The following is a 56,485-nucleotide window of genomic DNA, read 5'->3' on the forward strand; positions in this document are numbered from 1 at the left end:
CACGGCATCAACACCTCCCGGCAAAAACCGAAAAGTGTTACCTATGTGTCCGGTACAAATCGTCACCTATGTCTCGGGCCGCTCACACCTGCTGCCATTGCCCGCCAGTGCGCACGAAAGCTCGGCCGCGAGCTCCGGCAGCAACGGCAATTCGACGACCACCGGCTGGCTGCGCACCTTGCTTTTGTCTGTCTTGCACGGCTTGATCCGGATCCACTTCTCCACGGGTCGGACTGCCCAGTGCGGCAAAAGGGCGGCTGCGGCGTGAAAATAGGACAGGAGAAGAGGCCGATCTGGTCCGCGTTCTGCGCAGAGGGTGAGCGTGTGCCATAGACCAAGCGAGTGACGTTCGTTCAACCCACCGGCTGGACCGAGCGGGCCGTCGCCTGAGTAGCACTCACCGTGTCCGTCGTAACCGAGGACTTTTGTCGGATAGCGCACTGGCTTCATGCGGTCTTGACGTCGAAAATCGGCCTTCACATATTTCCCGCAGGTCGCTGCCGATTGCTGGGGCGACCATCCTCAACCACCTGAAATCGTTCAAAGATTGGAGGTTTCGATGAGCGAGAGAGCATTTGAGAGTCCCGTGTTCGTGAGAGCCGCGGAAGGTCTCATTCAAGAGATCGCCTGTCTTGAGGATGCTTTCGATTTTCTCGACGAATGGCCGAAGCAATCGGCGAGGCGTGATCTACGAAACGGCAAAGCGTGCGTGTCACCGCGCCTTCGATGGCTTCGCTGACTAGATGGGGTAACGGACCGCCAAGCAGGCCGCGAGCGGAGCGCGCCACCCAAGCGCCGTAGCAAAGTGAGCCGCCCGCTTAGCGGCCCATTACCCCGCCTAGGTAAGACGTGGCGCCGCGAGCGCCGATGGAGTAATCTTGCCCCATCAGTTCTCGGGAGTAAGAGCCATGAACGCAGTTCCTCGATGGCGGCTCGCAGGCGACTGGTTCGACATCTGCAGCTGCGACATCCCTTGTCCTTGCGAATTTGCACAGCGGCCGACCGGCAATCACTGCCAGGGCGTGCTCGCCTGGCACGTGCGTGAGGGCCAATACGGTGACGTGAAGCTCGACGGCCTGACGCTGGTGGCGCTCGGAGAGTTCGAAGGCAATCTCTGGGCCGGCGAGGCAAAGGCCGTCATGGGCATGTACCTTGATGAGAAGGCCAACGAGAAGCAGCGCGAGGCGCTGCAGACCATCTTCGGCGGGCAGGCCGGCGGCTGGCCGGCGGGCTTTGCCGCCAACATTGGCGAAATGCGCGGCATGGAGTTTGTGCCGATCGCCTTCGAGGTGGCGGGCGACCTCGCCACCTGGCGGGTCGAGATCCCTGGCCGCGTCGTCGGGCGTGCGGAAGCGCTTTCGGGGCCGACTACCCCACCCGGCAAACGCGTGCAGACGATCAACCCACCGGGCTCCGAGGTCGGTCCCGGCCAGGTTGCCACCTGGGGCCGTTCCGTCGAGGTCAGCACCAAGGGCTTCGGCCTCGACTGGACGGGCACTGCCCGCTCGAGCAAGCACATACCGTTCGAGTGGACCGGCCCGAGCTAAGGCGGTGGCAGACCCACGCGCCATCGGCCGGTTCTCCTTGCCGCCGCTTGTCAGAAGGCTGGGCGGCGTGCCACTCGGCCTGCTTGCTTCCCTCGCGCTGCTGACGGCGGCAGCCTGGGCGGTGACGCTCTACCAAACCCTCAGCATGAACATGCCGATGGGCATTGCCGTGCGCGGCCGGATGGGAGGCGTGGAGGGTATGGCCGGCATGGCGATGGGCGGCATCGCCGCCGAGCCTTGGTCGATCGGCAACGCCGCCGTGTTTCTCGCGGTATGGACCGTGATGATGGCGGCGATGATGCTGCCTGCTGCTGCGCCGATGATCTTCATGTTCGCGTCGGCACAGTCAAGGCGCGAACGCCGCGTTGCAGTTCCGACCTGGATCTTCGTCGCCGGCTATATCCTCGTCTGGGCTGGAGCCGGCTTTCTAGTGTATGCGCTGGTCCAGCTCGGCAGCGATATCGCGATGAGCTTCGATCCGCCTCAGCGTTCGCGTTGGGCGCAGCTCGCGCTCGGCGCCACGCTCGCAGCGGCTGGGCTCTACCAGTTCACGGCGGCCAAGCACATCTGCCTCGGGCACTGCCGCTCGCCACTGGCCTTCATTGCCGAGCACTGGCGCGACGGGCGGATCGGCGCCCTTCGCATGGGGCTGCGGCACGGCCTGTACTGCCTCGGCTGCTGCTGGGCGTTGTTTGCCGTTCTGGTCGCGGCCGGTGTCATGAGCCTCGCCTGGATGCTGCTTTTGACGCTGGTCGTCTTCGTCGAGAAGCTGTTGCCGCGCGGCCGCCGCTTCGAGGCGACGGTGGGGATCGCGTTGCTCGCACTCGGCATCGCGGTGGCGAGCGGCGCGGTGGCGATGCCATGGATGGCAGGGTAGCGCCGACGACGGCTCGACCCGACATTAACGGTGTCGGCAAGGAAGCGGGCCGAAGGGAAAATCGTCTCTCCGTCGCGGGTGACCACCTCGAAGAGCCCGCCATGGATGTGCATGGCGTGGGATGAAGCCGTTGTTGGTGCCGATGAAACGCACTTTCAGGGTCTCGCCGACCTTCACGCGGATCGTCTCTGGCGCGAGCCGCTGGAGTGGAGCTTTCTCGCCATCGGCACTTCGGCAAGTCCAGCCCGATAAGTCCTCCTGGCGACCGCTATCAGGCGCCACGTCTGCCGCCGCCAAGGCCAATCCCGTTTTACGAATCGGAGCCTGATATATCCCAGGCGCCGACACCGTTTCCCGCCATTCCCTGGAACAGATCATCCGCTTGCGCCGGTGAAAGGTTCGTGTCGGTGGCGACCCACCAGGTGAGGACCGCAAGAAATGCGCCGGCGATGAACTGGACGGCGAATTCGACGGGCACTCCACCTCCACCGACCCGCTTTCCGACAAGTTCTGCTCGGACGGCGCGCCGGATACGCTCGCGCAATTCGTCATGGATCGTGTCGCCGCTGCTCGCAAGCAGCGCGTGGTGAAGCGACCGGAACGCAAGTGCGTGTTCGAACATGGGAAGGCTAAACGCAAACAGGCGAGCACCAATCTCCTGACTTGCCGACATGCGCCCACGGCTTAGCGACCCCAGATGCGCCTCGATGGTCGCGCTGCGTAGAGCATCCTTGTCTGCGTAGTGGGTATAGAAGGTCGACCTGCCGACATTTGCTCTCTGACAAATGTCGTCGACCGTGATGGCCGCATATGCGTGCTCCGGGATCAGGGCAATAAGCGCATCCTGCAGCAGCGCGCGCGTCCGCGCGACGCGGCGATCGATGGTGTTTGAGTCGCTCGTTCGGTCGATTTTTTATGGTCATCGCCACGTTCGGCGCCTGCTTCTGGACATTCAAAGGTCTGGTGTCCGGAATCTCATGCTGGACATTGTGTCCAGTATGATACGCCAAGTCCAGAAGCTCAAATCGTATATTGGACAGGCCGCAACGGAAGGTCGCCGACATGCACTTATCTGGTCACCGCGCCGGCAACGGACGGCATTCGCGCAAGGGCGTGATCGCGATGGCCCTGCTTGCCAAACTGTCGCTCGTCGCCGGCTTCCTCTTTCTGGGCAATTTTGGCATGGGCTACATCGGCGCCGGCGCCTGGGTGGCGGCGTTCCACGGCCTTATCCTAGCGGCAATCGCGATCGTATTGCTCTGGGGCTTCCTTTCTCGCATAGGCCTCGGCGGAAAAGGCACGCACGGCGCGAGCGACAGGGGGATCGGCATCGTCCTGCACCGGGCGGCGGGCTATGACTGGCTTGCGCGCGTTCTGACCCTCGGCCGCGAGGGGCGGTTTCGCGAGCACATGCTTCGCTTGGCGAAGCTCCGGCCCGGCGAAGCGGTGCTTGATGTCGCCTGCGGGACGGGAACCCTTGCGATTGCCGCGAAGCGGCTAGTGGGTTCTGATGGAGGCGTCACGGGCGTCGATGCTTCGGCTGAAATGATCGAGAGGGCGCGCGCCAAGGCCAAAAGGTCTGGCCTCGATCTGACTTTCGTCAACGGGACGGCGCAGAAGCTTCCCTTCAAGGACGCGCAGTTCGACATTGTGATCGGCACGCTGATGCTGCATCATCTGTCGAAGCCCGTTCGATCGGCCTTCGTCCGCGAGGCAGCACGCGTCTTGAAGCCCACTGGCCGGCTGTTGCTTATCGATTTCGGCAGGCCGGTACGCAAGTCCAGATTGCCGAGACTTCATCGACATGGTCACGTGGACATGAATGGGATCGCCTCGTTGTTGACCGAGAGCGGATTCAAGGTCGGCGCCGTCGGAACCAAGAACCTGAACTATGTTCGCGCGACGACGGACAAGGTCCGATCAGCGTGACCGAGGCATGCGATAGCCGCCAGAACTAAGCGTCGCCCCGAAAAGTCACGCGACATGGAGCCCGGGACTCGAAGGCATTGCAGTCTGGCGGGTCGTGCGAACTGAGCGCCGGCCTTGCCGACTCGTGGCAGGGTCGTCGACGTGGGTCGTGACGGCAAGCCCCTGATCCGCATGTCGTTGCTGATCTCGGCCGAAGCCCGCCGCGGCGGCCAACGTCTCGGCGCTTCAATCGGTCAGCGTTGTAGATATTTGACGAGCGCTGCGATCGCGAGCACGAGGGCGACCAACACCAGGATCCAGATGAGGCCCATCCCACTCATCAACCACATGCCCCCTGACCCATCCATCATGGAAATGATCCTCTAGCGCGAAGGCTGAGTTCGCCGCCCACGATTGGCGAGTGCAAGCTAAGTTAAGTCGCCGGCAACCTCCGCCAAGACAACGGTGATTCCGGTTACAGAACGGGGAAAGATGCATACTCCGGCAGCTCTACATTCCCCCGCCGCAGCCGTCGGACAGGTCCCATACGTTCACAATTTGCCTGCCGTCAAATCCGTGTTCGTGGATCAGGTATTTCGCCAGTCCGCCATACACTCTCCAGCGCCAGCACGGGCAGCAGCAGGGGCCCTTCTCCTCGGAATTGGCCATCGCGTAATCGTAGGCCTTCTGCTCGTCCCCGGTGAGCTTCAGATCGTAGTAAGGCAGCATCTGCTGCGCGGTCGCCGCCGGTATGTCGTACGGGTCGCTGGGGATCATCGGGATGGCGCGATATTGGGTAAGCCCATTTACCTGCTCGCGAGCGTTTCAGTTCCATCGGGCTGCAGCACGAGCCCTTGATGCGCGCCATCGCGGGCATGGTCGCGATCGACTCGGTAAACTTGGCCGAGCAGGTGCTGTTGCCGCTCTCGCTGAGATCTTTGAAACGTTTGGTCAATTCGGGATCGTCGGCAGCGATTGCCAAATCCGGTCCGAGAAAGCCTGCAGCCGTGGCGGCGCCGAAGACGCCGAGAATGACCGTGCGTCGATTTGGGGTCCTTGTCATTTGCCGCTCCTCGCCTGCTCGATGAGCTTCTTCAGCGTCGCAAGATCGGTGGCGCCGGGAAAAATCTGGTCGCCGGCGATAAATCCCGGCGTTCCCGTTATTCTCAGCGCCTGGGCCAGTTCCATGTTGCGGTCGATCAGCGCCTGGATGTCCGGCTGCCGCATATCGCCCTTCATGCGCTCGACGTCCAGCCCGGCCTCGGCGGCGATCTTGAGGACGGCCGCCTCGGTCACCCTTGTCTTGGACCCATAGAGCGACTTGTGAAACGCTGTGTATTTGCCCTGCTTGTCGGCGGCGAGCGCCGCCTTGGCCGCGAACACCGAATCTGGGCCGAGGATGGGGAATTCCTTGTAGACGATCCTGAGTTGCGGATCGTCGGCCGCAGCCTGTTCCATGACCGGCGCCATCTGCCTGCAATAGGGGCAATTATAGTCGAAGAACTCGACCAGGGTAACGTTGCCCTCGGCGTTGCCGCCGACTGGACTTTGCTTGTCACGGAAGATGTCGTCCGCGCGCGCCTTGAGCACCTGCCTGGCCTGGGCTGCATCTGCTTCACGCTGGCGCTGGTCCAGGCTTTTCAGCGCCTGCACGAGAACCTCCGGATGCGCCAGGATATAGTCGTGTATCCGCTGGTCGAACTGATCCTGGGACATTTCGCCTGCAGCATTCGCCTGTATGGCTTGAAAGCCCGGATTGAGCAGGAACCATCCTGTCAGGCCGGCAAAGAGCAGGGCGCGGGCGATGCCGCTGCAATACCTGGCTGCATCTCTTGGCTTGGTGAACATGCGCGTCTCCCTTTCTTGTCGTCGAGAATGTCGGTGCCTCTCCGTCAAAAGAGGCTCTTCAATTTTGCCAGCCAGCCTTCGTCCCGTTCGTGGTGCGTGCGCTCGACATTGTTGGTGAGCGCGTTGACGAAGGTGACGAGATTGACGGGCGCGAAGTTCAGGCCGTGGAAATTCGCCCGCCAGCGACCCTCCTTGTCGATCACATGCGTGACGATCCCGTGCATCTGGTAGCCATCATTGGTCAGGCTGAATTTGTGACCGAAGGCTTCCGCCAGATTGCGGGTCATATCCTCCGGCTGGCCCGGGGCAGTGGTCAGGAACAGCCAGTTGACAGGGTCGAGCCCATGCGCCGGTCCATAGGCATTGAGCACATCGGGCTTGTCCTTTGTGGGATCGGTGGTGATCGTCACGAAGGTGACCTGATCCTTCATCGGCGTGCTATTCACCATCTTCTGGATCTCGGCGATCTTCTCGGCATGCAGCGGGCAGACGTCCGGGCACAATGTGTAGATGAAATGGAGGACGACGACCTTGCCGATGAGGTCGGCCGGCCGCACGATGCGACCGTCGGCGGTGCGCAGCGTGAAATCGGGCGTTGGCCTGTCGATCTGCTGGAAATATTTCTCGTCGTTCTGCAGCATGGCGTCGACTTCGTCCATTGAATGCGCCCGCGCTCCATGCGTGAAGCCGGCGATCACCGCGGTGAAGACGATCAGGCCGCACAACAGACGCATCCATTCGTTCCAGGCGGATGAAACGTCCCGAACGGTCGGCTCCCGGTTTCTGGCAAGCATCAGCCTTTTCCTTTCGGGCTAGCGGCAATACGGCTGCGGATGAAATCGACCATGTTGGGAGAATCCCATTCAGCCGGCCCGATCAGCCGGCCGATCTCCTTGCCGTCGCGGTTGATAAGCACGGTCATCGGCAGGCCCACCGCGCCGAGCGTGAACATGACTTTGGCCGAGGTATCGATGTTCAGCGCAAGGTGTGTAACGCCGGTCTCGGCGAAGAATTTCTTCACGGCGTCGGGACCCTTCCGGTCCATCGACAGCGCGACGACCTCGAAATCCGGTCCGCCGAGCTTGGCCTGCAGCCGGTCAAGCGTCGGCATTTCCTTGCGGCAGGGCGCGCACCATGTCGCCCAGATGTTGAGCAGAACCACCTTACCGGAGAAATCGGCGAGCGTTTTCGGCTTGCCGGTGCCGTCCTCGAAGCTGATTTCCGGCACGGCGGCGGGCGTATCGAGCAGTGTGAAGTTCTCAGGTGCCCCCGCTGCCACGGAGGGCGGCGGAAACGCCAGCAGGGAGCAGACAAGGAAGATAGCCCATTTGCACTTGATCACGGTGCGCTCACTCGGTCGCATAGACGGTCGGCCCCTTGCCGTCCTTGGTGAAGGCGTAGATCGTCCAGGTCTCGGACTTCTCGCCGCCCATGCCGGGCGCGCCTGCCGGCATGCCGGCCAGCGTGATGCCGCTAATGGCTGGCCGCTCGGTCAACAGCTTCTCGACGATTTCGACTGGCACAAGGCCGTCGACGACATAGCCGTCGACCATCAGTGTATGGCAGCCCTCAAGGTCCGCCGGCACGCCGGCATCGCTGCTGATTTGAGAGAGATTGTTGACCGGCTTGATATCGACCTTGAAGCCATTGTGCTCAAGATAGTTGGCGTAGGATTCACAGCAGCTGCATTGCGGGTTCTTGTACATGACGGCGTTGATCGTTGCGGCGAAGGCGGGCAGCGGCGTTGCGATCAGCAGGGACAGTGCGGCAAGGCGGTAGGTCAGTTTCATTGCAGTTCTCCTTGGTTGGATAAAACTTTCAGGTCACGCGGAACACTGTCATCAGGCCGGCCATCTGGTGATCGGCGACATGGCAGTGCAGCATCCAGTCACCGGGATTGTCGGCAACGAAGGCGCATTCGATCGTGTCCTTGGGGGCGAGCAGCACCGTGTCCTGCCATTGGCGGTGCGGTACCGGCAAGCCGTTGCGCGAAAGCACCGACAGGCTGAAGCCGTGAACGTGCATGGGGTGCCACCAGGCGGTTTCGTTGCGCACAGTGAGGTGGCAAGTCACGCCGCGTTTGAGCGTAAACTGCGGCGCCATGCCGGCATCGCCATCGCCGGTCATCGACATGCCGTTGATTGCCCAGGCGGCGGCGCCGTTCATGCCGGGCATCGCCATGCCCATCATGCCGCCGACGCCGGCCAGCTTGCCGCCGCCCATCATGCCGCCTTGCAGGACGATCTCATGCCGTTCAGCCTTGGCCAGGTCGGGGGCCGGCAGCGGATTGGCGGGCAGGCGACGCGGAGCATCGAGAAGATGGTGGCGCAGCGGCGGCGCCTTGTCATAGGCAAGCGTTGTCAGCGTGTAGACGAGGCCGTCATAGAAGTCATCGACCACGGCGTGCCTGCTGCCGGGACCACCCTGCATGTCGAGCATAATGTCGATGCGCATGGCCGGCGCCAGCACCAGGCGGCCGTCTTCCGGTTCATGCGGGTCGCAGGGCTGGCCGTCGACCGCGACGATCACCGGACGGTGACCCTCGAAGCGCAGCGCCACCATGCGGGCAAGGCAGGCATTGGCGAGCCGCAGTCTGACGCGCTCACCTGCCGTCACGCTCAGGTCGGCCGGCGCCGCGCCGTTGATGGTGACGGCATTGCCGACGCGGCCCGACATCGACGCATCCATCATGCTGCCGAAGCCGCCGGCGATCTGGCCGTCACTGGTGAGCCGCCAGTCCTGCAGCAGCCAGAGGAGATCGCGGTCGGCGGCGACGGGCTCCCGTTCCTCAACGATCAGCGGGCCGGCGAGTCCACGGCCGATCTGTACCAGGCTGTCGGCATGCGAATGGTACCAGAAGGTGCCGGCATCTGGCGGCGTGAACTCATAGACGAAGTTCTCGCCCGGTCCGATCGGCCTCTGGGTCAGGTCCGGCACGCCGTCCATGGCGTTCGGCAAACGGATGCCATGCCAATGGACGGCCGTGTCTTCGTCTAGTCCGTTCTCGACAGTGATGCGGACCGGCTGGCCCTGCCGCAGGCGCAATGTTGGGCCGGGGGTGGTGCCGCTATAGGTCCAGACTGCGGTAGACGGACCGTCGGCGCCATTGAGCAGCGCCTGGCCCGGGCCGACCTTGATCCGGCGCTCGTCCTCGGTCGAGGCGCGTGCAGGACGCAGCGAGCAGGACACGGCAGCGCCCGCCGCCGCCGCAAAAAACCCGCGGCGCGATATCGAATGACTGAAATCGTATTTCACCCTGCTAGCCCTTTGCGATCTCGATCGATGGCGAGCCACTCGGCATCGAACTGGAATGCTGTATGCGCCCGCGCGCGCAACGATGCGCAACACAGGCGATCAGGCGCCGGGAATCAGCCGCGTCACGGCTGAAACGGCGTCAAGCGCTGAGTCGGGGAGGGTATGGGTCGGGTAGGGAACTTCGTCCCTGCAGGAACGGGGCAGCTTGCGTCGATGGCTGCTGCACGTGGAGAACTGCCGTCACCGCGAGGTCTTGCGGCAGCACCGCCAGCACCGGTGCGATGCAGGTCGGCGGACAATGCATCGGGTTGCCACTGTCGCCGATGTCTTTGAGGCACGCCCTGCAGTCGCCGTTCATGGAAGCACCGGCCAAAGTGCCTGTGCTGGCACCGGTGGACATCGCCATAGCGTCCGCCATCTTGGCCGACATGACGCTGGCCTGAGCGGCAGACAGGCTGAACCCGGCGGTCAGGAAGACCGCTATTAGCATGACGAGGAGATGCTTTGGCGACAGCCGGGCCATCATCCGCCTACGCTGGCCGCAAAATGCAGCTTTTGCAAGTCCCCGATGCTGCGACATCAAGACTTACGCGATAAGCTCCGGATTGGCTTCGGTGAATTCAGCGTGCGGAACGAATGATGGCTAGTTCCTTCATCGCGAAGGGCCCGGTCGATCAGCACGAAATAGGGCGGTGGTCCAAGCACCGTGATCTGGCCGGCCGAGGTGATGCTGATCAGCAGGCGGCACCCCGACGCGAAAAGCTGCTCGGCGACCGGCACGGCGAACGAGGAGCCGACCGCACAGCCAAATGATGCCAAGCGTCTGGCCATCCAGTTCGAACTCGTGAAGGACGGTATGATAGCAGGCCCAGCCCGACGATGGGCGGGCGCGGCCTTCTTTGCGCAACCGGCGCACTATGTCGCCGTCCGGATCAAGGACACACACAGAAGGCATGCGTTCCGGCGACAGGCCTTTTTGCCGCCGCGCCTCGCGAAGCATGTTTCAACCTGAAACACGGACTCGGCCGAATAGTCCTTCAGCTCAAGCAGCGGTGATCGCGGAACTGGTGGCGTCATGTTGTTCGATCGAAAACTTTTGGCTGCGGGACCACTCAGGCCGCTGCCTCAATTGGAAGGCCTGCGGCCTTCCAATCGGGATACCCGTCCTCGAGCCGGTGAGCGACATACCCTCGCGCCCGCAGTGCCGCGACAGCCTCGAACGAGAGAACGCAATAACGGCCGCGGCAATAGGCAATGACCTCGCGGTTCGCGGGAAGTTCCGCCAGCCGGTTTTCAAGTTCAGCGAACGGGATGTTGAGCGCCCCCGGTAGATGTCCGAGCGCGAATTCGTCCTCCGACCGGACATCGAGAACCGTGACAAGGCCATCACGCAACCTTGAGACAAGCTCTTCACGCGACACAGCCTCCAAGGCGTCGCGAGCCTGGAAATAGTCGGTCATGACGCGGTTGACCTCGGCGACGTTCCGCTCGCCCACGCGCCCCAGAGCCTTCATTAATTCAACCACCAGAACATCTCCTGAAAGGCGATAGAGCATATGCTTGCCATGCCGCTCGGCCTCGACAAGTCGCGCGCGTCGAAGGATTTGAAGGTGGCGCGAGGCGTTGGCAAAGTTGAGGCCGGCCCGAGCCGCTAGTCCTTCGACGCTGCGTTCACCCTGTGCGAGGTGCTCCAGCAATTCCAGCCGGTGCGCATGCCCGAGCGCCTGAGCCACCTCGGCAAGGCTGGCGAAAATCGCCTGTTTTGGTCCAACGCTTGACACGACTGTTCCTCGGTGAAACATTCAGCAGAATAATTGAATATTACCGCAGGCGAGGTAGGGAGCGCAAGCCATGATCCTCCGTCAATTCCTCCATTCCGATCCCGTCGCCGCATCCTACCTGTTCGGATGTGGTGGAAAATCGGCCGCTGCGGTGGTCGATCCGGTCGGTGACATTGCGCCTTACCTTAGGGTCGCCGAGGCGACGGGCATGCGCATCCTCTATGTGGTCGACACGCACATCCATGCCGACCACATTTCCGTCGGGCGGGCGCTCGCTGCAGCGTCCGGCGCGGAATACCTGCTCTTCGAAGGCGCGGAGGCCGGATTCCCGTTTCTGCGCGCCAAGGACGGTGACGTGCTCGAGCTCGGCAATATGACGATGGCCGTCATGCACACGCCCGGGCATACGCCGGAGCACATTTCGCTTTTGGTCACCGATCGGACACGCGCGAGCGAGCCGTGGTTCGCGCTGACAGGCCACACGCTGATGGTTGGCGATCTCGGGCGAACCGAACTGGCAACCGACGCCGAGGCCGGGGCGCGGACGCTGTTTTCCAGCGTGCGCCGTTTCAAGCAACTGCCGGATCACGTCGAGGTGCTGCCCGGCGCATATTCCGGCTCGGTCTGCGGGCGCTCGCTCAGCGGCAAGCCGACATCGACGATTGGCTTCGAGAGGCGCTTCAACAAAGCATTCCGCATTGAGGACGAGGGCACCTTCGTCGCCACGATGGTCGCCGACACACCACCCCCGCCGCCGGATGCGGCGCGCAACCGAGCCACCAATGCCGGGTTGGTCGCCGCGGCCTGACCGATGGGCGTTTCGCGGTCAGCAGGCTCGACTGTCAGACTTGGGCTTAGGGAAAACTGGCGGCAGTTTGCTCTCCTGATGCTGGTGAATGCTTTTGTCGGCGGCATGGTCGGGATCGAGCGAACGGTCGTGCCGCTCATCGGATCGGAAGAGTTCGGCATCACGTCAACGACACTTGTCGTCTCCTTCATCGTGAGCTTCGGCGTGGTCAAGGCGCTTGCCAATCTCGTCTCCGGCCAACTCGCCGATAGCTGGGGACGCAAGCGCGTTCTCGTCCTCGGCTGGCTTGTCGGCTTGCCGGTTCCGTTCATGATCATCTGGGCTCCGAGCTGGGGATGGGTGATTGCGGCCAATGCACTGCTCGGCATCAATCAGGGACTGGCCTGGTCGATGACTGTGGTCATGAAGGTCGATCTCGTCGGTCCGAAATCACGTGGCCTTGCAGTCGGCCTCAATGAATTTGCCGGCTATCTCGCCGTCGGCGTAACGGCATTCCTCACGGGCTATCTCGCTTCGCGATGCGGCCTGCGCCCGGTGCCCATCTATCTCGGGATCGGCTACGCCATCGTCGGCACCGTATTGTCGGTGCTGCTAATCCGTGACACGCGCGACCACCTCCGGTTGGAAACATCCGCTCACGCAATGCAATCCGTGCCGATCAGTTTCCGGGAGGTGTTTGCGCTGACCTCGTTCCGGAATCGCAATCTGTTCGCGGCTTCGCAAGCCGGCCTCGTCAACAACCTCAACGACGGCATGAGCTGGGGTATTTTCCCATTGTTCTTCGTGTCCTTCGGACTTGGCATCGAGCGCATCGGCATCCTGAAGGCGGTCTATCCTGCAACATGGGGAATCCTGCAGGTCGTCACCGGCCCCTTGAGCGATCGCTGGGGCCGCAAGGGCCTGATCGTCGCCGGGATGTGGACCCAGGCCGGCGGTCTGTTTCTTACCGCCGCCACGGGCCGGTTCGAATGGTGGCTCATCGGCAGTCTTCTGCTCGGCCTTGGAACGGCAATGGTCTATCCAAGTCTGATCGCTGCCGTTTCCGACGCCTCGCATCCCAGCTGGCGCGCCCGCTCGCTCAGCGTCTATCGGTTCTGGCGCGATCTCGGCTACGCGATCGGCGCGCTCTCAGCAGGTCTCATCGCCGATCGCTTCGGGCTCTCGTGGGCGATAACATCGATTGCCGCATTGACGTTTGTCTCTGGCGCAATTGTTGCCATCGCGATGCAGGAGGCCGCCAAAGGTTCGCGCCAACCTTCCCGCAGATAGTCGACCGGGGGTCGGCCTGATATCCGATGGCACTCACGGACTCGCTCACACTCATCCTACGGTACATTGGTGTTGCGCAACTGGCCATCATTGCCGGCCTGGCCGTTCGTGATCTGCGCTTCAGTCTCGTCGGCTATCTCGTTGCGGTGTTCTGCTTTGGGGTCGCCTCCAGCACCAGATTGCGAGCCTGCCGGCTCGGCAATCCTTAGCGTGTAGTATTCGATCGGAACGCCTCTCGTACCGACGCGCATCAGCTTGTTCCTCGCTAAAGGAACGCATTCAGGCAGTATGCTCGCATGGGTTGGATAAATCCATATGATGTCGACGCGAGCCAATGCGCCTGTGGGCTCACGTTGGGTTGACGGATGGGCAGGTGCCAAGTCGGACCAGCGCCTACTGTATATGCAGAAGCTTAGACAGCCACCTGGATTACGATCTCGACCACACGTCCGGTCGGAATCTTGCAATATTCAGTCGCATCAGCCGCCGTGCGCGCCAGCCCGGTGAACAGCTTGTCCTGCCAGACTGGCATGCCGGAATTGGGCGATGTCTTGAGCGAGCGCCGCGACAGGAAGAAGGATCTCGTGATGTCGAACTTCCAGCCTTCTTGCGGCAGATCGCCAGCGCGCGGGGGATGTTGGGCTGCCCCATATAGCCGAAGGTCAGCGTCCCGAAAAACCTTGGTCAAGCAACGGGGTAGAGCCCTCCAATTTCTGGAGCAGGGAACTTGCTTCTTCACGGGAAACACCGGAGGAATGATGATCAACTGAGAATTGATTCGAAGCTTGTGCATGCGCGGGGTGCAAGCGGCTTTGGCTGCGCTGATTCTGACCGGTTCCTTCACTTCCGCCCTCGCCGACAACAGTTCTCCCTTCATCTATTTTGCAACCGAAGATCCTTTCGCTGCCGGTCAACCGACGAAGAACGACGTCTATGTTTTTGGGGGCGTCTTTGTGACCGGGTCCTTCGGGGATACTATCAACGTCTTCGGAGCCGACTATACGAACAATTACATGATTGGAGCTGCTTACGGCCGTGATTTCGCCGATGTTGGCGCCGGTTTTGTCCTTGGCGGTGTGACTGGGGCTGCCATAAGGTTTGGCGAGGACGACGATACATCCGGAGAGCTTTGGGCCGGGATGCGGCTTCGCCACCAGGGCCTTGTCATCGGCGATCTGGCGATTGCGCCAGCGCTGACGGCCGGTGTCAGTGCCGTTACAGGCGTCACCGAGATCGAGCACGCCCGCGAAATCCATTACGATGGCGATGCATCCTTCCTTGGTTTTATCGGCGCGGAGCTTTCTTTCAGACTAAGGCAAGCTCCCAACGTCGAGCTTGTCTATCAACTCCATCACAGATCCGGCGCCGGAGGCACGTTTGGAAACATGGGAGAGGGTTCCAACGCGAATACTGTCGGAGTGCGTTATCGCTTTTAGCTCACGCCTGAATGCTTCGAGTCGGGGCTGACATTCTGTGAGGGTGCGCTGGTTGCCGGCCGCACGCCACGAGAGCGGCCGAGTAGGCGCGCTGGATGGCTTGAGAGCGCGGGCGCAATCCACCATTCTTCACGGGATCCTTGATGGGCCGTACCAAGCGACACTATCGTTCGAAAGGTTCTCCCAGCGAAGCCACGCCGTTGAGCTTGAGCAGACGGCGGTTCGAAGAGATGATGCCGAGCACGATCACGGTCACGAGATAAGGCAAGCTCGATAGAAGTTGCGAGGAAACGTCCAGCCCTGTCGCCTGGGCCGCGAGGCTTGCGAGGGACACGGCGCCGAAGAGGCACGCACCGAGGAAGATACGGCTGGCAAGCCAAGTGCCGAAGACGACGAGCGCAATCGCAATCCAGCCGCGCCCTGCGATCATGCCATCGGCCCAGAGCGGAGTGTAGACCACGGATGCGTAGGCACCGGCGAAACCTGCCAACGCGCCGCCGAAGGCGACCGCGGCGAAGCGCACGGCGATCACCGGATAGCCGAGCGCACGGGCCGCCTTGGGGTTCTCGCCGACGGCGCGGACGACGAGGCCTGTTTTGGTGTAGGCGAACATCGCCCAGATGGCGACGGTCGCGGCAAGCGAAAGCCACACGACAACGTCTTGGGCGAACAAGCCGCCGATCACCGGGATATCCGAAAGCCCGGGCAATGAAAGCTTCGGAAGCCCCTTAACCGTGAGGCTCTCATAGCTCTTGCCGAACAGCGCCGAGAGGCCTTGGCCGAGGATGCCTATGGCAAGGCCTACCGCAACCTGGTTTGCGCGAAATCCCAGCGCGATGACGGCAAAGACCAGGGAAAGAGCCGCGCTGGCGAGGCCCGCGGCGAGGAAACCGAGGAGATGCCCGCCGCCTTGATAGACGATAATGAAGGCGATGACGGCGCCGAGGGCCATCAGTCCCTCCACCCCGAGATTGAGGACGCCGGCCCGCTCGGCCACCAGTTCGCCGAGCGCCGCCAGGAGAAACGGCGTAGCCGCCGCCAACATCCCGGCGATGATGAACTCGACGGCGTTCATGACGTGCTTCCGTGGGCGGCATGGCGCCATTCGAGCCGGTAGCGGACGAAGGCAATGGCGACGAGATATGCGAGCAGCAGGCTGCCCTGGAAAACCCTGACCGCAGCGACCGGCAGATTTGCCGAGACCATGGCGTTATCGCCGCCGATATAGAGGGCCGCCATGAGCAACGCGGAAAAGGTGATGCCGACCGGGTGAAGGCCACCGAGATAGGCCACGATGATGGCGGCATAGCCGTAGCCGGTCGAGATGGAGCGCTGCAGCTGGCCGAGCGGCCCGGCCACCTCGGCCGCTCCGGCGAGGCCTGCCGCGAAACCGCCGATGAGCAGGGAAAGCCAGATCGCCCGTCCTTCGTTGAAGCCGGCGTATCCGGCCGCGCGTGGCGCGAGGCCGCCGACCTGCAGCTTGAAGCCGGCGAAACTCCTCTGCATGAAGATCCAGGCCGCAAGGGAGAACGCGCAGGCGATAAGCAGCGAGACGTTGACGCGGGTGCCGGGGATCAGGATCGGCACCATCGCGTCGGACTGGAACATCACCGACTGCGGGAAGTTGAAGCCGTTTGGGTCCTTCCAGGGGCCGAGAAGCAGGTAGTTGAGCAGTTGCGCGGCAACGAGCGCCAGCATGAGCGATACCAGAATCTCGTTTGCATTGAGCTTCACGCGCCAGAAGGCCGTGAGCGACGCCCACAGAGCGCCGCCCAGCGCACCGATGACAAGCATGGAGGGCCAGATCCATTGGCCCGTTGCCTCTGGGAACCAGATGGGAATGGCCGATGCGAAAATCGCGCCGAGGATGAACTGGCCCTCGGCGCCGATGTTGAAGACCTTTGCGCGAAAGCCGATCGCGAGCCCCTGCGCGATCAGCAGTAGCGGCGCGGTCTTAAGCAGGACTTCCGAGAAAGAGGTCCAAGACAGGAAGGGCTCCAGAAGCATCGCGTGGAAAACGGCTACCGGATCGCGGCCCATAAGGAGGTAGAGCCCGAGATTGAGAAGCGTCGCCAAGGCGAGCGCGACGGGCGGGGCGATCAGTTTGACGGGAAGCGAGGCATGCTCCCGGCGAACCAGAACGGGAAGGAGCGGCGCGGACAGAGCGCTCATGCAGGGACCTTTTTAGCCGTCGAATGCGCGCCGATCATGTAGCGGCCGATCTCCCCGGGTCTCGTGTCGCGCGTCACCAGCGGCGGGCTCAGCCGGCCTTGATGGATCACCTGGATCGAATCGCAGAGTTCGAACAGCTCCTCCAGTTCCTCTGAGATGACGAGGATACCCATGCCTTCGTTGCGCAGGGCAATGAGGCGCCGGCGGATGGCGGACGCGGCGCCGATGTCGACGCCCCAGGTGGGTTGCGCCACGAACAGCAATTGCGGGGACAGCATGATCTCTCGACCGACGATGAACTTTTGCAGATTGCCGCCCGAAAGCGCGCCGGCCTCCGCTTCCGAACCGGGCGTGCGCACGTCGTATTGCCGGATGCAGTCCTCGGTGAAAGCCTTCACCTGGTTCGTGTCGACGAGGCCGCGTTTCAACAGGCCGAACGGATGGGCGGTCAGAAGGCTGTTGAGGACGAGCGACATTTCCGGCACCGCGCCGCGGCCAAGCCGTTCCTCGGGAACGAAGGCGAAGCCCAGTCGGCGGCGGGCGGCCGCGTCGAGCGCGCCGACATCCTTTCCCATCATATAGATACGGTCGGACTGTTCGCGCGGCAGCACCGTTTCGCCTGAAATCAACGCTGCGAGTTCACTCTGCCCGTTGCCCGATATGCCCGCGATCCCGAGGATCTCGCCGGCCCGGACCGTCAGGCTGACGTCGGAAAGCGCCACCGCGAAGGGATCGTCCGGCCGATGGTCGAGGCCGACGATTTCGAGGCGCTTTTCGCCGCCGGAATGCGCAAGCGCCGGCATGGGCTGCGGCATGTCGCGGCCGATCATCATCCGGGCAAGGTCGTGCGCGTCGTGGTCGCGCGGGTCCACGCGGCCGGTGATGCGCCCGCCGCGCAGGATGGTCGCGCGGTCGCAGACCGCGCGGATCTCCTCCAGCTTGTGCGAGATGAACAGGATGGAGACGCCGCGGTCGCGCAGCCGCCGTAATGTCTCGAATAGCTTGTCCACCGATTGCGGGGGCAGGACGGAGGTCGGTTCATCGAGGATCAGGAGTTGGGGTTCGGTCATCAGGCAGCGGATGATTTCCACCCGCTGCCGCTCTCCGACAGAGAGCGCGTGCACATGGGCGAGCGGATCGACTTCGAGTCCGAACTCGCGGCCGAGCATGCGGATGCGATCCGCAAGATCCGATTTGCCCCTGGGCACGACCAGCCGGATGTTCTCCACCACCGTCAGCGTCTCGAACAAGGAGAAATGCTGGAAGACCATGCCGATCCCCTTGCGCCTCGCATCCGCCGGGGAAGCGAGGGCCAGGGGTTCCCCTTTCCAGGTCGCCATTCCGGCGTCCGGCTGCTCGACGCCATAGATCAGCTTCATCAGCGTCGACTTGCCCGCTCCGTTTTCCCCGAGGATCGCATGGATCGAGCACGGAGCCACATCCAGATCGATGTCTCTATTGGCATGGATTTGGCCGTAGCTCTTGGAGATGCCGCGCAGCGACAGGAGCGGGGTGGTCATGGTTACTTGGGCAGCGGCGTGGTGACACCCTTGACGTGCCAGTCCATTGCGACGATCTCGGCATCGGTCATCGTTTTGCCGGCGGGGACTCCCTCGCTGCCGTCGGCCTTGGCGAACGGACCGGCAAAGGGCGAGAAGCTGCCGCCGGCGATCTTGGCTTCAACCTCTTTGATCCTGTTCATCATGTCGGCCGGGATACCCGGGTTCCAGTCAACGACCTCTACAACCTTGTCGCCGACACCTAGGAAAGCGTTGACGCCCTTGAACTTACCGGCGAGGTGGGCGTCGACCGAGGCTTTGAAGAAGGGTGACCAATCGGTCGCCACGCAGCCTAGATAGGCTTTAGGCGCATATTTCTTCATCGACGAATTGAGGTTGAAGGCAGGGACGCCGGCCTCCTCGCAGGCCGACACGACGGAGGGCGTGTCCTGCGCGTTGGAGAAGATTACGTCGCATTTCTGCGCCAGCAGCGCCTTGGCGGCTTCCTGCTCCTTGGCCGGATCGAACCAGGAGTTCACCCATACGACCGAAACCTCGACATCGGGTTTCACTGCTTGCGCGCCCAGCGTGAAGGCATTGATGGAGGTGATCAGTTCGGGAATGGCGAAGGCGGAGACCGAGCCGAGCTTGCCGGTCTTTGACAGCGCGGCGGCCGCCATGCCCATCAGGTAGGTACCCTGGAAATATTGGGCCGCGAAGGGCGAGAAGTTCGGCGCTACCTGGAAACCGGAAGCATGCAGCACGGTGACGTCGGGGTTACGGCGCGCGATCTGCAGGGCACCGTTCTGGTAGCCGAAGGAGCCGGCGATCAGGAACTTGTTCCCGTCGGCGACCACCTTGTTCATGATGCGGTCGGCATCCGGTCCTTCCTGTATATTCTCGATGATGGTGACCTTCACCTTGTCGCCGTAGGCTGCCTTCACCGGCTCGAGCCCGTCGGCGAGCGCACGGCCCCAGCCGACATCGCCGACCGGCGACGGGACCACGAGCACGATGCCCAGAGGTTCGTCGGCAGCAAGCGCGCGGCCACCCACCGCTGCGACGAGCCCGGAGGCGGCCGCGCCCTTCATCAATGTTCTGCGGGTAAGATTTGTCAGCATGTAGGTTCCCCTTGTTTTCGGTTTCTAGAATTCCACGGTCGCGAGCGCCGCCTCGGCTTCAGCGAACAGCTGTGCCTCGTCGAGCCCCGGGAACTCGCCCTTGGCCCAGACGATGCGGCCGTTGATCATGGTCATGTCGGTCGGCATCCCGATGCCCACCTTGGCGAGCAGGCTCAGCGGATCGTGCCGCGTGCCGACATAGTCCATGCGCCGCGTGTCGATGGCGAAAAGGTCGGCAGCCATGCCAGGCGTCAGCCTGCCGATGTCGCCGCGCCCGAGCAGCGCCGCGCCCCCGGTCGTCGCATAACCGAGAAAATCGGCCGGCGGCGGAACGGGATGGTCGCGTGTCGATGCCGACAGACATTGCAGCATGTAGGCGGAATGGATGCAGTGCATCAGGTTGGAATTGTCGTTCGAGGCTGCACCGTCGCAACCTAGTCCTATGCTGAGGCCGAAGGCCGACATCGCCGGGATATCGGTGATTTCGGCGCCGACGAGATAGACCGGCTCAGGGCAATGCGAAACGCCGGTGCCGCTTGAGGCCATCTTGCGCAGCTCGTCGTGGGTTAGCTCCCAGCAATGGGCATAGAAGGCATCCGGCCCGCAGAAGCCGATCTCCGCGCAGTAATCCACCGTCCGCATGCCGTGACGGTCCTCGATGACCGGGCTTTCGCCCTCGCCGACATGGGTATGCATACGCACCCCGCGATCACGCGCTAGCGCCACCGATTCCACGAAGGTCTCGCGATAGCAGTTGACTGGCTGGCAGGGCGCGACGGCCACCTGGCGCATGCTGAAAGGACCGGCATCATGATAGGCGTCGATCAGCCGGGCGCAATCGGCGATGAACTCGTCCGTCGTCTCCAGCATGGCATCGGGGATGGTCGAGCCTTTCGATTTCGGTAGCGTGTTGCCGCCGCGTCCGGCATGGAAGCGCATACCGAGGAGTTCGGCTGCTTCGAACTGCCGGTCGACCAGCCGCTTGCCGGCCTTCCACGGAAAGCAATACTGATGGTCGAATGCGGTCGTGCAACCGTGCTTTATCAGCTCGGCCATCGCCGTGACCGAAGCGTGGTAGAAGCATTCCTCGGTCAGCCGCGAGAAAATGGGATAGATGCGGTCGAGCCATTCGATGACCGACAACTTCGTCCAGTCCAGATCGGCGCGGTTGCGCACGAAGCATTGAAAGAAGTGATGATGGGTGTTGACGAGGCCGGGATAGACGAACCAGCCGGCGGCGTCCTGCGTGACGGTCCCGACGGGCAACTCTCCCTTGTCGAGGCCTTCGCCGATGGCCCGTATCGCCGGGCCGTCGGTCAAGACATCGACATTGCGCCGGATGTCCGGACCGTTGCCCTCGTCCACGATGACCGCTGCGCAGTTCTTCAGCAAGTGGCCCGCCAAGTCACGCCTCGCCGGCTTCGAGGACGGGCTCGGGCTTCAGTTCGTGCAGCCGGTGGATGCCGGGCATCTCAATGAAGCCCTCGAGACTGCGGATCGCCCGCGACCAGAGCCGGATCGCGGGATAGGGGTCGAGCGAAACGCCGCCGTCCGGCGCCAGCGCCACATAGGGAAAGCAGGCGACGTCCGCGATCGTCGGCCGGTCCGACGCGAGGAAGCGCTGGCCGCGGATATGCTGTTCGACGAGGCCGGCTTCCAGCTCCCGCAGGGCCGCTATCCCCTGCCCATGCAGGGTGGCGATATCGCCCGGACGCAGCAGCATCTCGTGCAAGCGCGCCGCCCCCAGGCTGCCGGTCAGCCGATGCGAGAAGGAAAGCCATTGCTGGACGCGTGCCGCCTGCAAAGCAGTATCGTTGCCCAGCCATTGCGGTGCGGCCTTCGCGGCGAGATAGACCAGCATGGCCGAGGATTCGGTCAGGACGAGGTCGCCATCCTCCAGGATCGGGATCGAACCCGCCGGATTGAGCGCCATAAGTTCGGGACCGCGATGCTCGGCGCCGGGATGGAAGTCGACGGGGCGGATGTCAAGCTTCACCCGGGTCAGCGCCGCCATCAGGCGCGCCTTGTAGCAACTCGGGGACAGCACGTAGTCGTAGAGCTTCATTGCGCCACCAGTTGCGCGCCGTAGGTGTAGCCGTGGCGTTTCAGCCAGCGCCGGTAGGCAACTGATGTCAGGTCCGCCCTTGTGGGGATCTCCATGCCCGGATCGAGCGGCAGCAGTCTCGGGATCTGGTTTTCGAGAATCGACCGGTCCTGAAGGAAGATCGTCTGCTGGAAATGGATCAGGTCTGCCATCGATGTTTCGTCGTCGAACAACGCCATCCACGGCCAGACGTCGCACAGGTCTTCGGCAAGCGGCTGCACGAAAAGCGTGATGACGTCCCATTCACCCGGGCGCGGCGGGCAGGTCTTGTAGAGGATCGAGCAGGTCGGCGCAGGCACGCGATACATGTATTCGGTGGTTATGCCGCCTTCCGCCGACTTGGCGGCCTGCGGCTGGTAGAACTTCACCTGGGTCGCCCAAACCTCGTCTTCGTCCTCCCGTATCTCGACCTTGTAGTTCGGGACTTCCGTGTGCGGTTCGGCCCCCAATATGTCCGTATGCACGAAGGGGAAATGCGCAATGTCCAGGAAGTTCTCCACCGCGCGCAGCGGCGAGCAGCGCACGCGCACAACCCCGACATCGACGAGCCGGCGGCCGGGCTGATCAGCCTCGGGGATGGCAAAGAGCGCCTTTTGCGGGTCGCCGAGCGACGACCAGACATGGCCGTAGCGGATGCAGACCGGCAGGGCACGTCCGTTGCTGCCCGTAACCTTCGCGTTTCCGTCTGCGCCGAGCCTCACCCCGATCGGCTCGCCCATGAGCGCCGTCTGGCGCTCATGCGTGTCAAGCCGGCCGGCAAGGCCGACCGGATACCATTGGTCGATCATCGCGTTGCGGGTCATTGGGCGACGCCACTGCGCAGAATATCCTCGGCCGTCCGCCGTAGCGTCTCGGCTGCCCTCGACGCAGCGATACGCTTGGCCGGACCAGTGCCTTCGTCGACCAGAACATGCATCAGCGTCCGCGCTTTCCCCTGGGGGGTGAGCAGCAGCCGTAGGGTCTGGGCATTTTGCGCGTAGTCGAGCAGGCCTCCGTCGGCCTTCGTACCGGCGGCCGCCTCCAGCGCGGCAATGCCCGCCTCTACTATCATGGAGCGAAGAGGGGCCAGGCCGTCGAACCGCGGCGGCCGAGCGGTGGGTTCGCCTACGGAAATCCATATGATTCCGCCGCTGTCCTCGACGGGCTGTGTTGCGACACCAATCGTTTCCGGCGGCGTCAGGCCCGGATGGGCCGGAATGCGCAAGCAGTTTCCGGCCTGGGCATAGCTCCAACCGTGATAGATGCAGGACAGGGCCTCACCGCGCACGAAACCACGGGAAAGGCGCATGCCGCGATGAGGGCATCTGTCCGCGAAGGCCGCCGCGCGGCCGGACCGGCTTCGCCAAAGGGCAATCGGTCCGACCGGGGTTTGCGCCGGCATTACGGTTCCCGCTGGCAAGTCCGCGGAGAGGGCAACTGGCATCCATGGGCCGGACGGATAGGGCAGCATGCATCAACCTTCGAAAGACATCGACCCATCTTCCCAAATGCAGATTCGCGGTCAAGACATGACGATCAGCCCGATCACGTTTGCACAATATTTTCGCACTGGCAACAATGCCCAAAAAAGAGGCAGAGGCCCTGGTCCCAACCTAGCCTGATTCGTTCTCTATCGGCGTCCGACGAATGGCCTCGACCCAGACATCGATTGGTCCAAGAGAGCACCCCATCTCCATCATATCGACCAGTTCCGCGGGACCGGCAACGTCGAGTTCGATCCGGTCGGCACCGGCAACGAATATTGCCGGCGCGAGGCCGAGCTTGGCGGCATGACGCTCGATCCATGGAAGAAAGGATGCCGCTTTGACATCGCCGAGGATTGTCATGCGCTCGCGCGTAAAACGTCGATCTTGCTCGTTCATGAAGGACCCTAGCAACGAAATTGATATACAGATACGTCGTATCCAATCACGTGGCTAAGGGCGTGAAAAGGCGGGCGGATCTTTCGCCGACAAGGACGCTCGTCATCCTCGCCGACCGGTCAAGACCGGTCGCTGCCGTCCCGATGCTCCTTGGTAAGCGACAGACCTTTGACGGGCCATGTCCGGTAGCCCGTCATCGAGGGATCGGTTCGGAACTGCGTCGCAAGATCGGTCATCCGGCTCCAGGACTTTCCTAAAAGCGTATTTTCGGGAAACCAAGCCAGACGGCACCTGCGGAATAGTGGCGCCGGGGTCGCGGAACCATACGGAACGATGCGCGAAGATTTCTGATTTATACGAAAGGAGTACAATTCATTGAGGTCGGCCAGGAACCACCGACGGCTGGCGGTTGGCCAACTCCTGAAGGGCTCACGCAAAGGGCTGTATCGATGGCCACAGCGTTGGTTGTTCAAAGCGCTGCAGCCGGGATTGCTCGGCGCCGGAGATGGCGCGCAGCTCTTCGTGGATGATGCGAAGCAGGCATTTGGTGTGGCCAATTTCAAAGCGTCCGGTGGGGGCGGAACGATACGAGACAATACGGGAAACTCTCTGATTTAGGCCCACGAAAAAGCCAATAAAATCAATAGTTCGAGGACGTCCTCCAACAGTGCGCGACAGTGACCGTCCTACCAATAATGAATGGTGCCTTTAAATTGTTCATGCAGTCTCGACGAGGTTCGGAACCAGCGATCGGCAGCCTTGGCCGGACTAGCCCGATCCGCAAAGCACCGCTTGAATCATCGCCGAGATAAAAGCGTCAGATGTTTTCCGGCGTGACTATTTCAAAAGGTATAGACCGCTGAAGGGTCGCGACCGGTGCTTGCGGTCCAATCACGTCAATCATCGTCTGCACAAGGAGAGCCGAGGTCGCCTCGAGTGGATGACAAAGAGCTGCAGTGATCATTCCCTCGGACAAGCCTTTTCGCGTATCGGGGCCAATGTCACGGCAAACCAGCTTGATGCCCGCCCGCCTTTCGGCAGGGATCTCTCGAAGCGCACGGAGCACTCCAGTTATTCCGCCGCCCACGATCAGAATTCCTACGAGATCATCAGTCGTCTTCAGGAGTTCGGCCACCATACGGTAAGCCTCGCTCGATTCCTCATGAGTAGGGCGACTTTCTTCCACTGTGAGCCGCGGAGCGTGTTCGCGCAAATACGAACGGAAGCTGGCATCTGAAACGTCTTGGCATTGATATCGGTGATTTCCTATGAAAACCGCAATGCGACCCGGACCTTGGGTGGTTTGCGCAATCAAGAATGCCGCCGTACGCCCCAGCTTCCAGTTGTCTGTGCCCACGTAGGCCGCTCTTTCCGGCGCGGATTGGTCGGTAATGTAAGCAACAACGGGCTTCCCAATTTCCTTCAGTGAACGGATGGCCTGTCCTATGATAGGGTGATCTGGTGCGATCACCGCGACTGCGTCGCAGGTGTTGCCGAGCGCGATAAGGCGGCTAGAGATAGTCTCCGGCGTCAGTAGATCCACAAACTCGACGATGGCCTCGACCACCTCATCGCGACGATCGCGACAGGCTGCGATGATTTTCTTCCCGAACAGTTGGTAGAGTTCACGGGTCGATTGCTGCAACAGGAAACCCAATCGATGATGCGGCGATATTTTCTTGGCACGGTCGTCGATCGCTCCGATCCCATAGAAGCCGATTTCTTCGGCTGCTCTTTGTACGCGTTGAACAGTCTTTGGGCGAACCGAGACAGTGCCGCTGAGGATTCTGTTCACGGTCGCTACGGATACGCCGGCGGCTTGAGCGAGGTCGCGAATCGTAGGCCGCCTCATTAATCCTCCCAATGCTGTATCATCATGATTGCCACTAAATGATACGAATGCGATCTCCATACTATTTTTGTATTCCGATGATATCAAGCCTCCGATATGAATCGCCTCCGCACTAGAGCCCGAACTGGTTCAAGGCCGATTGGATGGTCGGTCGGGAGGCTGTTAAGATGGATGACCTTCAGTATGGAATGCGCGACAAACGCGGAAACTGGGTCCCGCACCGCCGCGCCGAGCCGGTGCCGATCTGGCATCGCCCGTTCAACGCCAAAAAGGTACTAGCCTGGATCCCGAGTTTCTTTGGCCTTGGAACGCGTTCCACATGGCCACGGCAATCATCTGGGTCAACTTGCTCATCCCGAGCTGGGACAGCCTGGCAAGCTTTTCGCTGCTCAACTACCTTTGGCTTTACGGGCTGAACGCGGGGGGCATTTTTCTCTTCTACGGATTCTTTGAGCTGCGCTATTACATCCAGCGCAAGCAAGAGACGCGCTTCAAGTATAATCCGAAATTCCCCTCCGACGCGCCGTCCGACGTCTTCTGGTTTCAGAGCCAGAATATCGACAATTTCAGCCGGTCGTTTTTCATCACCATACCGCTGTGGACCGTGGTCGAAATCGTGATGCTATGGGCATACGCGAACAGCTGGGCCGTCTGGCTGCCGTGGACGACGCATTGGCTGTACCTGTCGTTCCTCGTCATCATCGCTCCGGCTGTGCACGAAGTGTACTTCTTCTTCCTGCACCGCGCGATCCACTGGCCGCCCCTCTACAAATGGGTTCATTCGGTTCACCACAACTCGATCAACCCCAGTCCGTGGTCGTCGCTGTCCATGCATCCGGTCGAGGGGTTCCTCTACCATGCCGAGGCCTGGCTGCACCTGCTGATCCCATCCAACCCGGTCTGCGCGTACTTCACGCTGCATGGGGCCGGCTTCGGCGCGGTGAATGGCCATCTTGGGTTTGAAACCTTCGAACTCACCGACAAGGTCAAGCTCGATAGCCATTCCTACGTCCACTACCTGCACCACAAGTATTTCGAGGTGAACTACGGCGGTGACGGTCTGGTCCCTCTCGATAAGCTTTTCGGCACTTGGCACGACGGTAGCAAAGAAGCTGACCAGGCTATGAAGGCGCGCTTCCGCAAGAAGAAGGAAAAGCTCCGCGCCAAGCAGGAAGCCTCCGACGGCAGGGCCTCTGACATGCCGGCAGAGTAATCAACCGCCGCTGTTTCGTGTGCCCAGAGGAGGGGGCGGATCAGCCATGTTTTTTTCAAACCCGCGGGGCGGGTAAACCGGGAGGAAGACTATGAAGCTTTTCAAGATACTTGTGTCCACAGCAGTGCTGGCTGCGTACAGCACCAGCAGCACGCTCGCCGCCGACATCTTCGTTATCGGCGGCAAGCCGGACGATCCATTCTGGTCAATCGTCAAGCGTGGTGCCGAAGACGCCGGTAAGGTGGTCGAAGCTCAAGGTGGTAAAGTCACCTGGCTCGGGCCGCAGAACTACGACAATCTGGGTGTGGACGCGGCCGAACTGATCCGCCAAGCCATCGACCAGAAGGCCGACGCCATTGTCGGTCCGGACTGGGTGCCGGAAGCCATGGATCCGGCGTTCAAGGCGGTTGTGGACGCTGGCATTCCGCTTGTTATCTACAATGCCGGCGGTTTGCAGGCGGCTGATCGCCTCGGCGCTATGAACTATGTCGGCTCAGACGATTACAAAGGTGGCGTCGCCGGCGGCGAGTATCTCGCTAAGGCCGGCAACAAGAAAGGCGTCTGCATCAACACACTGCCGGGTGCGGCCAATATCGAGGCCTACTGTGGTGGCTTTAGGGAAGGGATGAAGAATGGCGGCGGCGAGGCCGATGTGTTGCCGTTGCCAGCTACCTCCTTCGGCTCGGCAACAGCAGTGGCGCAGGCGGTGAAGGCCTATCTGCTGCAGCATCAAGCCGTGACCGCGGTGTTCACCATCGGCAATGTCGACGCCAATTCGGCCATGAACGGTATTACCCAGGCCGGCAAGGCCGGGCAGGTTCAACTCTGCGGCATCAACTTTGACGAGACCATCCTGAACAACATCAAGGATGGAAAACAGGCCTGCGCGATCGACCAGCAGGGCTACTGGCAAGGCTATCTCGCCGTCTCAATCTTGAATGGCAAGGTAAACTACGGGCTGACTGTGCCGACGCGCGAGATCCTCACCGGTCCTGGTATCATCGACAAGAACACTGTCGAGCTGACCATTGCGGGCGTGAAGGCCGGCGCGCGCTAGGTGTCCTTACGGCCGCCCGCCGTGTGCGGCGGGCGGCCAGTGCATTCTACTTCCATAGCGACCGCAATTTTTGGCGCTCGATAACTCGCGGATTACCCATGACGGCACATCCCGTGACATCCACCCCAACGCCGATGGCAAATCGCGGCCGTTCTGGACTGGCCCCAGGTCGTCTGGCACGGCGGCCCGAGACGGGCTCGTTCCTGGGCATGGTCGCAGTCTTTTTGTTCTTCGCCATATTCGGAGGCAGTGGCTTTTTGTCAGCAGCCGGTACGGCCAGTTGGCTGAGCATCGCCTCCGAGATCGGCATCATCGCTCTGCCGATAGGGCTGCTGATGATCGCTGGTGAGCTGGACATTTCGGTCGGCGCCGTGATTCCCGCGGCCTCTCTAACGGCCGCGATCATATCCGGCTACTATGGCCTGCCTGATTGGCTCGGCATCACGGCCGCCCTTGGGCTCGGTCTCGCCATCGGCTTAATCAACGGCGTGTTCGTCACGCGAACCGCGATCCCGTCCCTGATAATCACAATAGGAACGATGTTCGGCACAATGGGCCTGACGCTGGGCCTTACTGTGATGATCGCCGGCAGCACCGGTGTCTCGCTGGTACCCGACGAACTCACGAAGATGCTTCTCGGCCAATATCTCGGGGGCATGTTCCAAGTGACGATTCTCTGGTGGCTCGTCTACATCGCCGCCCTTCTCTGGCTCCTCCACATCTCGCCCGTGGGCAACTGGATCTATGCACTCGGGGGCGACAAGGAGAGCGCGCGCAACGCGGGCATCCCCACCAAGCGGCTTACCATCGGTCTATTCATGCTTTCGGGGTTTTCCGCCGCGTTCGTCGGAGTCAGCCAGGTGATGGTCTACCAGAGCGCTCAGGTTCTGGCTGGGCAGTCCTTCATCTTCAATTCGATCATGTGCGTAGTCATCGGAGGCGTTCTGCTTACCGGCGGATTTGGCTCTGTCGTAGGTATCGTGTTCGGCACGATCACCTTCTCTATCGTAAACCAGGGCATCTACTTCACGAGTATCGATCCCAACATGGGAAGCGTCATCATCGGCGCGCTTCTCCTGATCGCCGTACTCACCAACGACACCTTTCGGCAGCTGGCGCTCAGCTACTCATCGAAGAAGGCTTGAGGGACCGCCATGACTGAGGCAATCAAATCCTTGTTGCGCCGCCCGGAAGCAGGCTCGATCCTCAGCCTGATCGGGGTGGTGCTGTTCTTCGTATTTTTCGGTGGCGTGGACCTGGGCACACTCCTTGGGGCGGCGAGTTGGGTGAACTTCGCCGCCAATCTCGGCATTGTCGCCATTCCGGTCGGTCTGCTGATGATCTCGGGTGAACTCGACATCTCCATCGGCGCATTGATTCCCGCGGGCTCTATGACCACCGCCATCCTTAGCGGCTACTATGACCTGCCCATCGCGGTGGGCATGGCCGGCGCCCTGGCGGTCGGTGTGGCGGTCGGCCTTGTCAATGGTTTGCTGACGATCCGCACCTCGGTGCCTTCGTTGATCATTACGCTCGCCACCCTGGTTGCGATGCAGGGCTTGGTGCTCAGTGGGTCCGTGTTGCTAACTGGCAACGCTAGCGTTGCCGTCACCGCGCCCGAATGGGCCAAATTCCTGTTCGGACAGCTTATCGGTGGAAGCCACCAGGTCATCATCGTCTGGTGGGTGGTGTTCGCTGTCATCATTGGCTTCGTGCTGCACAAGACCCGCTTTGGCAACTGGCTGTTTGCAATGGGCGGCGATCGCGTCAGCGCCCGCAATGCAGGCATTCCGACAAGCCGCATGACCATCGCACTGTTCGTGCTGTCCGCCGTCAGCGCCACATTCGTTGGCATGTGCCAGGCGATCCTGTTCAACTCGGCCCAGGTTTCCGGCGGAATGAACTTCATCTTCAACGCGATCGTGTCCGTGGTGGTCGGCGGCGTGCTGCTCACGGGAGGGTTCGGCTCGGTCATCGGCATCTTCGTCGGTACCATCACGTTCGCCATTGTCAGCCAGGGCATCTACTTCACCCAGATCGACCGGAACTGGTCGAACCTGATCATCGGCGTGATGCTTTTGACGGCGGTGCTGATGAATCAGGCATTCCGGGAACTGGCTCTGTCTTACCGGCGAGGTTCAAAACAAAGCGTGCCGAGGGCACCCATACAGCACTGAGCGATGCGGCTGCAGTTGCGATCAGCGACTGCTTGGAAGAACGAAAGATGCGATAATTATGAGCGAAAAACCTGCCATTCTCGAACTGAAAAATGTCAACAAGTCTTTCGGCCCGATCGACGTGTTGCATAACATCTCGCTGCAAATTCGCCGGGGTGAGGTCTTGTGTCTCCTCGGCGACAACGGCGCAGGAAAGTCCACTCTCATCAAGGTGTTGGCAGGCGTCCACAAGCCGACCAGCGGCGAGATACTGATGGACGGAAAGGCGGTCAGCTTCGACCGTCCGAGCGCTGCGCAGGAGCGGGGCATTGCCACCGTGCACCAGTTCGGCGGAACGTTCCCCTTAATGAGCATCGGCCGCTCCTTCTTCGTTGGGTTGGAGCCGACAAAGGGTTGGGGTCCGTTCAAGATCTACGACCGCAAGCGCGCCAACGAGATCGCGGTGAAAGCGGTGCGGGATTTCGGCATCACGCGTATCGACGACGGTGACCGGCTTGTTGGTGGCCTGTCAGGCGGGGAACGCCAGTCTTTGGCCATTGCCCGCGCCGTGCATTTCGGCGCTCGCGTTCTGATCCTCGATGAGCCGACAGCAGCGCTCGGCGTCAAGCAGGCAGCTCACGTGCTGCGCATCGTCAATGAAGCCAAGCGGCGCGGTCTCGCGGTCGTCTTCATCACCCACCAGGTGATGCACGCGATGGCGGTGGGAGACCATTTCGCCGTCCTCATTCGCGGTGCGATCGCCGCCGATTTCCGGAAGCGCGAGAAAACCCGCGAGGAGATCACCGATCTGATGGCCGGCGGTGAAACCATGGCTGACCTCGAGGCGGAAATCGAACATGAATTGCATGCATGATCACAATGAAAATGCGCCGCCTCTCGAGCTGGATGGGCGGGCGGCCCGATCGTTTTCCTCGGGAAACCTCTGCCTTCGACCGGCCCTGATGACCCTTGGCGCCACCAGCCTCTTCACGTCGAACAAAGCAGAAGAAATATGACAATACGGATTGCGGTGATCGGTGCCGGTGTCATGGGCGCCGACCACGCCAGGATAGTGGCGGAAGACCTTCCCGGAGCAAGCCTTCAGCTGGTGTGCGACATGGATGAGGCGCGTGCCCGCACTGTTGCCGACACCTTTGGTGCGCTCGACATCTCCACCGATCCAGAAGGCGTTGCCGCGCGGAAGGACGTGGACGCAATCATCGTGGCGAGTCCCGATGCCACGCATGCGCCGCTGTCGAAAGCTTGTATTGCCGCCGGCAAGCGTGTGTTGTGCGAAAAGCCCCTCTCCCAAGCGTCCGCTAACTGTATCGCGGTGATGGAGGCAGAACAGAAGTCGGGCGCGAAATTCGTCCAGCTTGGTTTCATGCGGCGCTACGATCGCTCCTACGAAGAGATTAAGCGGGCGCTCGCAGACGGCCGCCTTGGCCGGCCCCTGATGATGCACAATTTTCACCGGAATGTCGAAACGCCGGCTGCAGATTTCACCGGCGCAATGGCTATCACCAATTCGGCTCCACACGAGTTCGATGTCGTGCGCTATGTGCTCTCGACGGAATATGCGTCGATTTCGGCCTTCCAGCCGAAGCGCTCAGATGCCCGGGTCGCGCCTGTCTTCATGGTGCTGGAGACGGTCGATGGCCAACTCGTCAACATCGAGATCAACAACAATGCCGCCTATGGTTACGATGTCCGTGCCGAGCTGATCGGCGAGCGGGGCACCGTTGCGATGAACAACGTCGCCTACACTCGCATCGATTCTGCGCTTACACAGAGCACGAGCTACGACTCCGACTGGCGGACCCGCTATGCCGATGCCTACCGTCGGCAGAACCGCGACTTCCTACGCTTCGTCATGACTGGTGAGTTCCCCGCAACCGCAGCGAATTGCTGGGACGGTTATTGCGCCGCCATCGTTGCCGAGGCGGGCGTGAAGGCGCTGCATGAGGGCCGCCGCGTACCTGTTCAAATGATCGCAAAGCCGGAGTTTTACGCGTGAAGCTGGGTTTCGTTTCAGACAGCCTCAGCAACCTGCCCTTCGAAACGATGCTGGATCATGCGAAGCGCATGGGTGTCTCCGGCGTCGAGGTAAACACCTGTGGCTGGTCCACGGCACCGCATTTTCGGCTTTCGTCCATGCTGGGCAACAAAGAAGGCCAGAAACGTTTCGTTGGAGCATTCGAGGAGCGTGGGCTTGAGATCATCTGCCTCAACGCAAATGGCAATCCGCTCCACCCAACCGACCCGGCCCAGGGCGAAGGGCTGAGAGACACAATCCGTGTCGCTGGCGAACTTGGCATCCGTACCGTCTGCACCATGAGCGGGCTCCCGGCCGGCAATGCTACCGACACGATACCTAACTGGATCGTCTCGTCCTGGCCTCCGGAAACGCAGACCATCCTGAAATACCAGTGGGAAGAGAAATTGATCCCGTTCTGGACCGAGATCGTCGCGCTTGCGAACGCGAACGGCGTCGAGCGCATTGCGCTGGAGCTCCATGGCAACCAGTGCGTCTACAACGTACCCTCGCTTTTGAAACTACGGCAGGCGGTCGGACCGATCATCGGCACCAATCTGGACCCTTCCCACCTGTTCTGGATGGGTGCCGATCCGCTTGTGGCCGCCCAGGCGCTCGGCGAGGCCGTTTATCACGTTCATGCCAAGGACACGATGCTCAACGCACCGGTGCAGGCGACGACATCTCTGCTCGAGAATGGCAGCCTGATGGATCTTCCGGCCCGGTCATGGAGCTACATCACGCTTGGCTTCGGCCACGGGGAGGAGTGGTGGCGGCAATTCTGCTATCGCCTCAAGATGGCCGGCTATGACGGCTGGCTTTCCATCGAGCATGAAGACGTCCTCCTGAACTCTCTGGAGGGACTCGAAAAGTCCGTGGCGCTGCTGCAGGGGGTCATGCCGTCCGCCCCTGCCGATTACAAACCGCAAGCCATCTGAAGGAAGATTCCATGCCTTGGATCGACGCCTGTGCCGCCGACATCGAAGCCGAGGAAGCCAGGCGCTTCGATCATGGCGGTCGCACCTTTGCGATCTTTCGAAATGACGGGGACGAATATTTCTGCACCGACGGGCTTTGCACGCACGAGAGTATTCATCTCGCTGACGGCCTCGTCATGGGGAATACAGTGGAGTGCCCTAAACACGCATCCGTCTTCGACTTCACGACCGGCGACGTAGAGACCCCGCCCGCTTGCGAGAATCTCAAGACGTACAAGACGAAGGTCGAAAATGGCCGCGTCATGATCGAGATCTGAGCCATATGGACCAGCCGTTCCAGCTTGCAGCCTGCGCCGAGATGCTCTGGCGCGACCGCCCGATTACTTGGCGCCCCGAAATGAATTGGCCATTCATCGCCAAGGCGCTGTTTGACGGCCTGATCCCCTGCGGAGGCTGATTATGGGCATGTATCACAACCGTCCTCATGTCGAGGACATCCGCAAGATGAAGAAGAGCGGACAGAAAATCTCCATGCTCTTCGTCAGCACGCCGGATGAGGCGGCTGCCGCAGCCGCTGCCGGCATCCATATGCTCTCCATCGAAGGTCGATATTTCGATCCGGAAATGCGCCAAGCAGCCGGCGATTGTTTCGTACAAGTCGGTTTGCCATATGGCAGCTATGGGAGTTTCGCGGGCCGCCCGCTCGCAACAGCGGAGGACTATCTGCGTGCAGCGTTCCACTTTGCCGGCACAGGCGGCGACGCCTTTTATTGTGCGGCGTCATACGACATCCAGAAGACGTTATGCGACAACTACATTCCTGTCGTTGGCCATATCGGCCTAGTGCCGTCTTATATCACCTGGACGGGTTGGCGCGCAGTCGGCAAGACCGCGGACGAAGCAGTGCGCATTTGGCGGCACACCCAAAAGCTGGAGCAAATAGGAGTCTTCGGCGCGGAGCTGGAAGTCGTCCCAGATCGCGTCGCGAAATTCCTCACCGAAAACTCCTCGCTTGTCATGCTAGGCATGGGCGCTGGCAAATATGCCGATGCGCAGTACCTCTTCACAGAAGACGTTTGCGGTTACGGCAAGAACCATCAGCCGCGACACGGAAAAGTTTATCGAAACCTTGGCCCTGAGCTGGAGAAGATTCAGGACGAGCGCGTCGCTGCCTTTAAGGACTACAAGGCAGACGTCGATTCAGGCAGATATCCCGGTTACGAGCACACGGTTCCGATTGTGGATGCCGAGTTCGATATCTTCATGAAGATAGTTAAAGGTTGAGAACTATGTCTGTGGGCTCATCTTATCCCTCACGGACATGCGGTCGACAGCGCGTATCAGTTGACAACCGCCGAGCGCCATCGCTTGACGAGCTCAAAGCGCTGATTGCCAAAAGGGAACTGACACTTCCGGAGAAGTCGGAGGCTGTCGCCCGGGTGATATTTGCGGAGCCGGATTACGTGGCTTTCGAAAATGCCGCCGCAATCGCGCGCCGATGCCATGTATCTCCCGCGACCGTGTCCCGACTTGCATCGCGTCTCGGGTTTGGGTCGTTTGTGGAAATGCAGAGCTGCTTCCGAAATCATATACTGCTTCGATTCAAACTTCAGGAAGAATACGTGAAGGCGAACTGCTGAGGATCATGTGCACGGACTTTTGACCCCCGACGGCCGAGTGCTCTTTCCAAACTTGACGGCGATCGTAATTCCCGAGGCGGCTGTTGGGAGCTTTTTCGCTTACGCGCACCTTGCGCAGTTCCGGCCCCTGCTGAAGCCTGTCCAGAATGGCGACCAGGTGGGTGAGCGATTGAGGGCGGTCGCCCTGCCGGGTCATGCTGCCAGTCATACCGGCTACGCGTTCGACACCGACGAGGACCGTTTCCTATTCTTCGGGGACGTCGTTCATGTGCCAGCCTTGCAGTTCGGCAATCCCGCGTTCAGTTGGGGCTATGACGACGATCAGCCGACGGCGCGCGCAACCCGCCTAAAGGTTGTCAGTGACGCGGCCAAGGCGAGGACGTGGATCGCAGGCGCGCACCTTGGCTGGCCGGGCATCGGCCGCGTGGTGCGTAAGGGCGAAGCATACGGCTATGAGCCGGCAGGAGGACGAGTGACCGGATAGGCGGCCCGGTACTGATTGGTACCGCTCTTTTCGCCCAGGGCAAGGATCTCGACGAGCAGCGCGCCTCACTCCGGAGTCCTCAACGGCGGGCACATCGTCCGGCCCACAAAATATCTGATTCTTGATCCACTGGCGGCCGATCGACGCCTGAGGCTTACCGGATCGGCGTCTCGCCGCGAAACAGCGGCTGGTGCGCCCGCATCAAGGCGGCAATCCGCTCGGCGACTTTTCGTACCGGCGGCGAGTGACGTTCCTCGTGATGGGTGACGATCCATTGGTCGGTTTCGAGCTCGGGGATAGGCTGAGCGACGCGAACCAGCCGCGGATCGCTGTCAGCGACGAAGCACGGAAAGACCGAAAGGCCGGCGCCGGCGGCCACCAGTTCACGCACCGCATGGGTGTTGTTGCCGCGTACGGCGATGCGGTCGCCGTGATGGGCTTGCAGCCAGCGCGCCGATGCAACGTTTGCGCCTTCGCCGGTGACGCCGACGAACAATCCAGCGGCGATGCCGTTGATCAGGTGACGTCCGGAATAAATGGCGTGAGCGACTTTGCCGCTCTGACGGCCGGCCAGCCACTGCTCGGTCGGACGCTCGCTGCGGATGCCGATGTCGGCGGCACGGTGGCCGATGTCGACCCGCTCGGTCGTGGTGACAAGCTCCACCCTTATGCCGTCATCGACCGTCCAGATCTCGCCGATATGGGCGGAAACGAAGGCCGACGTCCATGGCCCGGCCGAGACGCGGACAATGCGGTCGGGCAGGTTTCCCTCGCGCCAGCGGGTCAGCGACTGCATTGCTGCCTCGACGTCTTCGGCGCGCCGCAGCAGTTCTTCGCCGACCGGGGTCAGCCGGTAGCCGGTCTGCTGGCGCACGAACAGAGGTTCGCCGATCTGCTTTTCCAGCGCGGTGACGCGTCGTCCAAGGGTGGCTGCGCTGAGGCGCGTGGTTCCCGTCGCTGCGCTCAAGCCACCCAGCCGCGCAACGTCGAGAAACAACCTCAGATCGTCCCAGCCGATATCCATTTTGCAGAAATGAAAAACTCCTTGCGACCGTGGCTGTAGCGCGAAGCGGGCATCATGCGCAAGTATGCAGGCGTTGGGCGCGTTGGACAATCTTGCTTGGCGGGACAGTGACAAGCGCCTCGGCTGGCTAAGAAGCCACCGCAATCTTTTCGATCGCGCATGCGCTTCGCGCCGATGCTTTGCGCTTTCGACCAACCCAAGCGCGCGGGCATTCTCCACGCCAAAGGAGACGATCATGTTGGATGAACTTCGACACCGTTTCACCCGCTGGCTTGCCTATCGCCAGACGCTTGCGAGCTTGAGGCGGGCCCCAGACAGCACACTTGTGGATGCTGGCATTTCTCGCGAAGAGATCCGCGAGCATGCCCGTCACGCCAGCGTGCGTCGTTGAGGAACCGGGCATGCAGATGATTGAGCTTTGGGATGGCCGCTCGGTACCGCGCATTGGCATCGGCACCTGGGCGGCGGGTGGCCCCGCGCGTTGGCGTGACACGGCGACAACCTATGGCGAGGTCGACGACATCAGGTCGCAAGCCGCGCTGGCGATGGCCTATGAGATCGGCGCGCGGGTGTTCGACACGGCGGCCGCCTATGGCGCCGGCAATGCCGAACTGATCCTCGGGCGAGCGTTGAAGGGTAAGGACGAAGCCGTCATCGTCACCAAGGTCGGCTATTTCGGCGATCCCGAAACGCGCAAGATTGCTCCCGAGGATGCCTCTGCCGCAGCGATCCGGACATCGATCGACAATTCGCGGCAGCGCCTGCAGCGCGATTGTATCGACGTCGTGCTGCTACATATCAACGAGTATCCGATCGAGCGCGCCGGCGAGGTGTTCGATACGCTCGGCCTGTTGCGCCAGGAGGGCAAGATCAGCGGCTTCGGCTGGAGCACCGATCACCGCGAACGGCTTGCCGCCTACGCGCCGCGCGAGGGCTTCGTCGCCGTAGAGAACGACTTCAATGTGTTTACCCCGGCGAACGGGCTGATGGCCGTTGCGGCGCGCGAGAACCTCGTCTCGTTCAGCCGGCTGCCGCTGGCAATGGGGCTGCTCACCGGCAAATATACGCCGGCCATGCGGCTGCCCACCAACGATGTGCGCGGCGGCAATGCCGAATGGATGGTATTTTTCAGGGATGGCGCCGCCAACCCGCACCATCTGTCAAGGCTCTCGGCAATCCGCGACCTGCTCACCTCGGGCGGACGCACGCTTGCGCAAGGCGCACTCGGCTGGATACTCGCCAAGTCGGCAATCGCCCTGCCGGTTCCCGGGTTCACGCGGCCCGAGCAGGTCGAAGACAATCTCGGTGCGCTGGAGAAAGGGCCGCTGCCGGTAGCGGTGATGGCCGAGATCGACGCCGTGCTGAAAATTGCCGAGACCGCTTAGGGTGTGGCGGCGCCGAAATTCGCATTGGCGATATGCCGGCCAACTCCGATCTGTCTGATGTCAGCCGATATCGTATCTTCCTTGATCAAGCTTCCGTGGCGCAATTGAACAAGGACGGAGCGGCGGACACGCTCGAGTTGAAGGTCCGCCGCTCTGGTTTTCAGATCAAAGAGTGATGCTGCAACGGGAGATGGGTGGCGAGCTGCGCTTGAGCTGCGCCGCCCGCCGCGTCGCTGTCGAGAGAGAGCGACCCGGTTGAGCTGTCAAAGATGATGTGATGGGAACCATCATCGGTGGTCGTACCAGCAGGGGACGCATGCAATGAAAGCCCGCTCGACTTAAGCTCGGTAAGAGCGGCTTGATCGAGGTGGAGCTTGTCCTGAAGCTTGCTGAAGTCGAAGGCATCGTTGCCTCCGTGACCCGACATGATCTCGGCGGCGGCGCCGTTCTTTGCCTGGGCCCCGACATTTTCACCGCTCTGGACGGTCTGGGCGAACCCATGGCCGGTCAGGTTGGTTGCCGTTCTGTCGGAGTGATTGTTGGTGGCGAGAAACTCCGAGCCGGCAGAAAGAGCATGGCTCAACACAGCCAGCACCCGGTCAACGCCGCTGCCCAAATCGTCCATCTTGTTGCCGCCAGTGTCGACATGGGAGGTGTCGTTGCCGCTATGGCCCGCCATTTTTTCGGTGCTTGCACTTGCATGGGAGGCATCACTGGTGGCCTTTCCGTGACTGGCCGTGCGGTGGGAAGTCGCAGCTCCAGCAGAATTACTATCGCTAGTGCTGGCGTCGGAAGGGGCGACGGCGGTAGCAGTCGCAGTAGAAGTGCCATGGCTGGTGTTGGAGTCGGAGGCGGCCACAGTAGAGCTATTATCGGCAGCGGTGGCAGCGGAAGGCACAGTTGCAGTGGAACTGCTATCGCCCGTCGCGGCTTCGGAAGAGGCCGCGGCAGTCGAACTGGTATTGCCGGTGGCGTCGTCGGAAGCGGCAGTTACAGTCGAACTGCTATCGCCGGTGGCGTCATGGGAAGGGGCCGTGGCAGTCGAACTGCTATCGCTGGCGGTGGCGTCGGAAGGGGCCGTGGCAGTCGAACTGCTATCGCCGGTGGCGTCATGGGAAGGGGCCGTGGCAGTCGAACTGATATCGCCGGTGGCGTCATGGGAAGGGGCAGTCGCAGTCGAACTGCTATCGCTGGCGGTGGCGTCGGAAGGGGCCGTAGCAGTCGAACTGATATCGCCGGTGGCGTCATGGGAAGGGGCAGTCGCAGTCGAAGTGTTGTCGCCGGTGGCGTCATGGGATGGGGCAGTCACAGTCGAACTGCTATCGCTGGCGGCGGCATCGGAAGGGGGTGTCGCGGCAGCGCTGCCGTCGCTGGTGTCGGAAGGTTCGGCCCCGGTGGTAGCGAGGTTGTGCTCCCGGAAAACGGCTTGCAATTCGGAGGAGCTTTCAAGCGCGGTGTCGCCGTTCTGCGTTCCCCATTTGTAGGTGTAGTCGAAGCCGGGCGTCGGAACCAATGCGGCCCAATGATCGATCATGGTTTGCATCTGTTCGGGGGTGGGCATGACATGTCTTCCGCCATCGGAAGTCTCCCAGTTACCGCCGCCAAAGGCCTGATATACCGGAACGATGTTGTTAGCCGGGATGCCCGACTTCACCGCTGCAGCCACGGCTCGATCGATCATGTCGTAATCGACCGTGTCCGTTCCCGTGCGCACCGGATAGGGGTCTATTCCGAAATAGTCGATATGCGTGTTGGCCGGATTGTAGGTGTTCGTAAAATCCGGATTGGTCGGGGATCCCATATTCATCATGGTGATGAAGGTCTTGGCGCCCGGAAAATGCTCATGGATCCAGTCGGATTCCGCCTTCAGGTTCTCAGCGGTTGCGTAGGTGCCCCACCTGCCGGTGGGATCGGGCTCGTCAACAAGATAGAATCCGAACACGTTCGGATTGCCGAGGAAGGGGGTCATTTTCTCGATGAAGGATGAGGTTACGCCCTCGTGCTCATTCAGATACACCAGGCCCTTCATGCCATCCGGCAATGCGTTGACCTGGCTAACATATTGAACGTCAGCCAGATTGAAGCCAGCGTTTGCGATTTCGGTGGCGGAGCCACCCGAGGTGTAGTGCAGAGTTGCCATCCAGTAATCCTTTTTCTCGTTCGATAGCGCCCGAGGCCTACCTACTAGAGGGTGTATATTAGCGCCAAATCACATAAAGACACCCGTTGATAAAATCATTGAGCGTTTGTAGGAATGCTGCATGCATTGTGGCTTATTTTCATAAAAACGGGTTGTACACAAGAAACTTATCGCTTTTCTTAGGTCACAATCCCGGCTGAATCGCGACTTTATTTTGAAATAGCTGTAGCTTCGCAACTTAGGACGTTTAAATTACGGCAAATTACATTCTTTTTTGTTTTTGATTTATCAATTTACCTTACGAGATGAAAATCAGACAGACGTTAGCCACAAGAGCCAAGCCGCTCCGCGGTCTCACTGCCGCAAGCAATTAGTTGTGGACAATTCGTAGGCATCTGCGCGCTCAGCGGGCGGCAGATCTCCGTGATCGAGATCAAGTCAATGTAGGAAGCCGCTCAAGGTGAGAATAGGGGCGGTTCCCAGTTGGAGCGCCTGCCGCACTCGCCCATGAGGAAGACTTAAGCGACATCAAAGCGGTTCGGCCCACGTTTACAAGCGAGCGACAACTGCGGAATGACTGCCGGGTTCGCGGTGCCTGGTTCCTGCTCTCGCGCTCAAGTAATTGGCAGTCCCGATTTATCGATCGTGATCTGCGAAGGGGCGGTTTGTGAAGCCATGGCCGCTATTGCGCAGCGGATCTGATAGCGGCCCAGGGATCTGATACTCGATACCGGGCTCAGATGGGATCTGACCGTGCGTTGCCGACAAGAATCGAATAAGAGTAAAGAGACGAGAAAGTGCACACCGGATTACTCGCGAAGCCGTTTTGCTTCGTCGTCATGCACGGTGCGATGAGCTTCTCTTTCACTGAGATGCACTAAGTCCGTTTAAGACACGGAAGCGGCCGCGAACCGCGCCGAGTAAACTCGGTGGCGGGCAGATTCAAGCCACCCCTCAATGATACCCTGCTAGCGAACCCGCTGGTGACGAAGGTTGGGCACCCGCTTTGGAAAAATCCGGTGCTTGAACAAAGACGGAGCGGCGGACCGGCTCGAGCAGAAGGTCCGCCGTTCCGGGTCGTTCAGATCACAAGAAACGAACCTGCTGCAAGCGACAGACCTGGAGAGAGCGTGGCGAACTGTATTTGAGCTGCGCCACCGATCCCGTCGCTGTCGAAAGAGAGTGCTCCGGTTGAGTTGTTGTAGATGATATGATCGGAGCTATCATGTGCGGCCGCACCCGCAAAGAAAGCATCGGATGAAAGGCCTCCCAGCTTAAGCCCGGCAAAAACCGCGTCGTCGAGCTGGATCTTGTCCTGGAGCTTGTTGAAGTCGGTGATCCTGTCGATATTACCGGCTCCAAGAGCGCTGTTGAACACGAAGGCATCATTGCCTCCGTTACCGGTCAAGATGTCGGCACCTCGTGCGCCGTTGATGATGTTCGCGCCGGCGTTGCCCTGGATGGCTTGGTTAAACTCGTTGCCAGTGAGATTGATTGCTCCCGTGCCGGAAGGATTTGTGGTGGCAAGAAGCTCAACTTGGGAGCCGGCCGAAAGAGCATAGCTCACCGTGGAAAATACCCTGTCGCCGCCGCCGCCGGCCGCTTCAATCACCCTGTCGCCAGCATTGTCGACGACGTAAGTGTCATTGCCGCCATAGCCTGTCAGCGTGTCGGCGCCACCCATACCGTTGATGTAATTAGCACCGGCATTGCCTTGGATCGTCTGGGCGAACTCGTTGCCAACGAGATCGATTGCTGCCGTGCCGGAGGGATTCGTGGTAGCAAGAAGTTCGACCTGCGAGGCTGCCGAGTGCACAAGCGCAAAGCTTGCTGAGGCGAGCACCTTGTCGATACCACCGCCGACCGCCTCGCGAACCTTGTCACCAGCATTGTCGACATAATAGGTGTCGTTGCCGCCATAGCCGGTCATAGTATCGGCCCCACCCCCGCCGTTGATGACATTGGCGCCGGCATTGCCCTGGATAGTCTGGGCGAACGCATTGCCGGTCAGGTTGATCGCCGTGGTGCCGGACGGGCTGTTGGTGGCGAGAAGTTCGATTTCCGATCCGGCCGCAAGCGCATGACTTACGGAGGCGAATGCTTTGTCGGTACCGCCGCCCGCAGCCTCAATCTCCTTATCGCGGACATCGTCGACATAATAGGTATCATTGCCGCCATAGCCGATCATCGTGTGGCCGCCGGCTCCGTGAAACACATCGTCGCCGCTGGTGCCATACAAGGTGTCGCTTGTCTCGACGGGAGGCGGTTCGGTCCCGGTGGTAGCGAGGTTGTGCTCCCGGAAAACGGCTTGCAGTTCCGGGGAGCTTTCAAGTGCGGTGTCGCCGTTCTGCGTTCCCCATTTGTAGGTGTAGTCGAAGGCAGGTGACGGCACCAGTGCGGCCCAATGATCGATCATGATTTGCATCTGTTCGGAGGTGGGCATGACCTGTCTTCCGCCATCGGAAGTCTCCCAGTTACCGCCGCCAAAGGCCTGATAGACCGGAACGATGTTGCTAACCGGGATGCCCGATTTCACCGCTGCAGCCACGGCTCGATCGATCATGTCATAATCGACCGTGTCCGTTCCCGTGCGCACCGGATAGGGGTCTATTCCGAAATAGTCGATATGCGTGTTGGCCGGATTGTAGGTGTTCGTAAAATCCGGATTGGTCGGGGACCCCATGTTCATCATGGTGATGAAGGTCTTGGCGCCTGGAAAATGCTCATGGATCCAGTCGGATTCCGCCTTCAGGTTCTCAGCGGTTGCGTAGGTGCCCCACCTGCCGGTGGGATCGGGCTCGTCAACAAGATAGAACCCAAACACATTCGGATTGCCGAGGAAGGGGGTCATTTTCTCGATGAAGGATGAGGTTACGCCCTCGTGCTCATTGAGGTACACCAGACCCTTCATGCCATCCGGCAATGCGTTGACCAGCGAAACATACTGAACGTCAGCCAGATTGAAGCCGGCGGTTGCGATTTCGGTGGCGGAACCACCCGAGGCGTAGTGCAGAGTTGCCATCCAATATTCCTTTGTCTCATTCGATAGCGCCCCGGGGATTGCCTACTAGAGGGTGTATATTAGCGCCAAATCACATACCTGCAGGCGCTGATAGAATGGTTGATCGCCAATAGGAATGCTGCACGGAGAGAGAAATCCCAATAGATGTATTAAATAAATATCAAGAATATAACCACGTTAAGCTCGCACGGCTATGCAGATCAATCCAATTAATTGGAAATAGATAGTTTAATTGTCTAAAAATTTAGCCTGCATGTTGCGGAATTGAATTGTTAATTTAGCTGTTAACCTGCAAATTTACATATCAGAAGAACATTTAATCTAAGGGACAAGGCCCTTCGTAGTCTCGTTGCCGCAACCAATTAGTTGTGGACAATTCGTAAGCGTCTGCCCGCGCGTCGCGGGATATCGGTCGGCAGATCAGTTTCCGACATCGGAGGGGTCGAATCGGCTTGCCCGCTGGTCGCATGAAGGCAAGTCGCGTCAGGGGTTGTGGGTGAGAGGGCTGATCATCATGCCTGGTAACACGCGGACCGGACAGGGAGCTTAGGAATCCCAGCGTAGAGCAGCCGTACAGCGCACGACTGTCGGAAGGGCTTTCTTCGGTTGGCTTATCAGTGACGAGTCCGGCTTGGCAGAACTCGCCAGAGTTCGAGGCACAATTCATCGGCGTATCCACAAGATGCCGTCGAGGTGCTTCGCGCTGTGCGTAAGGCCGTGATCCCAATGCGGTTTACCTCATTCAAACAGACGAGGACAGTAGGCAAGCCTCCTCCTACCGTACCCTTTCACGCGCACAGAAGTAACGAAGCAAAACCATGAAAGCAGATGCGAAAGGTAGTTACTTCATGCGACCGAAACACGGCGCACGGACGGGAGCTTCGGGATGAATCCGCATCTCGTTTGTGTGGGAGGCGAAGATCACGCCCTGAGAATTCCGTTCCTAATGTCGCTGCGCGAAAGCGGCTTCCGGGTCACTGCGGTTTCGACCGGCGATGAGGCTGCGTTTTTGCGGCATGGCATTCCGCATCGCCGCTACGGTTTCGACCGATTTGCCAGCGGCGGTGGCGAGTGGACCGCCGTAAGAGCGATTCGGAAACTGGTTGCGGAACTCCGGCCTGACATTGTCCAAAGTTTCGACACCAAGCCTAACCTGCTCGCACCCCTTTCGCTGCGCGGAACAGTCCCGGTCGTACGCACGATCAACGGCCTGGGCTGGACATTCTCCTCGCTCGAACCGCGGGCTCTGGCCCTGCGTCCAATCTTTTGCGGACTGCAGTGGCTTGCTTCCTTCTGGACGGCAGCGACGGTGTTTCAGAACCGGGACGATGAGGCCTTCTTCAAGCGCTTTCGATTAATTGAACCCGGCAGCGGAAAAGTGATCCGCAGTTCTGGCATCGACGTCGATGCGTTCGCCATGGCGAGGCATCTTGCTCCGCCGGCAACGAAAATGCGCAAGGAACTCGGGCTCCAGTCAGCGGAGATCGTGATTTTTGTGGGCCGGCTGACCCGCCAGAAGGGCATCCCGATACTGCTTCAAGCAGTGCCCCGCGTCCTTTCCAAAAGACCTAATGCTCGTTTCGTGCTTGTCGGCCCTTGGGAGTCCGAAGGTCCATTTGCAGTCGACAAATCGGAAATCGATCGACACGCTCCTCATGTTATCGCGCTTGGCCCACGACGCGATGTTCCAGCCCTTCTTGGCATGGCCGACGTGTTCGCCTTCCCCACACAATATCGAGAAGGAATCCCGCGCGTCCTGCTCGAGGCAGGGCTGGCGGGTTTGCCCATCGTTGCCTCGAACATGCCCGGCTGCAATGAAGTGGTCGAGGATGGATGGAACGGCTATCTTGTCCAACCGCACGACGCCGATGGTCTTGCATCTCGAATACTTGACATCCTTTCCGACCGCAGTCGCGGAAAAGTCATGGGCGGTCGTTCCGTCGAACTTGTCCGGGAGCAGTTCGCGCTGCCGCGGGTGGTGGCCCAATATTGCGATCTGTACAAAAATATCCTTGGCGCCAAACCCCACAGCGATCTCGCCCGACCGGCGTCTCCGACCTTGTTTGGAGAGGGTGCTGCGAGAAGCAGATTGGACGGGCGCCGATGATCCGGGACGCGATCCTGGCCTGCGGTCTCGCAACGACCTATGCGGTGCAACTCGACATTCCAGGGTCGCCCTTAGGGGTTGGCGAACTGTTCATCGTACTTTGGATCATGCTGTCGATTGGGCGCGTACTCGCGGGGGGCCACCTGGAGACAAGGCCGGCGCTGACACGCCTTGTGAGCTTCTGGACGATCATGGCGCTTGCTCTCGGGATCGGCACCGTCGTCGGCTATCTGACCACAATTCTATATCTGACGGGCCTGATGCACGATACGATGGCCTACCTGCTGTTGGTCAGTATCACCTGCCTTGCCGCTGCAGAACCCGACGCTGATCGCCGGCTGCGTCGTACTGGCTGGTGGGTTGTGGGCATCGCGAATATCGCGCTTGCCATTCAGCTGGGACAGGGCTGGGGCTGGATCCCCCAAGCTGGCGTCGATCCCTGGTACTGGGACCGCTTTCGTGGCTGGTCGCATAATCCAAACCAGCTCGCGCTCTACTGCGCAATCTTTGGCCCGCTAGCCTTGCATCTTGCGACCACCACCAGCAATCGATGGGGCAGGTTTCTTGGGATCGCCAGCTTGTTCCTGACCTTCTATGTCGGGAGGCTGACAAAGAGCGATACCTATTTGTACACCAGCATCCTGACCTGCCTGACGTTCCTCGGGCTGCGGATCAGGACATGGCTCAAGACCGGTGGCAACAGGGTCAGCTTTTCACGGCAAGCCGTCCTCCTGTTGCTTGTCGGTATCCTTCCGTTGGCGATCGCGATAACCCCTTACGCCGTAACTGAGGCGAGCGTCCTCGAAAATTTCGCCAAGGGCCTAACCAAGGACAAAGGCGGCGAGGCCACTGCCGAAACCGTCGCACTCCGCGTGCATCTCTGGAACGAAGCGTTGGAGAAGGGCGCCGAATCCGGGTCGCTGGGCCTTGGTCCAGGTCCGCATCTCGAGCGCCCATCAGTGTTCGACTCGCAATTTCTGGAACGGCCCTTCGAGGCTCACAACACGATCCTCGACCTGTACACTCAAGGTGGTCTCATTGCAGTTCTGGCGCTGGTCTGGATAGTCGGCGCCGCCATCATATCGGTGTGGCGTGCGAAGCTCGACGCGCTGTTAGCGCTCGTGGTGTCAATTATCATCTTCGGGATGCCGCACCTGATCATCCGCCACCCGATCGTATGGTTTGCGCTAACCATCTGCCTTGTCGCCGGTACGCCGAAAGCAGTTTCTGCAATCTCCAACAATCCGGGGTAATGGTATGTGTGGTATTGCCGGAATTCTTCTTGCCTCCGATTCAGCCGACACGAGGCCGCTCAGGGCAATAGAGCAGATGACGGCCGCACTTCGTCACCGCGGGCCGGATGGCGAGGCATTCTGGGTAAACTGTGAATCGGGGGTCGCCTTCGGTCACAGGCGGCTGGCCATAGTTGACCTGTCGGAGGCTGGCCGTCAGCCGATGCATTCTGAAAGCGGCCGATATGTCATTACATTCAACGGCGAAATATACAATTTCCGTGATTTGCGCCGTGAGCTGGAGAGTACAGGCCATCATTTTCGGAGCGCCAGCGATACCGAAGTCATGCTCGCCGCAATTGAGAGTTGGGGCCTCGAAAAAGCACTCACCCGTTTCGCCGGCATGTTCGCTTTAGGATTGTGGGACCTTAGGACAAGGACGCTCCATCTCGCCCGCGACCGAATGGGTAAAAAGCCGCTTTATATCGCCTCAACACGCGATGCACTTGTTTTTGCTTCCGAGTTGAAGGCGATCAACCGTTTTCCAGGGTTTTGCCAGGAGCTCGATATCGATGCGGCCGCGGCAATGCTTTCGAAGGGATGGGTACCGGATGACAGCTGCATTTGGCGAGGCGTGTTCAAGCTGCCGCCGGGTTCGGTCCTGTCGGTAACGGCCGCTGAGTTCTCCGGGGAACGCAGTGTCGCCTCTCTGTCGCATCGCATTCGACGCTGGTGGTCGCTGGCCGAAGCCGCCACGGAAGGGCGGGCGGAACAGGTCGCCGGCAGCGACGAGGAACTCACCAATGAACTGGACGGCCTGCTTCGACTTGCCGTTCGGGAGCGCATGATCGCTGACGTCCCGCTCGGGGCCTTCCTGTCGGGCGGAATAGATAGCTCGACGGTTGTGGCCCTTATGCAGGCTCAATCGGAAAAGCCTGTGCGCACGTTCACCATCGCTTTCGGAGAGGGCGGGTTCGATGAGGCTCCCCACGCTGCGGAAGTCGCGCGCCATCTGGGGACCGACCATACCGAACTCCACCTTTCGGCTGCCGTAGCGCGCGACGTCATTCCAGAACTGCCGCAGATCTGGGACGAGCCATTCGCTGACGAATCGCAGATACCAACTCTGCTGGTGGCGCGGCTCGCCCGCCGGCACGTTACGGTGGCTCTGTCGGGCGACGGTGGCGATGAATGCTTCGCCGGCTACGCACGCCACTTCATGGCGGCCCGCCTGCGACGACAGCATATTCTGCCGTCAGCACTGCGTCGGGCGCTCGCGGCAGGCACTAGGTTATTGGCCCGTGCAGCCCGCCACGATCTCGTCGGCAAGCTGCCGCTTTCGGAGGGTGCACGGCATGCGCTTCGGGGGGATCGGCTGAATCGCCTAGCTCAGCTGCTTGCTGCAGCCAACGAGGACGAGTTGTATCGGCGACTTACGGGATCATCGAACGAGAACCTGAGCCTCCACCAGCCACCCTCATCAATTCACGTCGAGCACCGGCTTGATGGGCTGCTGTCCCGTCTGTTGTATGACGATATGGCTGGATACCTCCCCGGCGATATATTGGTGAAGCTGGACCGCGCCAGCATGGCCAACAGCCTCGAGGGGCGATGCCCGCTGCTCGATCATCGGGTTGTCGAATTTGCCTGGCGCCTGCCGACGAATACGAAAGTTCGTAATGGCAAAGGCAAGTGGATCCTTCGTCAGTTGTTGCGCCGATACGTTCCGCAGCGGCTGATCGAGCGGCCGAAGCAAGGTTTTGATGTTCCTATAGCCGTCTGGCTGAGAGGCCCGCTGCTGAGTTGGGCAAACGACCTTGTCGCCGATATGCGTTTGTCCGGAGACGGGATTTTCGACCTTGCAGAGGTGGATGCGTGCTGGCGCGATCACGTTGACGGCAGGCACGACCATTCTCGTGAATTGTGGCCCGCTTTGATGTTCCAGGCCTGGCACAACGAGGCAAGGCGCCCATCGCCCACAGCAACGGGTTCTCGCGTGCCCGAACTTACAGGAGATTAAGATGGAAGGGTCCATAGTTAGCCGCATCCACCTTCCGCACGTTAACGAAATGCACGTGCCTGCGCGCGAAATCGCTCCGCGCATGAAACGGCCCTTACGCGAACAGATGGACACGCAAACCCCATTCCATCAGCTCCTCATTACCCTCTCAAGAAAAAAATGGTTCCTGCTGGCCATGGTCATCACTGGCGGTGTATTAGCCGCGCTTGCGGGTCTTGCACGGCCTGCCCTGTATGAAGCCACTGCACAGGTAATCGTCGACGCACCTAGTAGAGCGGCCCCTGCCGGCGGCTCGGTCTCTACTCAAGATGTGCTGGATTCCAGCATTGACGACCACATCACCATGCTCTCGTCGCAAGGCCATCTGCGAAGCGTGGTGGCAGCGCTGCGCAAAACGGACGCTCTCAACAATACTAGAAAGGCTGATGCTGTTACCGAAAATTCTGCTGCTCACCCTGCGGGCGTCGAGCCGCCGAAGTTGCGCTCGGGTACAGCCGATCTGCTAGCCGAAATTTGGCCGCGAAGCACTCCGGCGGAGCCAGATGCGGCTGAACTCAAGATACTGCGTAAGGGTATAAGGATCGGCCAGGAGTTGCGATCGAGGGTCATCAGTGTCGGCTTCACCGATCACGATCCGGCGCGAGCTGCTTTGATCGCCAATACGTTCGTCCAAGTGTATATTGGCGATCTGGCAAGGAAAAGCCAAGCATCGGACAGACTGGAACTTGAATCGATAGTTGCCGGACTTCCAGCTACACAGAACAGTCTCGCAGAAGCGACCGATCGTCTTGAGAGGTATCGGCTGAGCCATGGCGCGATCGACCAAGGTGCAGCGGATAATGCCGCCAAGGAGATAGTCGAACTCACCCAGCAAATCTCCTTGTCGAAAGCCGATCTCTCCGCATCGGAATCTCGACTTCAACACATTCAGGACTTGCGAAAGGGGGGCGCGTCGGTTGCCGCGGTAGCCGAAACCATCGGATCACCCGTGCTGGCCGATCTCTTGGCACGCCAGGCCAACGGCACAACAGATGAGGATGTCACAAATGCGATCGATCGTGAGATCGAACAAGAAATCGCCCGCGTCGCTGCCGAGACGAACATCTATCGCTCCCAAATAGCGGTGCTGCAAAAGCGTAAGGACGTCCTGGATGCGGTTGTGGCCGATACAGCCGGCCGGCTTTCCGGATTGCGCGCTCTCGAGCCCCAGGTCGGCATCTTGACGCAGCGCTACAACGACCTTTTGACCCGGCAACAAGACTTGATGCGGCGTATTGCAAGTCCATCCCCCGGGGTCAGGCTTCTCTCAGCGGCGTGGCCTCCTACCAATCCAACGACTCTTTCGCCAATATTTCTTATTCCGCCCGGCATGGTTGTGTTTGGCCTGATTGGGGGGATCTTCATACTTGTCCGCCAACGCTTCGATAGCACCTTGCACGGGGAGGCCGAAGCTGAAGCAGCGCTCAAAGTTCCGTGCCTCGGGCTAATACCCCAGGCTGCCACAACGCACGCGAGGCGACTGCAGCAGCTGGTTTCAGGTCAGCAGGAGTCAAGATACAGCCGCGCCGTGACGGCCCTGCTTGTCGCTGCAGCGCCCCGGCGGGCGAGGGATTGCTCGAACATAATCTTGATAACATCCTGCAGTGAGGATGATGGCAAGACCGAGCTCGCATGGAGCATGGCCTTGGCGGCCACAAGACTTGGAGGGCGAGTACTCTTTATTGATCTGGACCGCACGGACCGCCGCCTTACAGGCGAGTTTGTGAAGGAATTCAGCGCACGTAAGCCGCACAATTTTTTCGGAGACTATATCAATGACCGTTGTGCGCTGCGCGATGCGATAGCTGGAATGTCGGCAATCGGAATCGATTTCATGGCGCTCGCACCGTCGGAGGATCTGCTGCCCTTGCTGTCCAGTGTCGATGGCTCCCCTTTCAAAGATGAACTGCACTCGGTCTATCGGGTGGTCATCATAAATGGGCCGCTGGGGCTTGAGGGACCAGAGGCCAGACTCCTGACAGGCTGGGGTGACGTGGTTCTTTTCGCCATTCGCTGGGCGAAAACGCGACGCAGCATCGCGCGAGGCGTCCTAGACTTGCTTGCGGGCGATACGCCAGCTTCGGTTCCCGTCGCAAGCGTTCTCACGAAGGTTAATCTCAGGAAGCACGCGGGTTACCGGTTCGGGGACAGCGCTGATCTCTTGCTGGAGGGAGCATGACGAGTTCGGCTTTTGCTGTTGCCTACTTCCCACCACCGCCCGTTGAAAATCCCCGTTTTAGGCGCCGCGCCGATCGGCTGCCGGCGCGGGCCATTCGCCCGTAGCCGGGGTTGCTGCGGAGAGATCCGTCCGGAGCGTGGGGCCGAGGTGTCACAACGGAACCTACTGGCCAGGAGCCGCCGGACGGGCATTCATGAATTTCGGGAGCCACGCCTGAGGCGACGCCCCTGATGCCATCCTTCGTCTGCTTGGCAGGTCCAGCAGCCTGGTGGTGTCAAAATCACCTTCCCGCTGCAAGCGGCGTGGCACCGCTCATTACTGCTTGGCTTGGCGATGAATCCGTGGCGCAGGTGACGAGACTTTGTCGATTTTCGCCCAGAGTGCGCTCCCGCCCATCGTAGATGCGTTCCTGATGGCGTATGCCCATGCCGGCAAGCGTGACGGTGAAATCGCAAGGGCGGTCAAACCTTGCGCCATTCGTTGCGCTTTGCTTCGCGGCAAGGCCCGCACGAACTCACTCACACTACCTGGTTTTTGTCCCTTACGCAAAAAGCTGTGGACGATGTCTTGCTTCAGGAATTTGGCGAGATTGAACGGCTCGCGCTCGCATTTGCTCAATTGCAAGCCGTGCCGCCGACATATGGCATCGAAGGCTCCTTTCGTCCATCGGCCAATGTGGTTTGGTGGCATGTCTACGAGCGAACCGTGAGACTCCATATAGTACGTTCTGTTTTCATTTGGCACGGCAATGAAAACAGATCCTTGCGCCTTCAGAAGATATTTTAAGCGAGCAAAAACCTCATCCACTTGGTCCATATGCTCGAAGACCTGAAACATGAAAATAAAATCGAACGCCTCTTTCATGGGGTTGAAGCTGCCATCTCGAAAGTCATTTGCAAATGTCTTGAAGCCTTTTGACGCCAGTACTGATCGCGCCGTTTCGTTGTAGTCGACGGCAGAAATATCCGAAGTATGGAAGAATTTATTCTTGATGCGGTCGAGAAAATACCCAAACCCCGATCCCACTTCGAGAGCAGTCTTTCCGCCAGTATTCAGGCCCGCGAGCTCTTCGATTGTTCTTGCATATTCCCATTTCATAGTTGGATAAGAAGGGTACGCCCAGGCTAAGTTATAAAACTCAAAGCCGCCGGCGACGAACGGATCTGCGAAACCGAATCCACAATCTGCGCATTTGCGAATGTCGCAAGTGTTACGGCCCCAGAGATCCGACAGGTGGCTTGTTAACTTTCGGGAGCGATCGGGGTCCTGACGCGGATTGATGAAATGTCGAGAGGCCTCGTCTGCTGTCACTTCGAACAATTTTGCGGTTGATACACTGCCACACGCCGGACAAATGGTCATCTCGCTATCCCTGAAGCCTGGACGAAGGAAAGCCGCCTTCGACGGTGTAGAATGCGTGCCAGCCGGCCAACGCAGGCCTCAATGATGCCGCCACGCTAAATTCGCCTCTGGCTACGCAACCGGCCCAGTCTCGGGCGGATGGCGAACGCGTAAGTAAGAATGTGCTGGCTCGCAATTTTCATGACTGATGGGCGAAGAATTTGCATGGCATCTTGGATCGTCGCTCGCCATGACTGCTGGTGGAATCTGCAGGGAATACGAGCAACCCGCAGCGCCCGTAACAAAGTTTCGGGGCGAGGGAGGTGTTTACGATCCTGAATTAGATTCCAGTTAAGCTCTTTGACAGCAAGAGTTACTTGATCAACTTCGTCAAAATTCTTAGTTGTAGTGATGCTCGGGTGATTGGTCGCGTCGTAGAAAATCAAGCCGTCATTTATCGCGACCATGTCTCCGTGGCATGCCAGGTCAACAAAGAACAGCTGGTCGACTCCGGCCGGGATAGAATTGTGCGCGCGCATCAGGCAACCCGCGTGAATGACGTCGCGGTTGATCAACAGCGTCGACGGGATGATCCCGAGGCTCCGCGTCGTACGGACCAGATAGAGGTCCGTTAGGCATTGCTGGCTCGAGTAGACGGAGATCCGTTGTCGCCCTTGCGGTGGCAATCGGAATTTCATCCGATCGTCTTCAATTATATTCGCGGCACAGGTCATGAATGCAGCCGAGGGATGCTTGGTGGAAACCTCGGCAAAGGTCTTGAGTGCGCCTGGGGCGAGCCAGTCATCGTCATGGAGCAGCTTGATCCATTTTCCGACGCAAGCGAGCATGGCGTTGTTGGTATTCTCGACCTGACCCCGGCCCCGACCGTTCTCGACAATTCGGATGCGAGGCTCGGTCCGTGCATACTCGGCCACGATTGCCCAGGTCGCTCCCTCTCGGCCCTCGTCGTCGCTGACGACCAGCTCCCAACTGGCGAAATCTTGACTCAGAATGCTATCCATCGCCCGGCGGATCGTGTCCGGTCGGCGAAAGGTCGGGATGGCAACTGAAATGAAAGGGCGCAGTCGCGAAGCATCAGCGCGATGATGTTGGTCAACCACATCGGTCGTTGGAAGCTGATCAAGCTGCGAGTGCTTCATGGTGTTTTTCCCTCGAGATGATGACTCTGCTTTGGTATGGCGGCTCCCGATGGTTCGACGTAGTGGCGGAGAAGATACAGAGAAGCCGCCGTTTTCAGTGCAAACCCGACGGCGCCGCCGGCCGCCATCAGATAAATGACTTTGAGTGGTTCCCAACCTGCCTCAGCACCGGCGAGCAGCGGGCCAAATACAAGCGCCGTCCGCGCGCCGTCGACGAGAAGTCGTACCTCTTGCCGCCGCAGGAGAGCCGGGACATCTTGAAGCGGTGTCGACAACGCCTGCGTGGCACCCATGAACGCCAGCGCGGTCATAATGTCTGCGGCGGGAACCCAGGGCGCGCCCAAGAGGGGAACGACGATATATGGCGCGGCCAGGCCAAGCGCTAATATTGGCAATGCGGTGAGGCCGGCTGAAAGCATCAAGAGGCCGTGCGCGGTGCCGAGCAAATGGGCGCGACTGCTGGTTTTGTTCGCCTCAGATACAAAAACATTGCTAAGCGGGTTGGCGATCAGCGTGACGGGTGCAGTCACCAGCCGTGACGCAACTCCCAGGTAGCCGGCAAAAGCGGCGCCAAACAGCGAACCAACGAGTATTGCGGGAAGATTGATGATGGCAAAACTCGCTAGGGCCGACGGAATGTCAAACAATGGAAACTTGTATTCTCGCCTGGCGACTACAAAGACGGTCCGCCACGGCGCTCGGGCGATGCCGCCTATGTCCTTCCTGCTCAGAATCCGAGAGCCGAGGATTCCGATGAAGATGAATTGGCTCAGGATATGAGCATGCACCATCGCGTCGCCTCCGAAATGGGCGAGCCCAAAAGTTAGTTGCAGCAGGGCCATGGTCACCGGCAAAATCAGGCGGCCGAGGGCGAAGTCGCGTAGCAGGCCTACGCGCAGACTCCAGCAGTTCATTGCTTCGACGAGGCCGGCACCCCCCATCCCAAGTGGAACGAGCCAGGCGAGGTGGCCAACTCGCGCTGGAGCGATGCTCGCCCACAGCAGTCCTGCCGCAAAGGCCAAGACACTCGTCACCATGACAGCCAGGAGAATGAGCTTAACGGTCACGTATGCCTGCGCACTGTCCTTGACCCCATAAAGCGAGGCCTCGAAACGCAATGCTGCGATCGCACCGAGGATGTTTACGATCGACAGGTAAATCGTGAAGATCCCGAAATCTGCCGGGGAATAGAGCCGGGCCAAAACGGGAATGGCGGCGACCAGGGTCAGCTGGCCGGCAATCGCCATGGCCGAAACGCCTCCTGCCGCGCGAAGAATACCGCCGATCGGGCTTGGAGGAACACGGGTGATTATTTTCTCGACCGTAGGAACCGTCCTGGATCTCAGAAAGTAGCTTTGGGACATGAGCTCGCGATTCCGAGGAGGCAAAAATGCGGTCGAATAGAGCTTACGATGGGGCCTGAACGTCACCATCATCCATCTGAATGACATTGTTCGGCAGAACGCGGATGCGGCGAATTCTTTGTGCTCCGTGCCAAGTACAAGTTCAGTCTCCGAATCGAGATCGCTCATTGGAACTGCCCGCGATAAGCTGATTTGCGCGAGGATCGCGCGGGGCATCGATGACCGGAAAATGTCGTCGTGACGCTGTGCGGCATCAGCTGATCTTTTGACCAGACCAGCAGCCCGACAGGATAACAGACGCGTGGATCCGTCGCTCCGACAAGGCGCGGATCACACGGTGGCCTCTACATGCACCAACGTTTGTTGCCGTATGCTGGTCGCGGCATCCCTTCCATGAAAGTCCCGGTACCATTCGACAAAGCGTTGCACTCCGTCCTCAAGCCGCGTCGTCGGGGCGAAGCCGACGGCCTTGCGAAGATCGCTGACGTCGGCGCGTGTCTCTAAAACGTCGCCAGGCGGCAACGGCACATCCACGCGAAGCGCCCGGCAGCCAAGGGCGGTCTCGATGATCGAAATGAGCCGGTTGATCTCCTCGGGCCAGTCGTTGCCGATGTTGTAGACGCGATGCGGCGCGGAACTTGTAGCAGGATCGGCGGTGAAGGGGTCCCAATGCGGATCGGGCCGCGGCGGTGCAGCCAGTGCTCGAACCACGCCCTCAGCGATATCGTCGATATAGGTGAAGTCTCGCCACACGCGGCCGGCATTGGCTACTTCGATTGGATTCCCCTCGATAATCGCACGCGTGAACATATAGACCGCCATATCGGGCCTGCCCCAGGGGCCATAAACGGTGAAGAAGCGCAGTCCAGTCATAGGTAAGCCGAACAAGTGACTGTATGAGTGCGCCATGAATTCGTTTGAACGCTTGGTTGCGGCGTACAGACTGACAGGATGATCGGCGCCGTGATGCTCGGAAAACGGTATGGTTCGATTTGAGCCGTAGACGGAGCTCGAAGAGGCATAGACGAGGTGACTAACGCCGAAGTGCCGACAGCCCTCAAGAACGTTGAGAAAGGCTATTATGTTCGATTGCAGATAGGCATGCGGGTCAACTAGTGAATGTCGCACGCCGGCCTGAGCCGCGAGATGCACAACGTTTGAAGGTCGAACTTCTGAAAACAGCAACTGGACACGCGCCGCATCCGCCAGATCAATTCGCATCGGAGTGAAGCCCGACTCGGTACAGAGGCGCGCAAATCGCGCTTCCTTGAGTCGTGGATCGTAGTAGGGGGAGAAATTGTCGACGCCGATGACTTCGACACCCAGACGCAAAAGCCGCAAAGCGACGTGAAAACCAATGAAGCCTGCCGCGCCGGTGACGACGATCGGTCCGGTCCGTGCCAGTCTCTTCACCGCGCGGTCCGAACGCGATCGAGCGATTTCCACCTTCTCCGCTGCGGCAAGAACAGACTCGCTGCCTAGATCGTTGTCCAACTTGTCGCCTTTCGAATCCGTTCGACAGTACCGAATGGCCGGTCCGGGATTGCGGCTTCCGTCATGCGGTGCACGACCTGCCAAGTCATGACACTCCAACTTGCGCCGTCTGAATCCCCGGGCGGATGCCGACGTCCGGCGATGGTATCCAGTGGCCTGCCTCTACGGCAGGACCGAAATGCGGCCAAGAAGGGCCACCAGTTCCGCCTGGCGTTTTGTTTCGGTCTTGGCGAACAGCGAGGCAAGCTGGGAACGGATCGTGGTGCGGCTGAGGCGCCAGCTGCGAGCGATCTCCAAAGGAGCGTCGCCCTGAGCCAGGCGCAAGGCGAGGTGCGTTTCTGCGCTCGTCAGGCCAAACATTCTTTGCAACGTGCGAGGATTTGGCCCAGATCTGTTATCCCGATCCAGCAACGCCACAATGCTCGTTCCGTCGGGAGCGATAACGCCGTTCTCGTTCAGAATCACCGGACGGTCGCCTCTGCTGCGGATCACCACCCAGGATAGTGAGCCCGGCAGGAATTGACCCGGAACATTTGCGATCAGCCGCCTTAGGGCGGTCGTAAGCCCGCTCGCCGTGTCGGCCGCTTCCCCCTGGCGCTCAAGCGTGGTTTGGGCGGCTGCGTTCCACTCGACCACCTTTCTCTCGCGATTCAGCACGAGATAGCCACAGCCAATGCGATCAAGCACGCCGGTTATGGATTCCAGACTGCGGCCTTTTTGTTCGCCGAACCTTGCGTCCAATAGATCCGATGCGCGATCGGCAAGGTGACCAGAAGAGGGCCGCGTATTCCGCGCTTCAAAATCATACCTGGTCCTCGTAGCAATGTACCGATTGCTCGAAGAAGCATTGACCTGTCTATCGATCAGATTCATTTTCTACCCCTAACCCAAAGTTTCACACGCCCGAAATAAGTATTCGGGATTCATGTAGTCTTCTATGTGTCGCTGGATTCTAGTCTTCTATGCGCTGACGGATAATATGTTCATCGCCACCTTGAAAAACTTAATATGATCCGACAGTTCTAAGGCAGCTCTTAGGCCCCGCTGCGTCCGATAAAATGCGCGCTATGATAGCGGTATGGCAATCCGGCAGTGGTACTAAGCTGTACGTTTTTT

The 56,485-nt window shown here is 60.3% G+C and carries 53 protein-coding genes and 4 pseudogenes; 26 read left to right on the forward strand and 31 right to left on the reverse strand.

Going from position 1 to position 56,485, the window contains the following annotated elements; genetic code table 11:
* From NKJ12_RS20440 to NKJ12_RS20450, 3 genes are all read left to right on the forward strand, one after another.
* Positions 1–268 (forward strand): hypothetical protein (locus NKJ12_RS20440; RefSeq protein ID WP_352704661.1); only part of this gene is annotated, 268 nt, incomplete at its 5' end.
* Positions 269–908: 640 nt separating this feature from the next.
* Entirely contained in the window at positions 909–1,547 is a 639-nt protein-coding gene (locus tag NKJ12_RS20445) for a DUF1326 domain-containing protein (RefSeq protein ID WP_352479367.1), read from the forward strand.
* A gap of 4 nt (positions 1,548–1,551) precedes the next feature.
* Positions 1,552–2,424, forward strand: coding sequence for a DUF2182 domain-containing protein (locus NKJ12_RS20450; protein ID WP_352691278.1), 873 nt, complete (start codon positions 1,552–1,554; stop codon positions 2,422–2,424).
* A gap of 5 nt (positions 2,425–2,429) precedes the next feature.
* On the opposite strand, the pseudogene NKJ12_RS20455 reads toward NKJ12_RS20450, so the two are convergent.
* The 3 genes and pseudogenes from NKJ12_RS20455 to NKJ12_RS20465 form a co-directional block, all read right to left on the reverse strand.
* A pseudogene (locus NKJ12_RS20455) lies at positions 2,430–2,613 on the reverse strand (multicopper oxidase domain-containing protein); the annotation flags it as partial.
* 121 nt (positions 2,614–2,734) lie between these two features.
* A complete protein-coding gene (locus NKJ12_RS20460; RefSeq protein ID WP_352691279.1) occupies positions 2,735–3,046 on the reverse strand; it encodes a TetR-like C-terminal domain-containing protein in 312 nt (103 codons plus the stop codon).
* Between the two features lie 102 nt (positions 3,047–3,148).
* Positions 3,149–3,334 (reverse strand): annotated as a pseudogene (locus NKJ12_RS20465) (TetR/AcrR family transcriptional regulator); the annotation flags it as partial.
* Positions 3,335–3,486: 152 nt separating this feature from the next.
* On the opposite strand from NKJ12_RS20465, the gene NKJ12_RS20470 reads away from it, so the two are divergent.
* On the forward strand, positions 3,487–4,353 hold the full coding sequence (locus NKJ12_RS20470) for a class I SAM-dependent methyltransferase (RefSeq protein WP_352704664.1): 867 nt from the start codon (positions 3,487–3,489) through the stop codon (positions 4,351–4,353).
* Between the two features lie 489 nt (positions 4,354–4,842).
* On the opposite strand, the gene NKJ12_RS20475 is transcribed toward NKJ12_RS20470, so the two are convergent.
* Entirely contained in the window at positions 4,843–5,109 is a 267-nt protein-coding gene (locus tag NKJ12_RS20475; RefSeq protein WP_352704666.1) for a hypothetical protein, read from the reverse strand.
* A gap of 80 nt (positions 5,110–5,189) precedes the next feature.
* On the opposite strand from NKJ12_RS20475, the gene NKJ12_RS20480 reads away from it, so the two are divergent.
* A complete protein-coding gene (locus tag NKJ12_RS20480; RefSeq protein ID WP_352704668.1) occupies positions 5,190–5,420 on the forward strand; it encodes a hypothetical protein in 231 nt (76 codons plus the stop codon).
* On the opposite strand, the gene NKJ12_RS20485 is transcribed toward NKJ12_RS20480, so the two are convergent.
* From NKJ12_RS20485 to NKJ12_RS20510, 6 genes are all read right to left on the reverse strand, one after another.
* Positions 5,392–6,180: a DsbA family protein gene (locus tag NKJ12_RS20485; RefSeq protein ID WP_352704670.1), complete on the reverse strand. Its 789-nt coding sequence runs from the start codon at positions 6,178–6,180 to the stop codon at positions 5,392–5,394. The two genes, NKJ12_RS20480 and NKJ12_RS20485, sit on opposite strands and share 29 nt — an antisense overlap.
* Positions 6,181–6,224: 44 nt before the next feature.
* A complete protein-coding gene (locus tag NKJ12_RS20490; RefSeq protein ID WP_502905721.1) occupies positions 6,225–6,974 on the reverse strand; it encodes an SCO family protein in 750 nt (249 codons plus the stop codon).
* The gene (locus NKJ12_RS20495) at positions 6,974–7,522 is read right to left on the reverse strand and encodes a TlpA disulfide reductase family protein (RefSeq protein WP_352704672.1); all 549 of its coding nucleotides are present in this window, start codon (positions 7,520–7,522) and stop codon (positions 6,974–6,976) included. Before NKJ12_RS20495 ends, NKJ12_RS20490 begins: the two co-directional genes overlap by 1 nt.
* A 7-nt stretch (positions 7,523–7,529) precedes the next feature.
* Positions 7,530–7,970: a DUF411 domain-containing protein gene (locus tag NKJ12_RS20500; protein WP_352704674.1), complete on the reverse strand. Its 441-nt coding sequence runs from the start codon at positions 7,968–7,970 to the stop codon at positions 7,530–7,532.
* A 28-nt stretch (positions 7,971–7,998) separates the two neighbouring features.
* Complete coding sequence (locus tag NKJ12_RS20505) at positions 7,999–9,435, reverse strand: multicopper oxidase family protein (protein ID WP_352704676.1); 1,437 nt, start codon at positions 9,433–9,435, stop codon at positions 7,999–8,001.
* A 139-nt stretch (positions 9,436–9,574) separates the two neighbouring features.
* Entirely contained in the window at positions 9,575–9,961 is a 387-nt protein-coding gene (locus NKJ12_RS20510; protein ID WP_352704678.1) for a hypothetical protein, read from the reverse strand.
* A gap of 180 nt (positions 9,962–10,141) precedes the next feature.
* Between NKJ12_RS20510 and NKJ12_RS20515 the strand changes: the two genes are divergently transcribed.
* Positions 10,142–10,447, forward strand: a complete 306-nt coding sequence (locus NKJ12_RS20515; RefSeq protein ID WP_352704680.1) for a hypothetical protein — start codon at positions 10,142–10,144, stop codon at positions 10,445–10,447.
* A 100-nt stretch (positions 10,448–10,547) separates the two neighbouring features.
* On the opposite strand, the gene NKJ12_RS20520 is transcribed toward NKJ12_RS20515, so the two are convergent.
* Positions 10,548–11,216, reverse strand: a complete 669-nt coding sequence (locus tag NKJ12_RS20520; RefSeq protein ID WP_352704682.1) for an ArsR/SmtB family transcription factor — start codon at positions 11,214–11,216, stop codon at positions 10,548–10,550.
* A 70-nt stretch (positions 11,217–11,286) separates the two neighbouring features.
* On the opposite strand from NKJ12_RS20520, the gene NKJ12_RS20525 reads away from it, so the two are divergent.
* The gene (locus tag NKJ12_RS20525; RefSeq protein ID WP_352704684.1) at positions 11,287–12,024 is read left to right on the forward strand and encodes an MBL fold metallo-hydrolase; all 738 of its coding nucleotides are present in this window, start codon (positions 11,287–11,289) and stop codon (positions 12,022–12,024) included.
* 78 nt (positions 12,025–12,102) lie between these two features.
* A complete protein-coding gene (locus NKJ12_RS20530; protein WP_352509017.1) occupies positions 12,103–13,293 on the forward strand; it encodes an MFS transporter in 1,191 nt (396 codons plus the stop codon).
* A gap of 56 nt (positions 13,294–13,349) precedes the next feature.
* Here NKJ12_RS20530 and NKJ12_RS20535 read toward each other — a convergent pair whose 3' ends face one another.
* Positions 13,350–13,544 (reverse strand): hypothetical protein, encoded by a 195-nt coding sequence (locus tag NKJ12_RS20535; RefSeq protein WP_254819356.1) that lies wholly within the window; start codon positions 13,542–13,544, stop codon positions 13,350–13,352.
* A gap of 161 nt (positions 13,545–13,705) precedes the next feature.
* A pseudogene (locus NKJ12_RS20540) lies at positions 13,706–13,962 on the reverse strand (KUP/HAK/KT family potassium transporter); the annotation flags it as partial.
* Between the two features lie 143 nt (positions 13,963–14,105).
* Between NKJ12_RS20540 and NKJ12_RS20545 the strand changes: the two are divergent.
* Entirely contained in the window at positions 14,106–14,729 is a 624-nt protein-coding gene (locus NKJ12_RS20545) for a hypothetical protein (protein ID WP_352704686.1), read from the forward strand.
* A 163-nt stretch (positions 14,730–14,892) separates the two neighbouring features.
* Here NKJ12_RS20545 and NKJ12_RS20550 read toward each other — a convergent pair whose 3' ends face one another.
* The 10 genes from NKJ12_RS20550 to NKJ12_RS20595 form a co-directional block, all read right to left on the reverse strand.
* Positions 14,893–15,804, reverse strand: coding sequence for an ABC transporter permease (locus NKJ12_RS20550; RefSeq protein ID WP_254819358.1), 912 nt, complete (start codon positions 15,802–15,804; stop codon positions 14,893–14,895).
* Positions 15,801–16,901, reverse strand: a complete 1,101-nt coding sequence (locus tag NKJ12_RS20555; RefSeq protein WP_352691291.1) for an ABC transporter permease — start codon at positions 16,899–16,901, stop codon at positions 15,801–15,803. Before NKJ12_RS20555 ends, NKJ12_RS20550 begins: the two co-directional genes overlap by 4 nt.
* Positions 16,898–18,421 carry an ABC transporter ATP-binding protein gene (locus tag NKJ12_RS20560; RefSeq protein WP_352704688.1) on the reverse strand — a complete coding sequence of 508 codons (1,524 nt, stop codon included), beginning with the start codon at positions 18,419–18,421 and terminating at the stop codon, positions 16,898–16,900. The genes NKJ12_RS20555 and NKJ12_RS20560 overlap by 4 nt, the downstream gene beginning before the upstream one ends.
* Before the next feature lie 2 nt (positions 18,422–18,423).
* Complete coding sequence (locus NKJ12_RS20565) at positions 18,424–19,518, reverse strand: BMP family ABC transporter substrate-binding protein (protein ID WP_352704845.1); 1,095 nt, start codon at positions 19,516–19,518, stop codon at positions 18,424–18,426.
* A gap of 27 nt (positions 19,519–19,545) precedes the next feature.
* On the reverse strand, positions 19,546–20,925 hold the full coding sequence (locus NKJ12_RS20570; protein ID WP_352704690.1) for an amidohydrolase: 1,380 nt from the start codon (positions 20,923–20,925) through the stop codon (positions 19,546–19,548).
* Position 20,926: 1 nt separating this feature from the next.
* A complete protein-coding gene (locus NKJ12_RS20575) occupies positions 20,927–21,586 on the reverse strand; it encodes a glutathione S-transferase family protein (protein WP_352704692.1) in 660 nt (219 codons plus the stop codon).
* The gene (locus tag NKJ12_RS20580) at positions 21,583–22,428 is read right to left on the reverse strand and encodes an aromatic ring-hydroxylating dioxygenase subunit alpha (RefSeq protein ID WP_352704694.1); all 846 of its coding nucleotides are present in this window, start codon (positions 22,426–22,428) and stop codon (positions 21,583–21,585) included. The genes NKJ12_RS20575 and NKJ12_RS20580 overlap by 4 nt, the downstream gene beginning before the upstream one ends.
* Positions 22,425–23,075, reverse strand: coding sequence for an aromatic ring-hydroxylating oxygenase subunit alpha (locus NKJ12_RS20585; protein ID WP_352704696.1), 651 nt, complete (start codon positions 23,073–23,075; stop codon positions 22,425–22,427). Before NKJ12_RS20585 ends, NKJ12_RS20580 begins: the two co-directional genes overlap by 4 nt.
* Positions 23,076–23,217: 142 nt before the next feature.
* The gene (locus NKJ12_RS20590; protein WP_254819364.1) at positions 23,218–23,487 is read right to left on the reverse strand and encodes an acylphosphatase; all 270 of its coding nucleotides are present in this window, start codon (positions 23,485–23,487) and stop codon (positions 23,218–23,220) included.
* Positions 23,488–24,304: 817 nt separating this feature from the next.
* Positions 24,305–25,339 (reverse strand): LacI family DNA-binding transcriptional regulator, encoded by a 1,035-nt coding sequence (locus NKJ12_RS20595; RefSeq protein WP_352704847.1) that lies wholly within the window; start codon positions 25,337–25,339, stop codon positions 24,305–24,307.
* Between the two features lie 167 nt (positions 25,340–25,506).
* Between NKJ12_RS20595 and NKJ12_RS20600 the strand changes: the two are divergent.
* The 11 genes and pseudogenes from NKJ12_RS20600 to NKJ12_RS20650 all read left to right on the forward strand — a co-directional run bounded on the left by NKJ12_RS20600 (position 25,507) and on the right by NKJ12_RS20650 (position 34,862).
* Positions 25,507–26,552, forward strand: a pseudogene (locus tag NKJ12_RS20600) (sterol desaturase family protein).
* A 91-nt stretch (positions 26,553–26,643) separates the two neighbouring features.
* Positions 26,644–27,609, forward strand: coding sequence for a sugar ABC transporter substrate-binding protein (locus tag NKJ12_RS20605; RefSeq protein ID WP_352509023.1), 966 nt, complete (start codon positions 26,644–26,646; stop codon positions 27,607–27,609).
* A gap of 134 nt (positions 27,610–27,743) precedes the next feature.
* Complete coding sequence (locus NKJ12_RS20610; RefSeq protein WP_352704849.1) at positions 27,744–28,754, forward strand: ABC transporter permease; 1,011 nt, start codon at positions 27,744–27,746, stop codon at positions 28,752–28,754.
* A gap of 9 nt (positions 28,755–28,763) precedes the next feature.
* Positions 28,764–29,786, forward strand: coding sequence for an ABC transporter permease (locus NKJ12_RS20615; RefSeq protein ID WP_352704698.1), 1,023 nt, complete (start codon positions 28,764–28,766; stop codon positions 29,784–29,786).
* A 58-nt stretch (positions 29,787–29,844) separates the two neighbouring features.
* The gene (locus NKJ12_RS20620; RefSeq protein ID WP_287219718.1) at positions 29,845–30,639 is read left to right on the forward strand and encodes an ATP-binding cassette domain-containing protein; all 795 of its coding nucleotides are present in this window, start codon (positions 29,845–29,847) and stop codon (positions 30,637–30,639) included.
* Between the two features lie 138 nt (positions 30,640–30,777).
* Positions 30,778–31,782 (forward strand): Gfo/Idh/MocA family oxidoreductase, encoded by a 1,005-nt coding sequence (locus NKJ12_RS20625; RefSeq protein ID WP_352704700.1) that lies wholly within the window; start codon positions 30,778–30,780, stop codon positions 31,780–31,782.
* On the forward strand, positions 31,779–32,738 hold the full coding sequence (locus NKJ12_RS20630; protein WP_352704702.1) for a sugar phosphate isomerase/epimerase family protein: 960 nt from the start codon (positions 31,779–31,781) through the stop codon (positions 32,736–32,738). The genes NKJ12_RS20625 and NKJ12_RS20630 overlap by 4 nt, the downstream gene beginning before the upstream one ends.
* A gap of 11 nt (positions 32,739–32,749) precedes the next feature.
* A complete protein-coding gene (locus NKJ12_RS20635; RefSeq protein WP_352704704.1) occupies positions 32,750–33,055 on the forward strand; it encodes a MocE family 2Fe-2S type ferredoxin in 306 nt (101 codons plus the stop codon).
* Between the two features lie 142 nt (positions 33,056–33,197).
* Positions 33,198–34,022 carry a 3-methyl-2-oxobutanoate hydroxymethyltransferase gene (locus tag NKJ12_RS20640; protein ID WP_352704706.1) on the forward strand — a complete coding sequence of 275 codons (825 nt, stop codon included), beginning with the start codon at positions 33,198–33,200 and terminating at the stop codon, positions 34,020–34,022.
* Positions 34,023–34,027: 5 nt separating this feature from the next.
* Positions 34,028–34,378 (forward strand): MurR/RpiR family transcriptional regulator, encoded by a 351-nt coding sequence (locus NKJ12_RS20645; protein ID WP_352704708.1) that lies wholly within the window; start codon positions 34,028–34,030, stop codon positions 34,376–34,378.
* Positions 34,379–34,415: 37 nt separating this feature from the next.
* Complete coding sequence (locus NKJ12_RS20650; protein ID WP_352704710.1) at positions 34,416–34,862, forward strand: MBL fold metallo-hydrolase; 447 nt, start codon at positions 34,416–34,418, stop codon at positions 34,860–34,862.
* A 154-nt stretch (positions 34,863–35,016) separates the two neighbouring features.
* Here NKJ12_RS20650 and NKJ12_RS20655 read toward each other — a convergent pair whose 3' ends face one another.
* Positions 35,017–35,886 carry a LysR family transcriptional regulator gene (locus NKJ12_RS20655; protein WP_352704712.1) on the reverse strand — a complete coding sequence of 290 codons (870 nt, stop codon included), beginning with the start codon at positions 35,884–35,886 and terminating at the stop codon, positions 35,017–35,019.
* A 235-nt stretch (positions 35,887–36,121) separates the two neighbouring features.
* On the opposite strand from NKJ12_RS20655, the gene NKJ12_RS20660 reads away from it, so the two are divergent.
* Together NKJ12_RS20660 and NKJ12_RS20665 are read left to right on the forward strand one after the other, a co-directional pair.
* On the forward strand, positions 36,122–36,277 hold the full coding sequence (locus NKJ12_RS20660) for a YjiS-like domain-containing protein (protein ID WP_352704714.1): 156 nt from the start codon (positions 36,122–36,124) through the stop codon (positions 36,275–36,277).
* 10 nt (positions 36,278–36,287) lie between these two features.
* Positions 36,288–37,271, forward strand: coding sequence for an aldo/keto reductase (locus tag NKJ12_RS20665; RefSeq protein ID WP_352704716.1), 984 nt, complete (start codon positions 36,288–36,290; stop codon positions 37,269–37,271).
* 160 nt (positions 37,272–37,431) lie between these two features.
* On the opposite strand, the gene NKJ12_RS20670 is transcribed toward NKJ12_RS20665, so the two are convergent.
* Both NKJ12_RS20670 and NKJ12_RS20675 read right to left on the reverse strand, forming a co-directional pair.
* The gene (locus tag NKJ12_RS20670) at positions 37,432–39,411 is read right to left on the reverse strand and encodes a calcium-binding protein (RefSeq protein WP_352704718.1); all 1,980 of its coding nucleotides are present in this window, start codon (positions 39,409–39,411) and stop codon (positions 37,432–37,434) included.
* Between the two features lie 1,081 nt (positions 39,412–40,492).
* Positions 40,493–42,433: a calcium-binding protein gene (locus NKJ12_RS20675; protein ID WP_352704720.1), complete on the reverse strand. Its 1,941-nt coding sequence runs from the start codon at positions 42,431–42,433 to the stop codon at positions 40,493–40,495.
* Positions 42,434–43,319: 886 nt separating this feature from the next.
* Between NKJ12_RS20675 and NKJ12_RS20680 the strand changes: the two genes are divergently transcribed.
* Genes NKJ12_RS20680 through NKJ12_RS20695 form a run of 4 tightly spaced genes read left to right on the forward strand, consistent with a single transcriptional unit; the run spans position 43,320 to position 50,010 of the window.
* Positions 43,320–44,540, forward strand: coding sequence for a glycosyltransferase family 4 protein (locus NKJ12_RS20680; RefSeq protein WP_352704722.1), 1,221 nt, complete (start codon positions 43,320–43,322; stop codon positions 44,538–44,540).
* Positions 44,537–45,793 carry an O-antigen ligase family protein gene (locus NKJ12_RS20685; protein WP_352704724.1) on the forward strand — a complete coding sequence of 419 codons (1,257 nt, stop codon included), beginning with the start codon at positions 44,537–44,539 and terminating at the stop codon, positions 45,791–45,793. The genes NKJ12_RS20680 and NKJ12_RS20685 overlap by 4 nt, the downstream gene beginning before the upstream one ends.
* Positions 45,794–45,797: 4 nt before the next feature.
* On the forward strand, positions 45,798–47,792 hold the full coding sequence (gene asnB, locus NKJ12_RS20690) for an asparagine synthase (glutamine-hydrolyzing) (protein WP_352704726.1): 1,995 nt from the start codon (positions 45,798–45,800) through the stop codon (positions 47,790–47,792).
* A 1-nt stretch (position 47,793) separates the two neighbouring features.
* Positions 47,794–50,010 (forward strand): GumC family protein, encoded by a 2,217-nt coding sequence (locus NKJ12_RS20695; RefSeq protein WP_352704728.1) that lies wholly within the window; start codon positions 47,794–47,796, stop codon positions 50,008–50,010.
* A 315-nt stretch (positions 50,011–50,325) separates the two neighbouring features.
* Here NKJ12_RS20695 and NKJ12_RS20700 read toward each other — a convergent pair whose 3' ends face one another.
* From NKJ12_RS20700 to NKJ12_RS20720, 5 genes are all read right to left on the reverse strand, one after another.
* Positions 50,326–51,372: a class I SAM-dependent methyltransferase gene (locus NKJ12_RS20700; RefSeq protein WP_352704729.1), complete on the reverse strand. Its 1,047-nt coding sequence runs from the start codon at positions 51,370–51,372 to the stop codon at positions 50,326–50,328.
* 95 nt (positions 51,373–51,467) lie between these two features.
* A complete protein-coding gene (locus NKJ12_RS20705; protein WP_352704731.1) occupies positions 51,468–52,511 on the reverse strand; it encodes a glycosyltransferase family 2 protein in 1,044 nt (347 codons plus the stop codon).
* The gene (locus NKJ12_RS20710) at positions 52,508–54,043 is read right to left on the reverse strand and encodes a lipopolysaccharide biosynthesis protein (protein WP_352704733.1); all 1,536 of its coding nucleotides are present in this window, start codon (positions 54,041–54,043) and stop codon (positions 52,508–52,510) included. Before NKJ12_RS20710 ends, NKJ12_RS20705 begins: the two co-directional genes overlap by 4 nt.
* Positions 54,044–54,205: 162 nt before the next feature.
* Positions 54,206–55,288: an NAD-dependent epimerase/dehydratase family protein gene (locus NKJ12_RS20715; protein ID WP_352689632.1), complete on the reverse strand. Its 1,083-nt coding sequence runs from the start codon at positions 55,286–55,288 to the stop codon at positions 54,206–54,208.
* A 243-nt stretch (positions 55,289–55,531) separates the two neighbouring features.
* Entirely contained in the window at positions 55,532–56,242 is a 711-nt protein-coding gene (locus tag NKJ12_RS20720) for a helix-turn-helix transcriptional regulator (protein ID WP_352507238.1), read from the reverse strand.
* Positions 56,243–56,485 lie beyond the last annotated feature (243 nt).

Source organism: Mesorhizobium sp. M0195, assembly GCF_040322115.1.
Taxonomy (GTDB): Bacteria; Pseudomonadota; Alphaproteobacteria; order Rhizobiales; family Rhizobiaceae; genus Mesorhizobium.

Excerpts from the sequence above, each read along its gene's own strand:
- NKJ12_RS20710 (WP_352704733.1), bottom strand. The coding sequence starts at position 54,043 with ATGAGCGATCTCGATTCGGAGACTGAACTTGTACTTGGCACGGAGCAC.
- NKJ12_RS20625 (WP_352704700.1), top strand. The coding sequence starts at position 30,778 with ATGACAATACGGATTGCGGTGATCGGTGCCGGTGTCATGGGCGCCGAC.
- NKJ12_RS20550 (WP_254819358.1), bottom strand. The coding sequence starts at position 15,804 with ATGAACGCCGTCGAGTTCATCATCGCCGGGATGTTGGCGGCGGCTACG.
- NKJ12_RS20485 (WP_352704670.1), bottom strand. The coding sequence starts at position 6,180 with ATGTTCACCAAGCCAAGAGATGCAGCCAGGTATTGCAGCGGCATCGCC.
- NKJ12_RS20470 (WP_352704664.1), top strand. The coding sequence starts at position 3,487 with ATGCACTTATCTGGTCACCGCGCCGGCAACGGACGGCATTCGCGCAAG.
- NKJ12_RS20620 (WP_287219718.1), top strand. The coding sequence starts at position 29,845 with ATGAGCGAAAAACCTGCCATTCTCGAACTGAAAAATGTCAACAAGTCT.
- NKJ12_RS20460 (WP_352691279.1), bottom strand. The coding sequence starts at position 3,046 with ATGTTCGAACACGCACTTGCGTTCCGGTCGCTTCACCACGCGCTGCTT.
- NKJ12_RS20475 (WP_352704666.1), bottom strand. The coding sequence starts at position 5,109 with ATGATCCCCAGCGACCCGTACGACATACCGGCGGCGACCGCGCAGCAG.
- NKJ12_RS20720 (WP_352507238.1), bottom strand. The coding sequence starts at position 56,242 with ATGAATCTGATCGATAGACAGGTCAATGCTTCTTCGAGCAATCGGTAC.
- NKJ12_RS20535 (WP_254819356.1), bottom strand. The coding sequence starts at position 13,544 with ATGCGCGTCGGTACGAGAGGCGTTCCGATCGAATACTACACGCTAAGG.
- NKJ12_RS20490 (WP_502905721.1), bottom strand. The coding sequence starts at position 6,974 with ATGCTTGCCAGAAACCGGGAGCCGACCGTTCGGGACGTTTCATCCGCC.
- NKJ12_RS20680 (WP_352704722.1), top strand. The coding sequence starts at position 43,320 with ATGAATCCGCATCTCGTTTGTGTGGGAGGCGAAGATCACGCCCTGAGA.
- NKJ12_RS20685 (WP_352704724.1), top strand. The coding sequence starts at position 44,537 with ATGATCCGGGACGCGATCCTGGCCTGCGGTCTCGCAACGACCTATGCG.
- NKJ12_RS20645 (WP_352704708.1), top strand. The coding sequence starts at position 34,028 with ATGTCTGTGGGCTCATCTTATCCCTCACGGACATGCGGTCGACAGCGC.
- NKJ12_RS20445 (WP_352479367.1), top strand. The coding sequence starts at position 909 with ATGAACGCAGTTCCTCGATGGCGGCTCGCAGGCGACTGGTTCGACATC.
- NKJ12_RS20575 (WP_352704692.1), bottom strand. The coding sequence starts at position 21,586 with ATGAAGCTCTACGACTACGTGCTGTCCCCGAGTTGCTACAAGGCGCGC.
- NKJ12_RS20665 (WP_352704716.1), top strand. The coding sequence starts at position 36,288 with ATGCAGATGATTGAGCTTTGGGATGGCCGCTCGGTACCGCGCATTGGC.
- NKJ12_RS20610 (WP_352704849.1), top strand. The coding sequence starts at position 27,744 with ATGGCAAATCGCGGCCGTTCTGGACTGGCCCCAGGTCGTCTGGCACGG.
- NKJ12_RS20670 (WP_352704718.1), bottom strand. The coding sequence starts at position 39,411 with ATGGCAACTCTGCACTACACCTCGGGTGGCTCCGCCACCGAAATCGCA.
- NKJ12_RS20500 (WP_352704674.1), bottom strand. The coding sequence starts at position 7,970 with ATGAAACTGACCTACCGCCTTGCCGCACTGTCCCTGCTGATCGCAACG.
- NKJ12_RS20585 (WP_352704696.1), bottom strand. The coding sequence starts at position 23,075 with ATGCTGCCCTATCCGTCCGGCCCATGGATGCCAGTTGCCCTCTCCGCG.
- NKJ12_RS20555 (WP_352691291.1), bottom strand. The coding sequence starts at position 16,901 with ATGAGCGCTCTGTCCGCGCCGCTCCTTCCCGTTCTGGTTCGCCGGGAG.
- NKJ12_RS20530 (WP_352509017.1), top strand. The coding sequence starts at position 12,103 with ATGCTGGTGAATGCTTTTGTCGGCGGCATGGTCGGGATCGAGCGAACG.
- NKJ12_RS20705 (WP_352704731.1), bottom strand. The coding sequence starts at position 52,511 with ATGAAGCACTCGCAGCTTGATCAGCTTCCAACGACCGATGTGGTTGAC.
- NKJ12_RS20700 (WP_352704729.1), bottom strand. The coding sequence starts at position 51,372 with ATGACCATTTGTCCGGCGTGTGGCAGTGTATCAACCGCAAAATTGTTC.
- NKJ12_RS20595 (WP_352704847.1), bottom strand. The coding sequence starts at position 25,339 with ATGAGGCGGCCTACGATTCGCGACCTCGCTCAAGCCGCCGGCGTATCC.
- NKJ12_RS20675 (WP_352704720.1), bottom strand. The coding sequence starts at position 42,433 with ATGGCAACTCTGCACTACGCCTCGGGTGGTTCCGCCACCGAAATCGCA.
- NKJ12_RS20510 (WP_352704678.1), bottom strand. The coding sequence starts at position 9,961 with ATGATGGCCCGGCTGTCGCCAAAGCATCTCCTCGTCATGCTAATAGCG.
- NKJ12_RS20525 (WP_352704684.1), top strand. The coding sequence starts at position 11,287 with ATGATCCTCCGTCAATTCCTCCATTCCGATCCCGTCGCCGCATCCTAC.
- NKJ12_RS20560 (WP_352704688.1), bottom strand. The coding sequence starts at position 18,421 with ATGACCACCCCGCTCCTGTCGCTGCGCGGCATCTCCAAGAGCTACGGC.
- NKJ12_RS20590 (WP_254819364.1), bottom strand. The coding sequence starts at position 23,487 with ATGAACGAGCAAGATCGACGTTTTACGCGCGAGCGCATGACAATCCTC.
- NKJ12_RS20660 (WP_352704714.1), top strand. The coding sequence starts at position 36,122 with ATGTTGGATGAACTTCGACACCGTTTCACCCGCTGGCTTGCCTATCGC.
- NKJ12_RS20580 (WP_352704694.1), bottom strand. The coding sequence starts at position 22,428 with ATGACCCGCAACGCGATGATCGACCAATGGTATCCGGTCGGCCTTGCC.
- NKJ12_RS20605 (WP_352509023.1), top strand. The coding sequence starts at position 26,644 with ATGAAGCTTTTCAAGATACTTGTGTCCACAGCAGTGCTGGCTGCGTAC.
- NKJ12_RS20655 (WP_352704712.1), bottom strand. The coding sequence starts at position 35,886 with ATGGATATCGGCTGGGACGATCTGAGGTTGTTTCTCGACGTTGCGCGG.
- NKJ12_RS20480 (WP_352704668.1), top strand. The coding sequence starts at position 5,190 with ATGCGCGCCATCGCGGGCATGGTCGCGATCGACTCGGTAAACTTGGCC.
- NKJ12_RS20615 (WP_352704698.1), top strand. The coding sequence starts at position 28,764 with ATGACTGAGGCAATCAAATCCTTGTTGCGCCGCCCGGAAGCAGGCTCG.
- asnB (WP_352704726.1), top strand. The coding sequence starts at position 45,798 with ATGTGTGGTATTGCCGGAATTCTTCTTGCCTCCGATTCAGCCGACACG.
- NKJ12_RS20635 (WP_352704704.1), top strand. The coding sequence starts at position 32,750 with ATGCCTTGGATCGACGCCTGTGCCGCCGACATCGAAGCCGAGGAAGCC.
- NKJ12_RS20695 (WP_352704728.1), top strand. The coding sequence starts at position 47,794 with ATGGAAGGGTCCATAGTTAGCCGCATCCACCTTCCGCACGTTAACGAA.
- NKJ12_RS20640 (WP_352704706.1), top strand. The coding sequence starts at position 33,198 with ATGGGCATGTATCACAACCGTCCTCATGTCGAGGACATCCGCAAGATG.